Consider the following 56,378-nt stretch of genomic DNA (forward strand, 5'->3'; position numbering starts at 1 on the left):
CGGCCTCGTACGCCTCGCTGGCCTTGGCCGCAACGGCGAGTGAGAGCGGCGCTGTTCCCGGCTTCTCCCCCAAGCCCGAGTCCGAGCACGCGCTCGTCGGGACGCCGACCTCGCGGATCGACAGCCGCGCGATGGTCACCGGCCGGATGCGGTACACGCTCGACCTGGATGTCCCGGGCGCGCTCCCGGCGATGGTGCGACGGCCGCCGACTCTGGGCGGAAAGGTTGATGCGGTCAGGAACGAGGCCGCTGTGCGGGCGATGCCGGGCGTCGTCGATGTGGTCGTCGTCCCCACGGGTGTCGCCGTTGTCGCCGAGACCTTCGGCCAGGCACTCGACGGGAAGGACGCGCTCGACGTCACCTGGCGCGGCGGGACGGTCGACGGCCTTTCCGACGCCGACATCCGCGCCGAACTACGGGCCGCCGCACCGCCGTTCGTCCTGCCACCGCTGCTCACCAAGCGGCTGGACGCCGAGTTCGACTTCGCGTTCGTCAGTCACGCACCGTTGGAGACGAACTCCGCCGTCGCCGACGTACGGACCGACCGGGCGACCGTCTGGGCCGGGTTGAAGTCGCCCGTCGTCGCCCAGCAGACCATCGCCGCCGCCATCGGTCTGCCGCAGGACAAGGTCACGGTGCATGTGGTGCAGGGCGGTGGGTCGTTCGGCCGTCGGCTGTTCTTCGACGCGGCGCTGGAGGCGGCGCTGGTGTCCAAGGCGAGCCGGCGGCCCGTCAGGTTGATGTGGTCCCGCATCGACGACATGCGCCACGGCCGTATGCGCCCGGCCAGCCACCACCGGATCCGGGCCACCTACACAACGGGCTCCACGGGCCAGGTGCTCAGCTTCCGGCACCGGGTCGCGGCCGTGGAGACGGACTTCCGGCACGGGCTCGGGGAGATCCTCACCGCGGCGGGGGCGCAACTGCCGGGCGGCAACCAGGCCTTCGCCCAGACGCTGTTCTCCACCACGGTCCACTCGCCGTACGACTTCGGGCTGACGAGCCAGACGCTCGCCGAGGTCCCGCTGCGGATGCCGACCGCGTCCTGGCGCTCGGTGTATTCGGCGAACACGCGCGGCGCGGAGGAGGTCGTCGTCGACGAGCTGGCGGCGGAACTGGGGCAGGACCCGGTGGCGTTCAGGCGCAGGTTCCTCAAGACCGACGAAGACCGGGCGGTGCTGGACCGGGCCGCCTCGGCCGGGGACTGGGGGCGTGCGATGGCGGACGGGTTCGCCCAGGGCATCGGCTTCCACGCCGAGTACAAGTCGCGTACCGCCTGTCTGGTCGAGATCGACGCCCGGGACCCGAAATCCCCGCGCGTGACGAGAGCGGTGATCGCCGTGGACGTCGGGCGGCCGATCAATCCGCGCGGCCTTGAGGCACAGATGCTCGGCGGGCTGACGGACGCGATCTCCACGACGCTGACCGCCGGACTGCACATCGACAAAGGGCTGCCCCTGGAGGGGAGTTACTCGCAGTTCCACTATGCGCGGCAGCGGAATTCGCCGACCGATGTGCAGGTCATCGTCATGCCCGCGCACGGCGAACCGGGCGGGGCGGGTGAGCTGGGCGTCCCGGCCGCGGTCGGCGCCATCGCGAACGCGTACGCCCGGGCCACCGGCACCCGCCCCCGCAGCTTCCCCGTCCATTTCCCGGTCGACTTCGAACCCTTCCCGCGCTGAGGCCCCCACCACCGGCCCGGCCCCACACCGCGCAGGAGCGCCCCGCATGCCCCAGCACACCTTCACCGTGAACGGCACCTCCGTGACCGTCGAAGCCCACGCCGACCTGCCTCTGCTGTGGGTCCTGCGTGACCTGCTCGGCATCCGCGGGCCCAAGTACGGCTGCGGTATCGACGTCTGCAAGGCCTGCACCAGCCATCTGGACGGCGAGGCCGTCAACCCGTGTGTGGTCCCCGTCTCCGAGGCCGCCGGACGAGATGTCACCACCATCGAGGGCCTCGCCGACGGAGAGCGCCTTCATCCCGTCCAGGAGGCCTGGCTGGAGCAGGACGTCCCCCAGTGCGGTTTCTGCCAGCCCGGCCAGATCATGGCCGCCGTCGCCCTGTTGAAGAGGACCAGTAACCCCACCGACGCCGATATCGACGCGATCGACAACGTCTGCCGCTGCGGGACGTACTTCCGCGTCCGTGAGGCCATCAAGCTGGCGGCGGCGAAGATGGCGGCGGCAGAGACCGGCCGGTGATCAGCTGACGTGGGCGGCGATGGTTCGCGCGCACAGCAGGGCCTCGGTATGCGTCGTGTCCACCTCCACGTCGTAGGACACCCCTTCGTGCACCACGTCGGCCTGCAGCGCGGCCATCCCCCGGACGCGGTCTCCGCGTGCGACCTCCCGGCCCGCGGCGACCGCACTCTCACACCTGACGCCGACCCACAGCACGGCGAGTCCGTCCACGGTCTTCTGCCACCGCTGCTGGGACCCCGCTCCGCCGAGGAACACGTCATCGATGATGATCCTGGCGCCCGCTCGGGCCATCGCCGCGACGCCGTCCATCCAGGCCGTCTGCAGCGCCATGAACTCCGCCCCGACGCTCACCCCGCCGTCCGCGGCGAACACGATGCCCTCGTCCGACGCCTGCATCCTCGCGGGCAGCGCGTCGACGAACGAGTCGCACCCGAACGCCAGCCACGGGTCGGGCAGTTCGGCTTGGAGACACCGTACGATCCCGGACTTTCCCGAGCTCGAACCGCCGTTGAGAATGATCATCTGAGTCGTCACCACGCCACGGTAGGGCGCTCCCCGATCCGCACGAAACGAATTTCGGCGTGGTTCGGAGTGGGTCACCGGTCTCGCGGGCGGGGGGCGTCGATGTCCGGCGGTGGCCGGGTGCGGGGAGCGTCGCCGGCCGTGAGGTGTTCCAGCACCTCGACGAGGTCCTGGCAGGCCCGCTCGACCGAGCGTCTGGTGTGGTGCTGCTCGGTGATGACGGCGGACAGAAGCAGGGCCGTGAGGGCCATGGAGCCGTTGAAGGCCTGCAGTTTGATCATCACCTCGATATGGGTGAGGTGTTCGAAGGAGCCGGTCTGGTCCGTCGCCGCGATGGTGGTCGTGGTGGAGGCGAGGAGGGCGCACAGGATGCTGCCCGCCAGCTGGAAGCGCAGGGCGGCCCAGATCAGGAGTGGATAGACGAGGAAGAGCATGCTGATGGTGCTGTACGCGGCCAGTGGTACGAGACCGCAGGCGATGAGTGCCAGCCCGGTCGCCTCCTTCCAGCGGGCGGGGCCAGGCGGCCTGCGCACCGTGTGGAGCAGCAGCAGAACGGGGGTGACGAGCAGGACTCCCATCGCGTCGCCCACCCACCATGCGAGCCACACCGGCCAGACACCGGGCGCGTCGAGTTTGTCCGTGAGAACGAGCAGACCGACGCCGGCGCTCGCGCTGATCAGCATGCTGGCCAGGGCTCCCAGGAACACCAGCGCGACGCAGTCCCGCAAACGGCTGAGGTCCGTCCGGAACCCCACCCTGCGCAGAAGCAGGTACGCGCAGAGCGGAGCCGCGGTGTTGCCGGCCAGAGTCCCGATCACCGCGGGCTGCAGCGAGGTGATCGACATGACCACGAAGAGCACCCCCAGGGCGATGCCCGGCAGGGCACGGATCCCGAAGATCAGCAGGCAGGCCAGCGCGACGCCCGTGGGCGGCCAAATGGGTGTCACCACGGCGCCCTGGACGACGAGCTGACGCATGAGCCCCAGCCGCCCCGCGGCGAAGTAGCAGGCGGTGACTGCCAGCGTCTCGAGAGCGTAGAGGGCTGGTCGCCGTAGATCATGGATACCCACCACAGCAGCCATCAGACAACGACGCCGCCCTCTCGGCGAGCCGAGGAGGAAGCCGGGCTCTCCCCTACCGGCGTACGCCTGCTTCGTCGTGGCCTACGACCAGTACGGCCGCGTCGTCCTCGTGTCCCACCCGCTCGGCCCCCTTGATCACGGCGGCGGCGAGCGAGCCGGCGTCCATGCCCGCGACGGCGGCCACTCCCGCGAGCCTCACCACCTGGTCCAGTCCGTCGTCCAGGCTCAGCGAGGGCCCCTCCACCACGCCGTCCGTCATCAGGACGAACACCCCGCCGGTGCTGAGCCGGTACCGGGTCACCGGGTAGTCCTGCCCCGCTTCGATGCCCAGAGGTGGTCCCCCTTCGTCCTCGGCGATGCCGGACTTCCCGTCCGCGGTGGCCCACACGCACGGGATGTGCCCGGCCCTGGCGCTCTCCAGCACCCCGGTGCACGGGTCGAGCCGCATGAAGGTGCAGGTCGCGAAGAGATCGGCGCCGAGCGTCAGGAGCAGGTCGTTCGTCCTGGAGAGAAGCTCCCCCGGCTCGCTCGTGACCGAGGCGAGCGCGCGCAGCCCCACCCGGACCTGCCCCATGAAGGCGGCGGCCTCGATGTTGTGGCCCTGTACGTCGCCGATGGACAGGCCGATGCGTCCATCGGGCATCCGGAAGGCGTCGTACCAGTCGCCTCCTACGTTCAGGCCGTGAAAGGCGGGTGAGTACTGGACGGCCAGGTCGAACCCGGGTGCGACCGGCATGTCTCCGGGAAGCATCCCGCGCTGCAGGGCGACGGCCAGCTCCACCAGGGAACGCTGGAGCTCGGCTCGCTCCCGTGCCTGAGCGGTCAGCGTCCTGAGCCTGGCCAGCAGCTCGTCGGCGTCGTCGGTTGAGTGATTGCGGGACATCGACCGCTCCGGAAAGTTGGCCTCCCTTCGGGCATTAAAACCTATGTGCCCCATTGGTGTGATGTCAGCTCGGCGACGTGGTCGCACCGCCGGGTGGCTGATCGTCGCGGCGGGCGCCATGGCCCGAAGACGGCCTACCCCCGCCGGGCCCCGCCCGGCACACTGGGCGCTGCCCCGCCTCCGGTACGCGCAGCGCGGCGGCCCCATCGCACCAGCACCACGGGCACGGCACAGCCCACCTGGCGACCGGTGGGGCATGCCCGAGCCTGACCGACCGTCTTCGGGGAGATGTGGGTATGAGAGCACGGCGTACGACCGTCAGACGCTCACGGCTGCTCGCCTCCGTGCTGAGCCTGCTCGGTGTGGCAGTACTCGCGGTGTCCGGCACCAGCGCGGCGGCAGCGCCCACTGCCGGCGCCGGGGCGTCGACCGCGTCGGTGTCCGGCGCGGCTTCGGCCGTCGAGTCCCTGGGAATCGACGGGACGGCCTGGTCCGTCGACGAGCGCACCGGGACGCTGCGGGTCGTCGCCGATTCCACGGTCACGGACACCGAGCTGGCCCAACTCCGCCAGGCCACCGGGCGTTTCGCCGGTGCCGTGATCCTCGATCGGCTCGACGGCCGGCTGCGCACCCTCCTGTCGGGCGGCGACGCCATCTACGCGGGCGGCGGACGCTGCTCGGCGGGTGTCAACGTACGGAGCGGGTCCACGTACTACTTCGTCACGGCCGGTCACTGCACCGACGGCACCACCACCTGGTACACGGGTCCCGCCATGGACACCGTCGTCGGCCCCACCACCGCGACCAGCTTCCCGGGCAACGACTTCGGCGTCGTCCAGTACTCCAACCCGGCCGTACCGCACCCTGGGACCATCGGGAGCGTCGACGTGACCGGGACAGCGACCGCCTACGTCGGCCAGCGCGTCTGCACCCGGGGCGCCACCACGGGTGTCCGATGCGGCCTCGTCACCGGGCTGAACGCGACCGTCAACTACGGTGGCGGCACCATCGTGTACGGGCTGATCCAGACCAGCATCTGCGCCGAGCCCGGCGACAGCGGAGGCCCGCTCTACGCCGGCGACAAGGTCATCGGCATCCTCTCCGGCGGCTCCGGGAACTGCGCGACCGGCGGCACCACGTACTACCAGCCGATCCAGGAAGTACTGGGCGCCTACGGCCTCAATGTCTACTGACGGGGCATGAGGCGTCGCGGCGGAGCTGTCATTCGTGCCGCGAACAGAATGCGGCGTTCAGCTTCTTGCCATGACGTGGTCACGAGTGGTCAGCAGTGTGCCTTCCTACCCCAACGGTCGTCATCTGGAGGGCACATGAGCACGGACGGGCACCAACACCGGCTGGACAGACGCGGACTGCTGCAGGCCGCGGTCGTGATCCCCGCGGCCGGTGCCGTGGTCACCGCGGCCGAGGCGCGCCCGGCGCACGCGGACTCGGCTGCCCGCGGCAGCGGACGGTCCCACTTCGACACCGAGAGCCCGCGGTTCGCGCTCGCGGTGCTTCCCGACACGCAGTATCTCTTCGACGCCGACAGCTCCGACCCGGCGCCGCTGCGTGCCACGTTCCACTATCTCGCCGCCGAGCGCGAGGACGCGAACATCGCCTTCATGACCCACCTCGGTGATGTCACGGAGCACGGCACCGAGCAGGAAATAGCGCTCGCCGCCGACACGTTCAGGGCGATCCACGGCAAGGTGCCCTACAGCGTCCTGGCGGGGAACCATGACATCCGCTCCTCCACCGACGACCAGCGCGGCGACTCCGCGTACCTCGCGGCGTTCGGCCCGCGGCGCTACGCGTCGATGCCGACCTTCCGTGGCGCGTCGCCGGACGGCTACAACAGCTACCACGTGCTGCGCGCTGCGGGCCGCCAGTGGCTGATCCTCGCCCTGGACTGGCGGGTCTCGGACAAGGGCCTGCGCTGGGCCCAGGGTGTTCTCGACGCGCATCCGACGCTCCCCGTCATCCTGACCACGCATGACCTCGTCTGGTCGGACGACGACGGCGAGGCCCAGCTGTCGGACAACGGCCGGCGCCTGTGGGACGGTCTCATCCGCGGCAACGACCAGATCTTCCTCGCGTTGGGCGGCCACTACTGGCCGCCCGGGCGCACGGTTCTGACCAACGACTCTGACAACGATGTCCACCTCCATATCACCAACTACCAGGACCGCTACTACGGCGGCGCCGGCATGATCCGCACCTATGCCTTCGACCTCGCCCGCGGTGTCATCGACGTCGAGACCTTCTCGCCGTGGTTCCTCGCCCGCGACCCGGAGAAGCGGTCACCGCTGGAGGCGGAGACGATCGAACTGACCGGCCCCACCGACCGGTTCAGCCTGGACATCGACTTCGACGAGCGCTTCAAGGGCTTCGCCCCGATTCCCGCGCCGAAGCCACGTCCGGCCTCCGCGGTCATGCCCCGCGGCACGGTCGCGTACTGGCGCTTCGACACGTCCGGGACGTCCGCCGCCGGAACACCGGGTGCCCCCGTGGCCGACGGAGCGGTGGTACGCGATCTCACGGGCAACGGCAACGATCTGACCGTCAGCCGCCTGCACTCCAGTGGACCCGACGCGCTCACCTGGTCCGCCGACCACCACCCCGGCCAGCCGGCGCACGCCAGCCTCCGCTTCGACGGCGGCAAGAGCCCGGACCGCGGTGCCATCCTGACGACCGCCACGCGCGCCGCCCTGAACAGCGCGAAGTTCACCCGCGGCTACACCATCGAGACGCACGTCATGCTGCCCGAGCCCTTCGAGGGCGACCACAGCTGGATGGGCATCCTGAGCTGGGAGGGCCGCAACGGCGACGCGGGCAAGACCACGGGCTGGTCCCCGCTGGAGCCCACCTGCAGTCTCAACCTGTCTCCGGAGCGGTTTCTCCAGTTCGTCGTCTACCCCTACAAGCAGGACGCCGACCCGACGTCGTGGAGCCACGCCGTGCCGGTCGGCCGCTGGATGCACATCGCCCTCGTCAATGACGGCCGGCGGACGGTGATGTACGTGGACGGCTCGAAGATCGCCCGCAATCCCACGCAGCCGTCGACGGGCATCACCACGCTCGGCAAGCCCTTCGTCATCGGCGCGACGCAGTTCGACGAGCGGTTCGGACAGGGCTTCTACGGGTGGATCGGCGATACCCGCATCGTCAACAGGCCGCTGTCCACAGGGGACTTCCTGACGCCGTTCGACTGAGCGGCGTACGACCGCCACGTCCCGGTCCCGGCCGGGACGCGGCGGTCCGTGCTGTTCACGGGATCTCCTGCTCCGCCCAGATGATCTTCCCGTCGGCCGTGTACCGAGCGCCCCAGCGATGGGTGAGCTGGGCCACCAGGAACAGGCCACGGCCGCCTTCGTCCATGCTCCGGGCGTGTCTCAGTCGTGGGGCCGTGCTGCTGGCGTCGGCGACCTCGCAGGTGAGGCGGGTGTCACGGAGCAGTCGTAGCCGGATGGGCGGCGCGGCGTGGCGGATCGCGTTGGTGACCAGTTCACTCACGATGAGCTCGGTCGTCATGGCCAGGTCCGCCAGCCCCCACTCCTCCACCCGGCGGGTCGCCCGCGCTCGGATGTCGGCGACGGCGGCCGGGTCCGCCGGCACGTCCCACGAGGCGACATGGTCGGCGCCCAGGCCGTGCGTGCGCGCCAGGAGAAGGGCGATGTCGTCGGGTTGGGGCACGGGCACGAGTTCCCGCACCGCGGAGGCGCAGAGCGTGGTGAGGTCGGAGGCCGAACGGGCCAGCGCGTCGCCGAGCCGGGACATGCCCCGCTCCATGTCGCGGTCGGCACCCTCGACGAGCCCGTCCGTGTAGAGGCCGAGCAGGCTGTTCTCGGCGAGTTCGATCTCGGTGGCCTCGAACGCCAATCCGCCCAGACCGAGCGGAGGCCCGGCGGGCAGCTCGGGGAAGGAGACCTGGCCGTCGGGGGTGATGACGACCGGTGGTGGATGGCCGGCCCGGGCCATCGTGCAGCGCCTTCGCACCGGGTCGTAGACGGCGTACAGGCAGGTTGCCCCGAGGAAGGCGGTCGCGCTCTCTACGGCCGCCTCGTCGTCGGTCTTCGGCTCGCTCAGCCGGAGCACCAGGTCGTCGAGGTGCGCCAGCAGTTCGTCGGGAGGCATCTCCATGTCGGCGAGGGTCTGCACCGCGGTGCGCAGCCGGCCCATGGTCGCCGCCGCGGTGATGCCGTGCCCGACCACATCGCCGACGACGAGGGCGACGCGGCCCCCGGACAGCGGGATCACGTCGAACCAGTCGCCACCGACCCCGCCCGTCGGGTCGGCCGGCTGATAGAAGGAGGCCACCTCCAGCGCTGTTCCGCCCGTCAGGGCCTGGGGCAGCAGACTGCGCTGCAGCGCGACCGCCGCCGTGTGCTCGCGGGTGTAGCGGCGGGCGTTGTCGACGCAGAGCGCGGCCCGTGCCACCAGCTCCCGGGCCAGCAGGACGTCGTCGGGCTGGAACGAGACGGGATTGAGCGACCGTATGAACGTGGTCAGGCCCAGGGCGGTGTTCCGCGCGTGCATCGGCACGGAGATGAGGGAATGCAGTCCGAATTCGCGGATGCTCGCCGCTCTCGCGGGCTGCTCGGCGGCCCAGAGGTCGTCGGACGGGTCGAGGACCGGGATGAGGATCGGCTCGCCGTCGAGGAAGAGGCGCGCGTCGTGCGACGGGGGAAGGAAGTCCACCCTCTCCCCGACCCGCGCCACGGCCTCGGGGCAGCCCTCTCGCACCGAGCTCAGTCCGGCGCGTCGCATCGTCGGCGTGGCGGGTGCCGGTCCCGCGTCGGTCAGCCATGCCCCGTGCCCCTCGGTGCTGAGGACGGGCTCCAGAAGGTCGACGACGACGAAGTCCGCGAAGCGGGGAACGGCGAAGTCGGCCAGTTCCTGTGCCGTCCGCAGCACGTCGAGGGTGGTGCCGACGCGCGTTCCGGCCTCGTTGACCATCGACAGGAGCTGGCGGGCGTTCCATCGCTCGGTGACGTCCAGGACCATGTAGCAGACTCCGGTCACGGAGTTCTCGGCGTCCACCAAGGGGAAGAAGGACGTGGAGTAGGCGTGCTGGCGGTGGGGATCGGCCCAGCTCCATCCCACGTACTCGTAGTCGGTCACCGGCACGCCGGTCGTCAGCACCTTGCGCATCAGCCCCTCGATGGTCTCCGCCTGCAGGCCGGGCAGCAGCTCGCTCAGCCGGCGCCCCAGCCGCTGCTCCCGGGGCACGCCGCCGAAGCGTTCCAGCGTGTCGTTGAGCCAGACGTAGCGCAGCTCGGTGTCCATGACCGCCATACCGACCGGGGAGCGGGTCAGGAATCCGTCGAGGACGGACTGGCCGACCGTCCATTGCGGCCGCTGCTCCCGCGCCGAGAGCAGGAAACACTCGCCCTCGCCGATGCGAAAGCACGCGGAGACCCGCAGGTCGACGTCGAGGGACCGGCCGTCGCGGTGCCGTACGGGGATGAGGCCGCTCCACCCCATTCCGGCGCGGCAGCGGTCCGCGACGCCGGCGACACGTGTCGGATCCCCGGGCATCGCCAGCAGCCGCGCGGCGGAGCCGCCGACCACCTCCTGTGCCGGGTAGCCGAGGAGTTCTTCGGCACCCCGGGTCCAGCCGATCACCACGCCGTCGGCCGCCACGACCGCCGCGGCGTCGGTGGACGCGTCGAGCAGGTCGCGCGGCCCCGCCGGTGTCGGCTGCTCATCGGAACCATGTCGCGCAGAATCCATGGACTCACCCTCTACACGACTATGTTCCTGCGCGCCCGCCCGATGCGCACGGCCCCGGCCCAAGCCAGTGTTCGCCAACGCGGAGAGCCGGGGGCAGCATGGAAGTGCCGGTCGCTGGTACCCGGTATGGCCGGCACAGGTCGGTACGTCCTGCCGGCCGCTGGAGGAGGGCCGAGGGATGACAGCCGAACCCTTCCCGTCCGACGGTGACGAGTACCGCCCCGAGCCGCCCCGGCCGACCGGCCTGCTGGATGTCCTGAGCGTGGCGGCGGTGGTCGTCGACGCCGACGGGCGCATCGTGTTCTGGACCCCGCAGGCGGAGGAGCTCTTCGGCTACACCTCCGACGAGGCTCTCGGCACGTACGCGGCACGACTGTTCATCCACCCCGAACACCTCGAGGTCGTGGCGAAGCTGTTCTCGGACGTACTGGAGACCGGCCGGAGCTGGGCGGGCACCTTCCCCATCCGGCTCAAGGACGGCAGCACCCGTCTGACGGAGTTCCGCAACATGCGGCTGCTGGACGACCTCGGAGACGTCTACGCGCTGGGCATCGCGGCCGACCACAGCCTCCTCCAGCGCGTCGAGACCGATCTGGCCCTGTGCGAGCGGCTGATCAACCAGTCCCCGATCGGGCTGGCGCTCATGGACCCGGACCTGCGGTATCTCCTGGTCAACCCGGCGCTGGAGCGCATCGACGGCATTCCCGCCGAGGACCACATCGGCCGTACGCTGCGGGAGACCCTGCCGCTGCCCGACATCGACACGATCGAGTCCGCGCTGCGCCAGGTGCTCACCACGGGCACACCGCTGCTCGACCAGTACCACGTGGGCCGTCCCCCGGCCGATCCGGAGCACGAGCACGCCTGGTCCCTCTCGTTCTACCGGCTGGAGGACCCCGGCGGCCGGGTCCTGGGGGCAGCCACCTCGGTCGTCGACGTCACCGAACGGCACCGCGCGGCATCCGAGGCCGACCGGGCCCGGCGGCGCCTGGCCCTCATCGCCGACGCCTCGACGCGCGTCGGCACGAGTCTGGAGGTGGAGCAGACCGCCCGGGAACTGGCGGAGGTCGCCACGGGGGCGCTCGCGGACGTGGTCGCCGTGGACGTCCTCGACTCGGCCCTGGCCTGCCGGCGTATCCGCAGAACCGACAACAGCCCGGAGTACTTCCGCGCCCTCGCCCTGAAAGCGGCCCACCCGACGGTGGCCCTGCGCGCCGCCGACCCTCCCGGTGACCTCGCCGCCTACGACGGTGACCGGCTGGTCACCCTGTGCGTCCACACCGGGCGGCCGATTCTCGTCTCCCATGTCGGCGACCACGATCTGCCGCGCATCGCCCGCGACGCCGAAGCCGCCACGCTCCTGGCGCAGGCCGGCGTCCACTCCTATCTCGCGGTGCCGTTGACCGCCCACGGCGAGGTGCTCGGCGCGCTCGACCTCAAGCGCACCGGCAATCCGCTGCCCTTCGACGCCGACGATGTCGTCCTGGCCTGTGAGCTGGCCGGCCGTGCCGCCGTGGCGATCGACAACGCCCGCTGGTTCCAGAGCGTGCGCAACACAGCCCTCAACCTCCAGCGCAGCCTGCTGCCCGACCATCCGCCGCACCACACCGGTCTGGAACTCGCCTCCCGCTACCAGCCCGCCCAGGCCACCAGCGAGGTCGGCGGCGACTGGTACGACGTCATTCCCCTCAGCGACGACAAGACCGCCCTGGTCGTGGGCGATGTCATGGGCAACGGCATCGACGCCGCCGCCACCATGGGGCGACTGCGCACCGCCACCTGCGCCTACGCGGATCTCGACCTCGCTCCCGGCGCCGTGCTCCAGCACCTGGACAAGATCACCTGCGACCTGGAGCACTACATCGTGACCTGCCTCTACGCCGTGTACGACCCGCGGACCAGGCAGTGCCTCATCGCCAACGCGGGCCACATGCCACCGGCGCTGGCCGGCCCCGAACACGCCCCCACACTTCTCGATCTGCCCTCGGGAGCCCCGCTCGGGGTCGGCGGCATCCCCTTCGAGACCACCACGGTCGACCTGAGCCCCGGCGATCTGCTGGTCCTCTACACCGACGGCCTCGTCGAGACCCGCCACCACCCGATCGACGAACGCCTGAACGTCCTCCTCAGCTTCCTGGACGAACCACACCGCCCGCTCGAGGAGACGTGCGACCTCCTGCTCTACGGCCTGCGCACCTCCGACGACCACGACGACGTCGCCCTTCTGGTGGCTCGGGCCCTGTGATCGGACCCTCTTGACGTACTGAACCCCTTCGGTCACTACGATTGAGAGCCTCAGACAACCATTCGACCGGCTCGGTCGGTGCGGGGCCGGTCGAGGTCGCCGATGCCAGGGTCCGCTCCCCGGGCTGCGGTGATCTTCCTTCCAGGAGGAGGACCCTCCCGCATGTTCCGACGTATTGGCAGCGCAGTCGTCCGACATCCCGTCTGGACGATCGTGGCATGGCTGATCGCGGCAGTGGCCATCGTGGCCACCGCCCCGAGCCTGCCGTCCACCAGCGACGAGAGCAGTTTCCTGCCCAAGAGTTACGAGTCCATCAAAGCCGCAGACCTCCAGGAGAAGGCGTTCCCCAGCGCCTTCACCCCCTCCGCGATCGCGCTCTACCAGCGCACCGACGGCGGCAAGTTGACCGCCGCCGACCAGCAGGACGTCGCCCGGATCACCACCGAGCTGGGCAGGAAGAACATCGACCAGGTGCAGAAGGTCGTCCCCGGCCAGCCGTCCGAGGACGGCAGGTACGCCCTGACCCTGGTTCAGATGGACAGCAAGAACGCCGGCACGCCCAAACAGGCCGACGCGGCCGAGGTGTTGCGCGAGGACGTGAAACAACTCGCCCAGGGCACCGATCTGGACGTCAAGCTCGGCGGCTCCGCAGCACAGGCCCTGGACCAGCAGGACTCGTCCCAACGCGGCGAGGCGCTGATCGGCATCGGCACCTTCGTCATCATTCTGGTGACCCTGCTGATCATCTTCCGGGCGCCGATCCTCGCCGTACTCCCCCTGGTCCTGATCGGCGTGGTGGCCGCGATCGCCAACGGGCTGATCGCGTACGCCACCAAGCTGTTCGACCTGCAGGCCAACAGCTCGATCTCGTCGATCCTGATCGTCGTGCTCTTCGGCGTGGGCACGGACTACTTCCTCTTCCTGATGTTCCGTTACCGCGAACGCCTGCGCGCCGGTGACGAGTCCAAGCAGGCCATGGTCAACGCGGTGGCCCGGGTCGGCGAGGCCATCGCCTCGGCCGCCGGGGCGGTCATCATCGCCTTCCTGGCGCTGGTGCTGTCCACGCTGGGCTTCCTCAAACAGATGGGACCGGCGCTGGCCATCGCGGTGGCCGCCACCCTGGTCGCGGGCCTGACCCTGATCCCGGCCGTGGTCTCACTCATCGGGCCGAAGGTCTTCTGGCCCTCCAAGTCCTGGCAACGGGAGCCCGAGAACGCCCGTTTCGCCGCCCTCGGCCGGAGCGTGCAGCGCCGCCCCGCGCTGACCGCCGTGGTGTCCGGTCTCGTCCTGCTCGTGCTGTCGCTGGGCACGTTCGGCTACAAGGCGACGTTCGACCTGGCCTCGGGCTCCATGCCCAAGACCAAGGAGTCCATGGTCGTCCAGGACGAGATGCAGAAGGCGTACTCGGCCGGTGCCGCCGCGCCGACCGACGTCTACCTGTCCAGCACCGACGGCGAGCCACTCGACAAGGCCGCCTTCGACGCGTACGCCGAGAAGCTCGGTGCCGTGGACGGTGTCGCGAGTGCCCGTATGACGCAGGTGAACAAGGAGGGCACCACTGCGGACTTCACCGTCACGCTCCAGTACGAGGCGTCGACGGACAAGGCGATCGACGCGGTGGACCGCGTACGGGATGTCGCGCACTCCGACGCGCCCGAGGGCACCGAGGCTCTGGTCGGCGGAATGTCCTCGATCTACAAGGACATCGACACCGCGGTCAAGCACGACTACCGGACGGTCTTCCCCGTCGCCGCCGTGCTGATCATGGTCATCCTGGGGCTGCTGCTGCGCAGCGTGGTCGCTCCCTGGTATCTGATCGCGTCGGTGGGTCTCGGATTCGGCGCCACCCTGGGTGCGACGGTGTGGATCTTCCAGGACGGGGCGGGGCATTCGGGCCTGATGTTCATGCTCCCGGTGATCATGTATCTCTTCGTGGTCGCCATCGGCACCGACTACAACATCCTCATGATCGCCCGGCTCCGCGAGGAGGCACGCGAGGGCCGCGAACCGCGCGAGGCGGCCAGCATGGCGCTCAAGCATGCCGGTCCGACCGTGGCCGCCGCAGGCGTCATCCTCGCGGCGACCTTCGCCACGATGATGCTGGCGGGCAACTCCCTGCTCACGGAGATGGGTTTCGCCGTGTCCTTCGGCATCGCGATCGCCGCGTTCGTGATGGCGATGTTCTTCACCCCGAGCCTCACCGCGCTGATCGGCCACGCGGCGTGGTGGCCGGGACACGGGGACCGGGCGGAACCGGCAGCCGACGCGGGCACGGTCACCTCCGGTGCGGAACGGGAGGCGGCGGTGGACGATCCGGCGGGGCGCCGGCGCTAGGCACTCCGCGAGCATGGCCGTCGCTCGTCTGCGGGCCCGTCGTGGCTGGTCGCGCAGTTCCCCGCGCCCCTATGGGGCGCGGGGGTACCGCCGTCAGCGGAGCACCACCGTGCGCTACGTACTCGACCGGTGCCTCGTCAGGGCACCTCCGGGCTGTCGTACTCGCTCATCGCGTCGACGAGCCAGCGTGCCAGGTAGTCGGCGAACGAGGAGCGTGGGAACAGGCGGTACGTCGGTGTGTCGTCGACCTGCCAGAGCAGCACGGCGACGGGGCCCACCGTGGTCGACAGCGCCCGGCCGGGTCCGAAGGCCCGGGGATGCAGGTCCAGCGGGCAGCCCTTCTCCAGCACTTGGCGAGCGGCCGGGCCGGTCAGCTCCAGCGTGGTGCGGTTCGCCGAGACGTCCACGACCGAGCCCGGGGCCCCGTCGAGCGCCTCCGTCAACTCGGTGGCCAGGGCGGTCGCGTCGGCCTGGGACAGCACGAGCCACTCGTCGGGGCCGAGCCATACGGCCGTGTGGGGGCCGGCTGCGGTGGTGTCGCCGCACTGCCGCGGGAGCGGCACCCCCAGGGCCTTTTCGATGCGGTCGGCCGCTTCGGAAGCGGGGTCGACGCGCAGGTTCACCATGGTGAGGAAGGGCCACTCGGTCAGCGCGACAGCGCGGGTGCCGGTGACCGTGGCGGCGCGCATCCGCTCTTCCAGGTGGGCCAGGGGGCTGCGGCGCGGGCGCACCGGGCCGGACTCGGTCAGCTCAGCCATCTCGCTTGGTCCCTTCGGGGTCGTAGAGGACGAAGTCGGCCACCTCGACGGGCACCAGGTCCTCGCCCACCGGGGCGAGCAGGGTCTCGCCGATCCTCGCCCGCCCGTCGGCGACGAGGGCGAGGGCGAAGGGGCGGCCGAGGGCCGGGCTGTGGTAGCTGGAGGTGACGTGGCCGAGCATCGGCACGGGCACCGTCTCCAAGGGGACGTCCGGCGCGACGAGTTGGGTGCCTTCCGGCAGCCGGGTCGTGCGGTCGCTCGGCAGCAGGCCGACCAGTTGCTTGCGGTCGGTGCGGGAGGTGTCGGCGCGGGAGTAGGACCGCTTGCCGATGAAGTCCTTCTGCTTCGAGACGACCCAGGACATGCCCGCGTCCTGCGGGGTGACCGTGCCGTCGGTGTCCTGGCCGACGATGATGTAGCCCTTCTCGGCCCGCAGGACGTGCATGGTCTCGGTGCCGTACGGGGTGATGCCGTACGGCCGGCCGATCGCGTACACCTCCTCCCAGACCTCCAGGCCGTACCACGCGGAGACGTTGATCTCGTAGGCGAGTTCGCCGGAGAAGGAGATCCGGCAGATGCGGGCCGGGATGCCGGAGGCCAGGGTGGTCTCGCGGAAGGCCATGAACGGGAAGGCCTCGGCGGACAGGTCGACGTCGGGCGCGAGCCCCGCGACGACCTCGCGCGACTGCGGGCCGACGACGGCGATCGTCGCCCACTGCTCGGTCACCGAGGTGCAATAGACGTCGAGTTCGGGCCACTCGGTCTGCAGCCACTCCTCCAGCCAGTCCAGGACCCCGGCGGCACCGCCGGTCGTGGTGGTCATGAAGTAGCGGTTGTCGTCGAGGCGCAGGGTCACGCCGTCGTCGAAGATCATGCCGTCGGGCTTGCACATCACGCCGTAGCGGGCATGACCGGGCTTGAGCTTCTTGAAGGCGTTGGTGTAGACGCGGTTGAGGAACTCGCCCGCGTCCGCGCCCCAGATCTCGATCTTGCCGAGGGTGGAGGCGTCCATGAATGCCACGCCCTCACGGGCCGCACGGCATTCGCGGGCCACGGCCGTGTCCATGTCCTCGCCCGGCTGGGAGTAGTACCAGGGGCGCTTCCACTGACCGACGTCCTCGAACATCGCGCCTTGCGCCACGTGCCAGCCGTGGATGGAGGTGGTCCGCTCCGGATCGAACAACTCGCCGCGCTCACGCCCCGCCAGAGCGGCGAAGGCCACCGGCGCGTACGGCGCCCGGTAGGCCGTGGTGCCGATTTCGCCCAGTGAACCGCCCAGCACCTCGGCGATCACACCGATCGCGTTGACGCCGGACGTCTTGCCCTGGTCGTTGGCGGTGCCGAGCGAGGTGTAGCGCTTGACGTGCTCGACGCCGCGCATGCCGGCGCCGGTGGAGCGCCAGACGTCGGCGACGGTGACATCGCGCTGGAGGTCGACGAAGTGGGTGTCCCAGCTGTCGTCCGTGCCCGGCACGAGCCACAGGGCGCGCACCTCAGGACGCGCCTCCTCGTACGACGCCGTCGGCACCGGCACCGCGAATCCGGCTTCCGTCGCCGCCAGCGCACCGGCTCGCGCCCCCTCGGCCACGCATCCGTCGAGCGAGTACGTCCCGCGCGCCGCACCGACGACTTGCTGGTCCCGCACGTTCCCGTCGGGCACGAAGGCGACCAACTCGGAGTCCCAGCGCAGCCGCCCCTGGCGCTGGCTGTGCAGGTGCACCACCGGGCTCCAGCCGCCCGAGACGGCGAGCAGGTCACAGGCGAACGACTCGGCCACACCGGTGAGTTGGCCGTCCGCGTCAAGCTCCTGGACCGCGACCGAGGTGATCCGTCCCTCGCCCGCCGTGTCGACGACGGCGCTGCCCGTCAGGACCCGTACGCCGGTAGCCGCGGCGACCTCACTTGCCCGCTCGGACAGTTCGGGGCGTGCGTCCACCACAACGGTCACCGCGACACCTGCGGCGTGCAGGTCGGCGACCGTGTCGTAGGCACTGTCGTTGGTCGTGCTCACCACGACCCGGGAACCCGCCACCACGCCATACCGGTTGAGGTAGGTACGGACGGCACCGGCGAGCATCACCCCGGGCCGGTCGTTGCCCGCGAAGACCAGCGGACGCTCATGCGCGCCGGTCGCCAGAACGACCTGACGGGCGCGTATGTGCCACAGCCGCTGCCGTGAGACGCCGGCGGGGGCATCGGCTCCGAGATGGTCGGTGCGCCGTTGCAGCGCCAGCACGTAGTTGTCGTCGTACGACCCGAAAGCCGTGGTCCGATGCAGTACGACGGCCTCGGGTGCCGCGTCGAGGGCCGCGCGCATCGCAGTGGCCCCCTCCCAGTCACCGGACTCCGGCTGCTCGTCGACGAGGATCACGCGGGCACCGGAGCCGGAGGCAGCGGCGGCGGCAGCGAGCCCCGCCGGTCCGGCGCCGACGACCAGGACGTCCGTGTGGACGTACTTCTTGTCGTAGGCGGCGGGGTCAGGGGTCGGGTCCAGTCGGCCCATGCCGGACAGCGTGGTGGCGGACAGTCCGTCGTACAGCTCCACGGTCGTCGCCGTCAGCATGCCCTCGGAGCACGAACCGTCGATCTGCAACAGCGCGTTGGGCTCCTCGACACCCGCGGCGACGATGCCGCGCGGGCGGCTGCGGTAGAGCGAGGGGGCGACCTCGACGAGGCCGTTCGCCAGCATCGCGGAGGCGACGGTGTCGCCGGGGTGCCCGGTCAGCTCCCGTCCGTCGATGGTGAACCGCAGCACGGTGCCACGGTCGATGCGGCCTCCTTGCCGGAGCCGGAAGTGCTGGTCGGTCATCGGTTCCCTCCGGCCTGGGGCAGTGCGGGGCGCGGCTCGTCGAGCCGGTAGGAGGCGAGCACTTCGTAACTGGCGGTGTCCCGCAGGACGTTGAACCAGCGGCGGCAGCCGGTGCTGTGCATCCACCGCTCGGCGAAGGGACCCTTGGGGTTGTCGCGGTAGAAGACGTACTCGGCCCACTGTTCGTCGGTGAGCTCGGCGGGGGTCTCGGGGTAGGGGACGTGGGCCTGTCCCCCGTAGTGGTACTCGGTCTCGTCACGCGGACCGCACCATGGGCAGCTGATCAGCAGCACGGTGTTCTCCTCAGTGGGCCACGGCTGCGGCGCCGTGCTCGTCGATCAACGCGCCCGTGGTGAAGCGTTCGAGGGCGAAGGGGGCGTTCAGCGGATGGGATTCGCCGGTGGCGAGGGTGTGGGCGAAGGTCCAGCCGGCGGCCGGGGTGGCCTTGAAACCGCCGGTGCCCCAGCCGCAGTTGACGTAGAGGTTCTCCACGGGGGTGCTGCCGACGATCGGGGAGGCGTCCGGGCTGACGTCGACGATGCCGCCCCAGGTCCGCAGCACGTGGGCGCGGGCGAAGACGGGGAACAGCTCGACGGCGGCGGCCATCTGCTGCTCGATCACGTGGAAGGAGCCGCGCTGCCCGTAGCCGTTGTACGAGTCGACGCCCGCGCCCATCACCAGCTCGCCCTTGTGGGCCTGGGAGACGTACACGTGCACGTGGTTCGACATGACGACGGTGGGATGCACCGGCTCGTGCAGCTCGGAGACCAGCGCCTGCAGGGGGTGCGACTGCACCGGCAGCCGTACGCCCGCCCGCTCGGCCAGCACGCTGCTGTGCCCGGCGGCCGCGAGACCGACCCGCCCGGCGAGGATGCGGCCGCGGTTCGTCTCGACGCCCACGACCCGGTCGCCGTCCTTGAGGAAGCCGGTGACCTCACAGCCCTGGATCAGGTCCACGCCCAGCTCATCGGCACGGCGGGCCAGCGCCCAGGCGACGTGGTCGTGCTTGGCGATGCCGGCCCGCGGCTGGAAAGTGCCACCGAGGACCGGATACCGAGTGCGGGAGGAGACGTTGAGGATGGGGCAGACCTTGGCGATCTCATCCGGCTCCAGCCATTCGGCATCCACGCCGTTGAGGCGGTTGGCGCCCACGCGGCGCATGCCCTCGCGGACGTCCTGGAGGGTGTGCGCGAGGTTGAGGACGCCGCGCTGGCTGAACAGGAAGTCGTAGTCCAGCTCCTCGGGGAGCTGCTCCCACAGCTTGAGCGCGTGTTCGTAGATCGCCGCGCTCTCGTCCCACAGGTAGTTGGAACGGATGATCGTGGTGTTGCGGGCCATGTTGCCGCCCGCCAGCCAGCCCTTCTCCAGGACGGCGACGTTGGTGATGCCGTGGTTCTTGGCGAGGTAGTAGGCGGTGGCCAGACCGTGGCCGCCCCCGCCGACGATGACGACGTCGTACGAGGAGCGCGGCTCGGGGTTGCGCCAGAGGAAGTCCGGGTGCTCCGGCAGCGGCTCGGCGGTCATGCCGCGGCTCCGTTCAGGTGGGGGTAGAGGGGGAAGGCGGCGGCGAGCTTCTCGACGCGGGCGCGCAGTTCGTCGACGCGCTGTTCGCCCTTCAGGGCCTCGGCGATGATGTCGGCGACCTCCCGGAACTCCACCGCGCCGAAGCCGCGAGTGGCCAGGGCCGGGGTGCCGATCCGCAGGCCCGAGGAGACCATCGGCGGCCGCGGGTCGAAGGGCACCGCGTTGCGGTTGACGGTGATGCCGATGCGGTGCAGCCGGTCCTCGGCCTGCTGCCCGTCCAGCTCGGAGTTCCGCAGGTCGACGAGGACCAGATGGACCTCGGTACCGCCGGTCAGCACCGTGATTCCGGCCTCGGCGACATCGTCGGACAGCAGCCGTCCGGCGAGAATCTTTGCGCCCTTGAGCGTGCGCTGCTGGCGCTCGCGGAACTCCTCACCGGCGGCCACCTTGAAGGCCACCGCCTTCGCCGCGATGACGTGCTCCAGCGGGCCGCCCTGCTGGCCCGGGAAGACCGCGGAGTTGATCTTCTTGGCGAGGCCGGCGCGGCTGAGGATCACCCCGCCGCGCGGGCCGCCGAGGGTCTTGTGCGTGGTGGTCGTGACGACGTCGGCGTGCGGCACCGGGCTCGGGTGCAGGCCCGCGGCCACCAGACCGGCGAAGTGCGCCATGTCCACCAGCAGATACGCGCCCACCGCGTCGGCGATACGCCGGAACTCGGCGAAGTCCAGTTGGCGGGGGTAGGCCGACCAGCCGGCGACGATCATCTTCGGCCGGTGCGCGAGGGCGAGCTGCTCGACCTCGTCCATGTCGACGCGCATGTCCGACGTACGCACGTGGTACGGCACGACGTTGTAGAGCTTGCCGGAGTAGTTGAGGCGCATGCCGTGGGTCAGGTGCCCGCCGTGCGCGAGGTCGAGGCCGAGGATCGTGTCGCCGGGGTCCAGCAGCGCGAACATGGCCGCCGCGTTGGCCTGGGCGCCCGAGTGCGGCTGGACGTTGGCGGCCTCGGCGCCGAAGAGTTCCTTGACGCGGGCGATGGCCAACTGCTCGATGACGTCGACGTGTTCACAGCCGCCGTAGTAGCGCCGGCCGGGGTAGCCCTCGGCGTACTTGTTGGTCAGGACCGAGCCCTGGGCCTCCATGACGGCGGCCGGGGCGAAGTTCTCCGAGGCGATCATCTCGAGGGTCGACTGCTGGCGGTGCAGCTCGGCGTCCACCGCGGCGGCGACATCCGGGTCGAGTGCGCTGAGCGGGAGGGAGAGGGGGGAGGTGACCGTGGTGATCGACGGGTTCGTTGCCATCTGCGCACCGTCCTGGGAGTCAACTAAAGAGCAACTGATATATCAGCCTGTGCGGTAAGGTATGGGAGTTCGCCGGACAGGTCAAGGGGGCATTCATGCAGCAGCTGGCGGCCGAGCCCAGCGGCGAGGAGCTGTCCCTCGCCGAACGCGCCTACCGCGCCATCCGCGACCGGCTCGTGATGCTGGAGATCCGCCCGGGCGCGCCGATCAACGAGGACCAGCTGGGTCAGTCCCTCGGCGTCGGACGGACGCCGGTGCGCGAGGCGCTCAAGCGGCTGCAGTACGAGCGCCTGATCACGACCTACCCCCGGCGCGGCACCTTCGCCACCGACGTCAACATCACCGACCTCGCGCATATCTCCGAGGTCCGCCAGGAGCTGGAGCCCCTGGCCGCCGCGCAGGCCGCGCGGCGGGCCACGGCCGCGGACCGGGCGACCCTGACGGCCGTACTGCGGGAACTGGAGAGCGTGGATCCCGGGCGGCAGGACGCCGCCGAGCTGATGCGCCTGGACCTTCAGGTGCACCGCGCCATCTACGCCGCCACGCACAACCCGTACCTGGAGGACACCCTCGTCCGCCACGACAACCTGGCCACCCGCATCTGGTGCCTGTTCATCGACCGTCTGCCCGACATGGCCGGCCATGTCGAGGAGCACGGACCACTGATCGAGTCGATCGTCGCCGGCGACCCCGACAAGGCGTCAGAGCTGGCCCGCAGTCACGTAGTGGGCTTCGAACGGGCCATTCGCGACGCCATCTGACTTTTGGCGCCGCCAACTCGACACCCGCCGTGGCGCGGGCGTCCGGCGACCCGCCTTCGGGACAGGACATGCCGCGCCACCCCTTCCGCCGCATAGAAATATCTACGAGCATGCATATGCCCGGCTGGTGTGCCGCCGAAGGCTGCCGGCCGGTACGGCCCTCCGCGCAGCGCGGGGCCGAGCGGACAGCACCCGGAGCGCGACATGAACGACACGATGTGGACGCATGGTGTGGAGTGGCTCGCCGCCGCCTCCCCCGACCCCCGGGCCTGCAAGCGAGCATGGGACCGGGGTGAAGGCATCGCGCTCCTCGAAGCGGGCCGTTTCTGGGACTTGCTCAGCGTGCCCGACCGGCTGGGCCTGCTCACTCTGGACCTGCTGTGGCAGCCGTCGCTGCCCACGCCGGGCCCGACACTCGTGGACACCGCGGCCCACCGGATCGGTTTCCTCGTCCCGCCGGACCCCGGCAGCCGGTGGATCGGCGACGGGCTGCGCTATGCGAGCAAGGGCTCCTGGGTGGCCACGCCACCGCCCTACCGCGCCGCCCGCTTCCTCGAGTGGCTCATCCCACCCGACGGAACCGGCGCACTGCACCGCCCTGTGACGCTCGAAGTGGCGCTGCGCCAGGCCAACGGGACGCTCGCCATGCTCGAACCGTTGCGCGGCGACAGGACGGCGTAGTCCGACCGCCGGATGAGATACGAACAGAAAACGGTCCCTTTCGGATCGATGTTTCCATCGACCGTGCGAGACCGGTCGATGACGGTGTGTACTGTCCAACGAGTGCCTCGGCCACGGGCCTCGGACCCTCCCCTGCCCGACTTCGCATGGAAACCGATTCGATGATCGAACTACCGGACCTGGTGGCCGGCGGTCTCGCCGTCGGCACACTGTCCGCGCTCGCCCTCCTCGGCGGGCTGCTGCGATCCCGGCGTCAACAGGCCACGCAGCGTGAGGAGATCGCCCGCTTACGTGCCCAACTCGACGGCGCTCCGCTGGCGTTCACCACCGAGGTCGAGCATCTCGCGGCTCGCCGCGTGCCGGCCGCCGCACGGCAACTGGCGCATCCGCACGTCGTGGTGCCGGGGCCGCTGAATCCGCGGAACGCCGGTACGCCGCTCGGTGTCGCGATGGAGCACGTCCTGAAGGGGCTGCGCACCGAGCTGGCGGCGCAGCGCACCCGGATCGACGCGGCGGCGCAGGCCGGGATGCGCGGCGCCACGCGGGAGATCCAGGCGGGCCTGTACCGGCTCCAGGACGCCCTGCGGGGGCTGCAACAGCGGTATGACGACCCGGAGTTGGCGCAGACGCTGTTCCAACTGGACCACGAGAACGAGCAGTCGCTGCGGCGGGCTCAGGTGGCCGCGGTCGTGTGCGGGGCCTGGGTCGGGCTGGCCCGCGAGGAGTCGCACCTGGTGGAGGCGGTGACGGGCGGTCAGGCCCGGCTGGCGGGCTATCACCGGGTCCGGGTCCACAACCACCTGGAGGCGGGCACCGCCCTGGTGTCCCACGCGGTCGAGCCGGTCGCCATCATCGTCGCCGAACTCCTCGACAACGCCCTGCGCCACTCCGCGCCCGACACCGACGTCACGGTCAACCTGGAGCACGTCCATCACGGCGTCTGCGTCACCATCGACGACGCCGGTCTCGGCATGACGCAGGACGAACGGGCCCGCGCCCAGCGGATGGTGGCCGGTACCGAGCCGATCCTGCTCACCGACCTCGGTGACCCGCCGCGCATGGGACTCGCCGCGATCGGCCGGCTGACCCGGCAGTTCGATCTGAGCGTGGACCTCTCCTCGCCCTCCCCGTACGGCGGGGTACGCGCGGTGCTGCTCGTCGACAGCCACCTGCTCACCCGTATCGACCCCGCCGAACAGCCGCCGGCGGCCAGCGCCCCGCGCTCGACGCGCAAGAGCGTGCCCGCCGCCGTCCACAGTTACGGGAGTGAGCAGGACGAGGAAGCCGCCGGGTCCGGGCACCACAGCCCGCGGGACGGCGGAGGCCTGCCGCAGCGCAGACGCCGTACCCGGGCCGCCGCCGCACCGGCCGAACCCGAGCCGCGGCCTCCCGCACGGCGCCCGGAGGACGCCGCCGCGGCGCTCGGCGCGCTGCAGTCCGGCACCGCCGCCGCACGTGCGCGGGACGACGACGCCGTACCCACCATGAAGCACGAGACCGAACAGACCGACCACGAGGGGGGAGCGGCGCGATGACCAGCCGCGATGCAGGCGAGACGGCGTGGGTGCTGGAGCCGATCCTCCAGGTACCGCATGTCGTGGCCGCCGTCCTGCTGACGCGGGACGGGCTGGTGAAGGGGTACACGGACGCGCTGGCGCAGCCGTCGGCCGAGCGGGTGGCCGCCATCACCAGCACCGTGCAGGGGGCGTGCCGGACGGCCGCGGCGGCGTTCGCCGACCGGGACCAGGCGGAGGTACGGCAGGTCGTCATCGAGTCGGACCACGGCTATGTCCTCATCGTCCCGACGGATCACGGCACGTGCGTCGCCGCGTACGGGGACGGCGAGGTACGCCTCGATCTGCTCGCGCACCGTGTCCACTCGCAGGTGGCGCGGCTGGGCGAGAAGGCGATGGCGGCCGCGCCCCGAGGAACCGACGGCGACACGCCCGTATGACCCGCCGGCGTGGCGGCCGTCCCCTCGTACCCGCGTATCTGTCGACCGGCGGCGTGGCCCGGCCGAGCCGCCCCCAGTTGGAGCGGCTGACGGTGCTCACCGGCACCGGAGCACCCGCGCCCGCGGACCTGCCCGCCGCTCAACTGGCCCTGCTGGACGCCCTGGACGGCGGATCGCTGACCGTGGTGGAGGCCGCGGCCCTGCTGGAGCTGCCGGTGTCCGCGGTGCGGGTGCTGGCCGCCGATCTCGTCGACCGGGGCCTGGCGCTGGCCCGCCCGCCGATCCCGCCCGCCGAACGGTTCGCCCCCGACCTGCTGAAGAGAGTGGCCGATGGCCTCCGCGCCCTCAAGCACGACTAGCCACGCCCATTTGCCCGAGACCGCCCGCGACTTGGTGAAGATCCTCGTCGCCGGGCCCTTCGGGGTGGGCAAGACGACCCTGATCGACTCCGTCTCCGAGATCCGGCCGCTGCACACCGAGGAGCCGCTCAGCGAGGCATCCGCGCAGACGGACGATCTCGCCGGGGTGCGGGAGAAGTCGACGACGACCGTCGCCATCGACTTCGGGCGGATCAGCCTGCCGGACGGCATCGTGCTCTATCTCTTCGGCACGCCGGGGCAGGAGCGGTTCCGCTCGCTGTGGGACGACATCGCCTACGGGGCGCTCGGCGCGCTCGTCCTGGTGGACAGCCGTCGGATCGACGCGTCGTTCGACGTGCTCGGCCTGGTGGAGGAGACCGGGCTGCCGTACGCGGTCGCCTTCAACGCCTTCCCCGACGCGCCCCGCCATTACACCGACGAACAGCTGCGCGCCGCCCTCGACTTGGAGCCGACGACCCCGATGGTCGTGTGCGACGCGCGGGACGCGGACTCCTCGATCGACGCGCTGCTCGCGCTGGTCCAGCACCTGATCGACCGCCACCCCCCGGAGCCCCGGTGACCACTTATCCCCCCGCACAGCAGGCCTTCTCCCTCTCCACGCCGGTACGGCTGTGGGAGGACGGATTCGCGCTGGATCCGTACGGCTACTACGACGCCCTGCGCGCCCAGGGCCCGGTCGGCTGGGCCGAACTCGCCCCGGGTGTACCGGCGTACGTCGTCACCGACCGGCGGGCCGCGCTGGAGTTGCTGCACGACACGGACACGTTCTCGCACGATCCGCGGCCGTGGGAGGCCACGGTCGCCGACGACTCACCGGTGCTCGGCATGATGCGTTGGCGGCCCAACTCCCTGTTCGCGGACGGGGCCGCCCACCTCCGCTACCGCACCGCACTGATCGACACTTTCGACGGCATCGAGCCGCACGACCTGCGCGCCCGTGTCCACCGGGCGGTGCATGTGCTGGTGAGTCGGTTCGGGCCGCAGGGTGAGGCGGACCTGGTCGGCGAGTTCGCGCGGCCGTTGATGGCTCTGGTGTTCAACAGTCTCTTCGGACTCCCGGACAGTCAGAGTGACCGGCTCGACGCGGCGCTTGGCCGGATGATGGAGGGCGGCGCGGAAGCGGCGCAGGGCGAGGCGGAGTTCGGCGGCTACGTCATGGAGCTGATCGCCGCCAAGACCGAGCAGCGCGGCGACGATCTGCCGAGCCGGCTCCTCGACCATCCGGCCGGGCTCACTCCGGAGGAGGTCACCTGGCAGGTGTTCCTCACCCTCGGTGCCGGGCACGAGCCGACGGCGAACCTGGTGTCCAACGCGCTGTCCCGGATCCTCGGCAACCCGCTCTACTACTCGACGCTGACCAGCGGTTCCCGTCCCGTGACGGACGCGGTGGTGGAGGTGCTGCACCACGAGACGCCCCTGGCCAACTACGGCATCCACTACGCCCGCAGGGCCGTGACCTTCCACGGGGCGTGGATCAGGGCCGCGGTGCCGGTCGTGATCTCGTACGGGGCGCTCGCGCACTTCGCCGAGCAGGAGTTCACCGACGGCCGCCACCCCCAGGACGCCTCGCATCTGTCCTGGTCGGCGGGCCCGCACGCCTGCCCCGTCAAGCAGCACACGCTTCTCATCGCCACCGAGGCGATCGAACGGCTCACCCAGTGGCTGCCCGATCTGCGGCCGGTCCTGCCGCGCGAGCGACTGAGCTGGCGGCCCGGACCCTTCCACCGCTCGCTGACCTCGCTGCCCGTCCGGTTCAGCCCCCGCTCCCCCGACCAGCCAGGAGATCCGTCGTGACCGTCACCGACCGCATCGCTCTCGACCCGTTCGGCGCCGACATCCCCGCCGAGAGCGCCCGGCTGCGCGCCCTCGGCCCGATCGTGCCCGTGGAGCTGCCGGGCGGTATCCCGGCCTGGGCGCCCACCGGCTACGACACGCTCAAGGAACTGATCCTCGACCCGCAGGTCAGCCGGGATCCCCGGCTGCACTGGAAGTTGTGGCCGGAGATCGGCGAACACCCCTCCTGGGGCTGGGTCCTGGGCTGGGTGGGCGTGGTCAACATGCTCTCGACGTACGGTGCCGACCACGCGCGCCTGCGCAAGCTGGTCTCGCCGAGCTTCACGCACCGGCGCACCGAGGCGATGCGCCCGCGGGTGGAGGCGATCACGGCGGAGCTGCTCGACGGCCTTGCGCAAGCGGGCGCGGACGGCTCCGTGGTCGACCTGAAGGCGGGGCTGGCGCACCCGCTGCCCATGCGCATGATCTGCGAACTGTTCGGAGTTCCCGACGAGTTGAGGGACGCGACCGGCACGCTGATCGCGGCCATCATGGACACGTCCGACCCGAGCCCGGAACACGCCGCGTTCGTTCAGCAGCAGATCGGCACCGTGCTGCCCGCGCTGATCGCCCACCGCACCGCACACCCCGGGGACGACCTCACCACCGAACTGATCCGGGTGCGGGACGAGGACGGCGACCGGCTCAGCGACGAAGAGCTGCTCTACACGCTGCTGCTGGTCATCGGCGCCGGCTTCGAGACGACCGTCAACCTCATCGGCAACGCGGTCGTCGCCCTGCTGACGCACCCCGAGCAGCTGGCCGCCGTACGGTCCGGGAAGCTCGGCTGGGAGGCGGTCGTCGAGGAGACGCTGCGGGTCCACCCCTCCATCGCCTCGCTGCCGTTGCGGTTCGCCGTCACGGACCTGACCGTCGGCGATGTCACCATCCCCGCCGGCGACGCCATCATCACGACGTACGCCGCGGCCGGGCTCGATCCCGCGCACTACGGTCCCGACGCCGGCACCTTCGACGCCGGGCGTGGAGCCGACGATCATCTGGCCTTCGGGATCGGTGTGCACCGGTGCATCGGCGCCCCCCTCGCCCGCATGGAGGCCCTCACCGCCCTGCCCGCGGTCTTCGCCCGCTTCCCCGGGCTGGAGCTGACCGTGGACGAGGACGCGTTGCGGCAGGTGCCGTCCTTCATCGCGTTCGGCTGGCAGGAGATTCCGGTACGGCTGGGCGGGTGAGCCGGCTGCTCCGGGACCCTGCCGACTCCGCCACCCACTTCTCCAGCCACCCTACGAACTCGCCCGCGCGCGCGGGACAGTTGAGGTCGGTGAGGGCCGCGTCGCGCCCCCGCAGCGCGGCGCGCAGCCGCAGTTCGGCATCGCCGCTCAGGCGCCGTATCGCGGCCGCGGCCGCTGCCGGGTCCTCGTAGGGGACGACGAGGCCGCAGTCGTGGCCCCGGACGAGTTCGGCGGCGAGCGGGGTCGGCGTGGTGACGACGGGGACGCCGTGAGCCATGTACTCGACGACCTTGGTGGGGCGTGAGTGGCGGTAGTTGGGCTGGTCGTGCAGGAGGGAGAGGCCGGCCGTGGCGCCGGACAGCAGGGCGAGGGCGCGGTCGTTGGGCAGGAAGTCGTGCCAGCGCAGGACACCGTCGCGGTCGGCCTCGGCGAGCGCGTCGCGTACGTCGGGATCCGCCGCGCCGATCACATCGATACGGAACGACGGGCCGAGCAGCCGGGCCGTCTCGATCAGGTCCAGCGCGCCGCGGGCCTGTGACAGATGCCCCACGTAGACGACCCGGTCGTCGCCGGGCGGAGCCGGCACAGCCGTCGGAACGACGGCGAGGTTCGGCACGACCGGATGGAAGCGGCGAAAGCGCGCCTGGTAGGCGTCCTCGGCGAGCAGCAGGCGCAGCCGGCGCTCCGCCAGGCCTTCCGCCGCGCGCACCGCGAGGCGCAGGGGCGGGCGCAACGGCCCCGGCACCCAGCCCTTCATGGCAAGTGCCGCCGCCGTGTCCTCGTGCACGTCCCACACCGTCACCGGGGAGCGGCCGGTGCGCTGCCACCGGCGCAGGGTGCCGGGGAGGGCCAGCAGCAGTTCGGGGTCGTGCAGCAGCACCAGATCCACTTCGGGCCCGCGTTCGGCGAGCAGGGCGCGGGCCGCACGCACTGCCGCGCGGCGGCTGCGGCCCGCCGCCCGCGGCAGGTCCACACCCTCGACGTACGGCCGCGGCGCCACTGAGCGGGCAGTGAAGGGGGCCGCGTAGACGATCTCGTGGCCGCGATCCCTCAGGGCCGCTATCTCCCGGTGCAGGATGCGGGCGTCCTCGGGGTGGTGCACGACGGTGACGACGAGTATCCGCATAGGGGCGCCTTTCAACTCCGTGGGACGCAGCCGTGAGGAGGAGCCGCCTAGAGCTCCTCGATCCCCGGCCGGAAGATCCGCCCCCGGGTGTCGAACAGCAGTCGGGCCTCGTCGGCGAGGGCGGGCAGGTCGTAGGCCGAGTGGTCCTGCAGCAGGATCGTCAGGTCGTGGTCCCGCGCGGCCTCGATGGCGTCACCGACACGAGGGACGGCCACGCCGTCGACGGACCACTCGGGCACATGCGGGTCGTGGAAGGAGATCTCCGCCTCCCGTTCCCGCAGCAGCCGCGCCACCGGCACTGCGGGCGACTCGCGTTGGTCGGCCACGTCAGGTTTGTAGGTGACACCCATGAGCAGCACCCGAGAGCCGTGCAGCGGCTTGCCGACGCTGTTGAGCAGGTCCTGGGCGCGGCGCACGACGTACTCCGGCATCCGGCGGTTGATCTCCTGGGCGAGCTCGACGAAGCGGAACTCGTAGCCGAGCGAGGAACGCACCTTGTACGACAGGTAGTTGGGGTCGATGGGAATGCAGTGGCCGCCCACTCCGGCGCCGGGTCTGAAGGCCTGGAAGCCGAACGGCTTGGTGGCGGCGCAGCGGATGGCGTCCCAGACGTCGACGTGCAACTCGTGGCTGATGATGGTCAGTTCGTTGACCAGGGCGATGTTGACGTGCCGGTACGTGTTCTCGATGAGCTTGGCCAGTTCGGCCTCGCGGGTGCCCTTCGCCTGGACGACGGTGTCGACGAGCTTGCCGTAGAAGGCGACGGCGCGTGCCGCGCAGGACGGGGTGCAGCCGCCGACGACCTTCGGGGTGTCGCGCAGTTGGTGCGCGGAGTTGCCGGGATCGATGCGCTCCGGTGAGAACGCCAGGGCGAAGTCCTCACCGACGCGCAGCCCGGACTCCTCCAGCAGCGGGCGGACGATCTCCTCGGTGGTGCCGGGGTAGGTGGTCGACTCCAGGACGACGAGCTGCCCGCGCCGCAGCCGGCCGGCGATCGTCCGGGTGGCGTCGGTCACCGCGCTCAGATCGGGACCCCCGTCCTGACCCAGCGGGGTCGGCACACAGATGACCACGTTCTGTGCTCGGGCGAGACAGCGGTCGTCCGTGTACGCCGTGAATCCTGCCTCGCGCATGCGGCGGACGTCGTCGTCGGACACGTCGTCGACGTGCGAGCGCCCGGCGTTGAGCGCGTTGACGACGTCGGCGTTCCGGTCGAGCCCCACGACTCTCAGGCCGACCGAGGCGGCTTCCCGAGCGAGGGGCAGCCCGACGTAGCCGAGCCCGAGCACCGCGAGTTCGACGTCGTCGGTCCCTTCTTCGTCCCCGAGCGGTTGGTTCACCTCTGCGAGCGGTTCGGTCTCGTCGACCTGCATACGGGTTCACCCGGCTTTCAGGGCGGGAGTCGGCATCCAAGCGCGCGATAGGCATCGCGGGTCATGGCGGCGACCCGGCTCCAGGTACGGGCCCGCGCGACGATCGAGCGGGCGTTCATCCCCATGTCACTTCGCCGGGTTTGAGAATAAAACAGCCCTTCGATAACTTCCGCCCAGACTTGTGGTGATCCGGGAGGAATGAGCTCTCCGCTTGCACCGGGCTCGACCAGCTCCCTCATCGCGGCGAGATCGCTGGCGACCACCGGCAGACCGCTCGCCATCGCCTCGACCGGCTTGAGCGGCGTCACCAGACGGCAGACGCGCTCGTCGGTGCGCGGCACCGCGAACACGTCCAACACCGCGTGATACGACCGCACTTGATCGTGCGGCACCCGTCCGGTGAACAGGGCGACTCCATCTCCGAGACCGAGCCGGACGGCCAGTGCCCGCAGCGCCGCCCGCTCCGGACCGTCACCCACGATCAGCAGCCGCACGGGGACGCCGCGACGGCGCAGTTCGGCACCCGCATGGAGCAATGTGCCGATTCCCTCGTATGGAGTAAGACTGCTGACGGTGCCGACGACGAGGTCGTCCGGCGGGATGCCGAGGCGGGCGCGCAGCGGCGCCCCGTCCGGCAGCGGGGCCAGGAAGTCGTCGTCCACCGCGTTAGGCGCGATCAGGACCCGTTCCTCGGGCACTCCACGGGCCACGATCTCGGCGCGCATCGCCGCCCCCAGCGTCAGCACCAGATCGGCCGCGCGCATGCAGTACGTCTCGAGCGCGCGCCGCGTCCGGTAGGTCGGGTCGTCCGGGCTGCGCCCCGGGGCCTGCGTCAGCCAGGTCTCCTCCAGAAAGCCCCGCACCTCGTAGACCACGGGCAGCCCGTAGGCCTCGCGCAGAGCGAGGGCGACCCGTCCGTTGCCGTGGTCGGTGGCCGCATGCAGGACGGCGGGCCGCAGCCGCTCCACCAGCCGCCCGGCCAGCTCCGCGTTGCGGGCCAGCACGGCGTCCTGGCCGTACGGCAGCCGCGACGGCAGCAGTCGGTGCTGCGGTACGCCTCCCACGATCTGCAGCGGGCTCGCGTCCAGCACGCCCTGCGCCACCGGGAAACCGACGCGCGTGACCACGTGCGGATCGAGTCCGTCCGCCCGCTGGGCCTCGGCGAGTTTCTGGGTGCGCACGGTGTAGCCGGCGTGCTTGAACGGCAGCCCGTTGGTGACCAGATGGAGCACCCGGCCCGGCACCGGAATGACGGTCCGCCCGGTGGGGGCGGGCACCCGCGCCGTACCGGACGGAGTGGCGGTGGGCCCGGCCGTGCGGGCGCGGGCGGCGAGCCGCCGTTCGACGCCCGCCAAGGAGCCCTGGACAGGTGTCGGCAGCAGCCGCAGACCGAGCAGCGCCGCCCGGACGGGGTCCTGGCGCAACTCGCCCCACGCCACGGAGGCAGCCAGACTGAGAGCACGGGGGACATGACGGGACATACCGGCACATTAGGTCGACAGAGCGGAGAACCGACACCATGACCGGCCGCGTACTCCATGTCGTCGGCGCCCGGCCCAATTTCGTCAAGGCGGCGCCGGTGGTCGCCGCCCTGCGCTCGGCCGGATGCGAGCAGGTGCTCGTGCACACCGGGCAGCACTACGACGAACGCCTGTCGGACGTCTTCTTCCGGCAGCTCGGCCTGCCCGCGCCGGACACCGACCTCGGCGTCGGCTCCGGCAGCCACGCCCGGCAGACCGCCGAACTCCTGATGGCGCTGGAGAGCGAACTGACCGCCCGCGCACCCGCCCTCGTCCTGGTCTACGGCGACGTGAACTCCTCCCTGGCCGGTGCCCTCGCCGCCGCCAAACTGGGCATACCGGTCGCCCATGTGGAGGCGGGCCTGCGCAGCTTCGACATGACGATGCCGGAGGAGATCAACCGCCGCCTGGTGGACCAGCTGGCCGAGCTGCTGTTCGCGACCAGCCCGGAGGCGATCGGTCATCTCGCCCGCGAGGGAATGGACGTGGACCGTGTCCATCTCGTCGGCAACCCGATGATCGACACCCTGCTCACCCATCTGGACCTCTTCGACCCGGCCGCCGCGCGGGCCGCTCACGACCTCCCCGAGCGCTATGGCGTGGTCACGCTGCACCGCCCCTCGAACGTCGACGACCCGGAAGCGGCCCGGGCCGCCGCCCTCGTCCTGACCGAGGCGGCCCGCCACGTCGACCTCGCCGTGCCACTGCATCCGCGCGGCCGGCGAGCGCTGGAGGCAGCGGGCCTCTGCGGCGCTCCGGGCGTGCACGTGCTCGAACCGCTGGGATACGTCGAGTTCATGAGCCTGGTCCGGGGAGCCGCCGCGGTGATCACCGACTCCGGCGGCGTTCAGGAGGAGACCACCATCCTGGGGGTGCCGTGCCTGACCCTGCGCACCACCACCGAGCGCCCGGTCACCGTCACCGACGGCACCAACCGCCTTGTCCGGCACGCCGAGTTGATTCCCGCACTGCGCAAGGCGCTGGACGGCGAGCAGACGGCGCGCGGAGAGGGCCCACCGCTGTGGGACGGCAAGGCTGGCGCCCGGATAGCCCGGATCGTCACCAGGTGGCTGGATCACCATGACTGACCCCGCAGTCACCCGGACGGCGGAACGCACCCGCGTGTACTGGGACTCCCGCCACCGCGAGCACGACGACCTCTCCTCCGGCGGTCACATCGGCCTCGATCACGCAGGCAACGAGATCTTCTACGCACAGCGGCTCGGCACCCTCCTCACCCTGATCGGCGACCTGTCCAGCCCGCAGGCACCGCTGTTCGTCCTCGACGCGGGGTGCGGCAAAGGGCACTTCGCCCGCGCGCTGGCCCGCTGCGGCCACCGCGTCGACGCCTTCGACGTGAGCGAGGAAGCCGTGACCCACGCCCGCGCCGACAGCGGCGGCCCACGGTACGCGGTGGCTTCGCTCGCCGACTGGCGCAGTCCCTGGCCGTACGATGCCGTGCTCTGCGTCGACGTGCTCTTCCACGTCCTCGACGACACGGAGTGGTCCGCCGGACTGCGCAACCTCGCCTCCCTGGTCCGCCTCACCGGCCGGCTGATCGTCACCGACGAGGACATCGGGGAGCGCAGACCGCGCGGTGACTACATCGTGCACCGCCCGGCGGCCGCGTACCGCGCGGAACTCGAACCCCTCGGCCTGCGGCACACCCTGTTCGAGCCGTACGACTTCCGCGAGAACGAGGTCGGCTTCCACGTCTTCACAAGGACCCGATGATGCGCCTGACCGATCTGCTCCACCCGCACCTGGACGGCATCACGACCGTCGTCGACGCGACCACCGGCGGTGGACTGAACCTGGCGCCCTATCTGCACCTCCCGCACGGCGTCGCCCTGCGCCCGGCTGACGAAAACCCCGTGGACGCGGGCGAGTTGGCGCTGCTCTCGTACGGCCCGGACCCCGCTCTGCACGGCACCGAGGCCGACTGTCTCGCCGTACTGGAGCGGATGCGGCCCGGTGGGCGCGGCCTCATCGTGTTCGGGCACCCGGGGCCCGAACTCCCCTACCACCGACTCCTGGACGCCCTGGTCACCCGGCGCTGTCAGGTGCTGCGCGCCGTCCCGCTCGACTATGTCCACCTGCGTGCGGGCGCCGTGTTCGCCCGCACGGACGAACTCCTGCCGCCGCATGACTGGTTCGGGCGACCGGTGCCGTCCGAGGGCCTGCCCACGGCGCTGCGGACGGCGAGCGAGTACGTCCTCGCCGACCTGGTCTCCCGGTCCCTGCGGGCCCGCGTCCTGGACCTGGAGAAGGAGGTCGAGGAAGCGGAACACGGCGGTGCCGGAGCCCGGCAGGACGGGCTCGCCGACCGGCTGGCCGTCGTCGTGCGGGAGCGGGAGCAGCTCACGTCAGCGCTGCGCGGGGCCCGCGAGCGGGTCGATGTGCTGCAGGCGCGGGTGGCCATGCTGGAAGGCTCGACCTCGCTCAGGGTCGGGCGGGCGTTGGTGGCGGCGGCCCGTTCGCCCGGGCGGGGGACGGCGCGGCTGCCCCGGGAGCTGTACGGGATGTGGCGGGGGCGGGCGAAGTCGCGGCCGCATCCGGCCGGGCGGAGTGCGCCGGTGACCGCGTCGCCTCAGGTGCTCGACGGCCGGTTCCACCTCGCCCACCGTGCCCTGTCCTCCGCTCCGCGTGACCGCCTGGTCGTCGCCGGCGTGCTCACCGACCGCGCAGCCGAGGACTTCGCCGCGGACGCCGTGGTCAACCGTCTGCTGCCGCACGACGGGCGTCTGCTCGTGCGGCGCACCGATCCGGACGCCGTCGTCGTACAGCTGAGCGCCTGCACCGGCGACGGCCCCTGGTCGCCGGCGGGCACCGGCCTGGCGCCGGACCTGGACCGGCAGCTGGCCGAACTCCTCACCGAGGCACGGGCGTTGGGCCGGGCGGCGGTCCTGTGGCGGGACGTGCCCGCGGCCGATGCCCCCGGCCTGACGCAGTTCGCCTGGGATGCCGTGCTGGATGCGGACACCGGCGTACGGCTCGCCCGCCTCGACCCGGAGAGGTGCGGGCGGGACGGGCTCCGGGAGGCCTTCCTGCGGGACAGCACCCGGGTACGGCTGGCGGAACTGGCGCGGCGGGTCGGCGGCCCCGACCCGCTGGCCGCGCGGCGCGTCGCCGTGCTGGCCGCACCCGGCGACCGGGATGAGGTGGCGCGGCTGGTCGGCCAGGTGCTGGGGCAGATCCATCGGCCCGCCGAGGTCGTCGTTCCCGGTCCGGCGGGCGGCGTCCTCGACGAGCTGACCGGCGCCGGTGTGACCGTCCGGGAAGGGCGGCCCACGGCGCCCTGGGTCGCGGACTGGACCGAGCTGTCCGTGGACCGTCCGGACACGCTGCTGCTGGACCTGATGTGCGCCCAGGAGTACTCCGGCGCCGACGTCGTCGGGCACACCGTGGCCGACGACGACTACATCTTCGTACCGGCCCTGGCCCCGCTCCTCGTCCGCCGGTCGCTGCATCTCGCCGGTGCACCGCCCGAGGACTGGCTCGGCCTGGGGTACCGCCTGTTCGCCGTGCACGGGAAGGAGTCGTCATGAGCCGTACGCCACGTGCCCTCGTCTACGGCGATGTGGATCTCAACCTCATCGACGGCTCCGCGGTGTGGGCCCAGTCGACGGTGGAGGCGCTGTCGGCAGCGGGCTGTGCGACCCGGCTGGTCCTCAAGGCACCTGTGCGCACGGGCCGGTTGATCGACCCGATCGCCGGGCTGCCCGGGGTCGCGGTGGTCCGCCCGCACGAGGACCGGTTGCTGCCCTCCCTGGACGACCGCCCCCTGTCGCCGGTGCAGGCTTCGCAGGTGCTCGCCCTGCTCGACCAGGACGACCCCTGCGATCTGCTGGTGCTGCGCGGCCGTCGGCTGGTCACGCGCGTGGTCGCCGACGGGCGCTTCGACGGCCGGATCTGGGCCTACCTCACCGACATCCCGCAGTCTCCCGCCGAGATGACGGAGCAGGCCCGGGAAGACCTCACCCGTATCGCCGAAGCGTCCGCGCGACTCCTGTGCCAGACCGAGGAGTTGCGCTGCTTCCTGGAGACCTGGGTGCCCGAGGCCTGCGGACGCTCGCTGCTCAGCCCGCCGGCCGTGCCCGACCCCGGCTTCACCGTGCCGGAACACGACCGCCCGCACGACCCCTTCCGCCTCGTCTACACGGGCAAGTTCGCGCCCCACTGGAACACCCTTCCCATGACCCTGCTGCCGGCGCTGCTCGCGGAGCGGGGCATCCGAGCCGAACTGCACACCGTCGGCGACAAGATCCACCACGACCCCGCCCATCCGGACTTCCGGGCGGCCATGGCACGGGCCCTCGACGGCGCCACCCCCGGCGTCACGCACCACGGCGGGCAGCCGCGTGGGGAGGCCATGCGCATCGCGGCCGACTGCGACCTGGGCCTGGGCTGGCGCGACACCGCCCTGGACGCCAGTCTCGAACTGTCCACCAAGGTCCTGGAGTTCGGCGCCCTCGCGCTGCCCGTCGTCCTCAACCGCACGCCCGCCCACGAGGCACTGCTCGGCGAGGACTACCCGCTCTTCGTACCCGGACGCGCCGAACTCCCGGACGCGGTCGAAGCCGTCGCCCGTGCCGTGCGCGAGCCTGCGTCCCGGCTGCTGGCGGCCGACCGCTGCCGTCAGGCCGCCCGCCGATACACGCTGCAGGGCGCGGCGGAGCGCTGGCGTGACCACCTCGCCCGGGCCTTCCCGTCCATGCCGGCCGCCGTCGCCCGCCGGACGCGACCGCTGCGGGTCGGGGTCGCGGGCCACGACCTGAAGTTCCTCACCCGGCTCCTCGACCACTTCCGCGCCCTGCCCGGCCTGGAGGTACGGCTGGACAGCTGGCCCGCACTGGCCCGCCACGACCCGGCGGCCAGCCGGGAACTCGCCGACTGGGCGGACGTGATGGTCGTCGAATGGTGTGGTCCGGCCGCAGTCTGGTTCAGCCGCCACAAACGGCGCGGCAGCCGGCTCATCGTCCGGCTGCACCGCTTCGAGCTGGACGCCGGCTGGCCGCGGCAGGTCGACATCGACGCGGTCGACCGGGTGGTGTGCGTCAGCCCGTACTACGCCCGCCGCACCCGGCAGGTCACCGGCTGGCCCGAGTCCAAGATCACCGTCATCCCGAACTGGGTCGACACCGACCAGCTCGACCGGCCGAAGACGCCCGGCGCGCGCTTCCGGCTCGGCATGATCGGCATCGCGCCCAGTCGCAAACGCCTCGATCTCGGCATCGACGTCCTGGAGAAGCTGCGGGCCCATGACCGGCGCTGGCATCTGTCGGTCAAGTCCAAGCCGCCGTGGGAGTACTGGTGGATCTGGAACAAGCCCGAGGAACGCGAGCACTACGACGCCGTACTGCGCCGGATCCAGACCGCGCCGCTGCTCGAAGGGGCGGTCGTCTTCGACACGTTCGGGCCGGACGTGGCGAACTGGCTCCGGCGCGTCGGGCATGTGCTGTCCACCAGCGACGACGAGAGCTTCCACCTCTCCCCCGCCGAGGGCATGGCCTCCGGCGCCGTACCCGCGCTGCTGCCGTGGCCGGGGGCGGACGAGATCTACGACCGGCACTGGATCCATGACAGCCCGGAGGCGATGGCGGAGGCGATCGCCGAGCTCGGGGAACCGGAGCCCTGGCGGTCCGCCGGGGAGCTGGCCCGCACCCAGGTGCGGCAGGCGTTCTCGCTGGAGCGGGTGGCTCGGTCCTGGACCGACCTGCTGGTGAGCGGGTGACGCGCATGGCCACCCTGTGGGAGCTGATGCGGGACTGCATTCCTGGCGACCATGCCCGCCAGGTGACGTCGCGCCACTACCTCGACGAGGCCATGCGCTCTGCCGGCGCCCCCGACAGAGTCATCGATCTCGGGTGCGGGCGCGGCACCTCGGCCCGGCTGTTCCGCCGTCACGATCCGAAGGTGCGGTGGGTGGGGGTCGACATCCGCGACTCGCCCGAAGCGGCCCAGCGGTCGCCCGGAGACGACCCGGTGGTGTATTACGACGGCGTCCGGCTGCCCTTCCGTTCGGACGGCGTTCCGTTGGTCTACTCGCACCAGGTCTTCGAGCACGTCGCGCGCCCGCGCGAGTTGCTCGCCGAGATCGGCCGGGTACTGCGGCCGGGCGGACTGTTCATCGGCAGCACCTCGCAGCTGGAGCCGTACCACTCCTACAGCCTGTGGAACTACACGCCGTACGGATTCCGGGTCCTGGTCGAGGATGCCGGGCTGACGCTGGAGGAGGTGCGGCCCTCGCTCGACGGGGTGGCGCTGATCATGCGGACCTACCACGGCCGGCCGTCGGAGTACGGGCGGTACTGGGAGGAGGAGTCCCCGCTCAACGCGGAGATCGACACCTGGGCACGCCAAAGCCGCCGCCGGACGGCCCTGGTGAACCTGCGCAAGCTCACCTTCTGCGGCCAGTTCGCGTTCCGCGCCCGCAAGCCCGGGTGAGCGGCAGCCGACGGCCGCCGATCAGCTCGTCGCAGCAGCTGCGTGGCTGCGCATCCAAGTGAGCACGGCACACCGCCGAGTTCCGAGCCTGCGCGGACACCGCGAGCTGACGGCATAAGCTCGGCGGATGGCGAAGTACTTCGACGTGCACCCAGACAACCCCCAGCCGCGCACCATCGCTCAGGTCGCCGACAGCGTCCGCTCGGGTGCGCTGATCGCTTACCCGACGGATTCCTGCTACGCGCTCGGCTGCCGGCTGGGCAGCCGGGACGGTATCGAGCGGATCCGTACGATCCGCCACCTGGACGACCGGCACCACTTCACCCTCGTGTGCCAGGACTTCGCGCAGCTGGGCCAGTTCGTGCGCGTCGACAAGGACGTGTTCCGCGCGATCAAGGCGTCGACGCCCGGCAGCTACACCTTCATCCTCCCCGCGACGAAGGAGGTGCCGCGCATGCTCCAGCACCCGAAGAAGAAGACGGTCGGCGTACGGATCCCCGATCACGTGGTCACCCAGGCCCTGCTCGCCGAGCTGGGTGAGCCGCTGCTGTCCAGCACGCTGCTGCTGCCCGACGAGGACGAACCGATGACGCAGGGCTGGGAGATCAAGGACCGGCTCGACCACATGGTGGACGCGGTCGTGGACTCCGGGGACTGCGGGACCGAGCCGACGACGGTCATCGACTTCTCGGGCGGTGAGGCCGAGATCGTACGGCGAGGGGCGGGGGACCTGGCGCGGTTCGAGTAAGAAGGCGGTGAGGATCTCCCACGGGTCGCCTTAACTCTGCGTGCGACCATGGCCCAGGCCGGTCCCCTCGCGCGGACCGGCCCCGCCGACTCCCCCACGCAGAGAGGCAGCCCCGTCATGACCGCCGTACAGGGAACCACCGTCGACATCCCCACCGAGGACGGCACCGCTGACGCCTATCTCAGCCACCCCGTTGACGGGGGCCCTCATCCGGCGGTCCTGCTGTACATGGACGCCTTCGGTCCGCGTCCGCGGCTGAACGCCATGGCCGACCGGCTGGCCGAGGCCGGTCACACGGTGCTCGTGCCGAACGTGTTCTACCGTCATGGGCGTGCGCCGGTCGTCGAGTTGCCGGAGTTCATCGACGTCTCGTCGCGTCCGGCACTCTTCGAGCGCCTCGGACCGATCATGCAGTCCCTGACGCCCGACCAGGCGATGGCTGACGCCGGCGCCTATCTGCGCTGGCTCGCCGACTGCCCGGCGGCGGCCGACGGGCCGGTCGCGCTCACCGGGTACTGCATGGGTGCCGGTCTGGCTCTGCGCACCGCCGGCACATATCCGGAGCGGGTCGCGGCGGCGGCCGGCTTCCACGGCGGGCGGCTGGCGAGCGACAGCCCGGACAGTCCGCACCTGGTGGCCGAACACATCACCGCCGAGCTGTACTTCGGCCACGCCGACGAGGACCCGTCGCTGCCTCCCGAGCAGATCCAGCGCCTCGAGGACGCGCTGACCGCGGCCGGCGTCCGCCACCGGTGCGAGGTCTACTCCGGCGCTCACCACGGGTTCACGCAGGCCGACACGTCCACGTACCACCGCGAGGGAGACGAGCGGCACTGGGCGGCGCTGCTCGACCTGCTCAAGCGCACCTTCTGAGGGTCTCGCCCCGAGTCACCTTTGCAAGAGACGGCGGCACGCGCGCGTGCCGCCGTTTTCTGTACCAGTTGTTGACATGCCCGCGTCGCGGCGCAACGCTGAGAGCGCTCTCAGAACAGGTACAGACCAGACCGGCAGTCCCCTCAAGTGACCCCACACACGGAGGTGGAGAGTGCTACGACGTCCAGCCCCCCGGTTCCCGGCCCTGGCCGCGACGGCCGCCCTGCTCGGCGCGCTGTTCGTGTTCGGCGCACCGTCGCCCGCACGAGCGGTGCCCGACACGATCCCCCTGAACATCACCAACAACTCCGGCCGCGGCGAGCCGGTCTACGTCTACAACCTCGGCACCCTGCTGACGACGGGTCAGCAGGGCTGGGCGGACGCGAACGGCACGTTCCATCCATGGCCCGCCGGCGGCAACCCGCCCACGCCCGCCCCGGACGCGTCCATCGCCGGACCGGCCGCGGGGCAGTCGAAGACGATCCGGATCCCCAAGTTCTCGGGGCGGATCTACTTCTCGTACGGACAGAAACTCGTGTTCAAGCTGACGACCGGCGGCCTGGTGCAGCCGGCCGTGCAGAACCCGAGCGACCCGAACCGCGACATCCTCTTCAACTGGTCCGAGTACACACTCAACGACTCAGGGCTGTGGCTCAACAGCACCCAGGTCGACATGTTCTCCGCGCCGTACGCGGTGGGCGTCCAGCGCGCAGACGGCAGCACGAGCACGACCGGGCACCTCAAGTCGGGCGGCTACAACGCGGTGTTCAACGGACTGCGCGGACAGTCGGGCGGCTGGGCCGGTCTGGTGCAGACGCGTTCCGACGGCACCGTGCTGCGGGCGCTCTCTCCCGGTCACGGGGTGGGGACCGGGGCCCTTCCGGCGAACGTGATGGACGACTACATCAATCGCGTCTGGCAGCGGTACGCCACGTCGACCCTCACCGTGACGCCGTTCGCCGACCAGCCGAACACCAAGTACCTCGGCCGGGTCTCGGGCGGGGTCATGAACTTCACCAACGGCTCCGGGGCCGTCGTCACCAGCTTCCAGAAGCCGGACGCGGACAGCGTCTTCGGCTGCCACAAGCTGCTCGACGCCCCCAACGACCAGGTGCGCGGGCCGATTTCGCGCACCCTGTGCGCGGGCTTCAACCGTTCCACGCTGCTCGCCAACCCGAACCAGCCGGACACCTCGTCGGCGAACTTCTACCAGGACGGGGTGACCAACCACTACGCCCGGCTCATCCATGGGCAGATGGCCGACGGGAAGGCGTACGCGTTCGCCTTCGACGATGTCGGCCAGCACGAGTCACTCGTCCACGACGGCAATCCGCAGCAGGCGTATCTCACGCTGGATCCGTTGAGCTGAGACCCGCCAGCACTGCGTGGGCGCGGAAGGTGCGGGGCGCACGCCCGGTGATGCGCTGAACGGTGTCGGTGGTGCGGTCCTCGGCCCCCTCGGCGATGGCTCTGTCGAGGCCGGCCAGGAACGTCGCGTACTCGACGGGCATGATCGTCGCCAGTCGGTCACGCAACTGCTCGTATGCGAGTTGCCGGTGGGTGACCGGGCGCCCGGTCACCGCCGTGAGCGTGGCCGCGATGTCGCTGTGGCTCAGCGCCTCGGGGCCGGTGATCAGAAGGTCGGTGTTGGGCGCGGGGTCGTCGGTCAGCGCGTGGGCGGCGACCGCTGCGATGTCGTCGGCGTCGACGAAGGCGACGCGTCCCTCGCCGGTCGCCGTCCAGAGGGTGCCGTCCGCGCGGATGCGGTGCGCGTGCAGGTGGTCGCCGGTGAAGTTCTGCATGAACCAGGAGGGTCGCAGGACCGCCCACTCGTCGAACAGGCCAGGCAGGGCCTGGTGTATCTCTCCGGTGGCCGGGCCGCCCGCGGGAACCGCCGATGAGCTGAGCAGTACGGCGCGGCGCACGCCGGCGGTGCGCGCCTGTTTCAGAAAGGGCAGCACGGTGGCGGCGGGTGCCGTCGAGCCCGGCGGCGGGACGAGGTAGACGCGATCGGCCCCGCTGAGGGCATCGCCGAAGGTCGTGGGGTCGTACCAGTCGAAGCGGACGGCTCGGGCGCCGTCGACTGCGGTGGCGCGGCGGCTCGCCGCCACAACTCGGCGGTTCTGTGCGGCGAGTTGGGAGACCAGGCGGCTGCCGGTGGTGCCGGTGGCTCCGATGACCAGCGTGTGGGCGGGGTCGGTCATCAGGCGGCACTCCGGGCGAAGTCGGCCGCGCCGTCCTGCGGCAGGGCGAGCGGGTTCCAGTAGTCCCGGTACTGGGTGAGGAGGCCGTCCTCGACGGTCACGACGGCGATGTAGGTCATGTCGAAGGGGGCTCCGCTCTTCACCAGCCGCCCGGTGCCGCGCATCTCGACGACGACGGTCGTGGGCTCGGTGGTCTCGTGGATCTTCAGCGAGGGGAAGTCGTGGAGGTCGATGTGCTCGGGGTAGTCGCGCATGTAGTCGGCGACGGCGGCCTTGCCTTCCAGCCGCCGCGGCCAGCCCTCGGGGGCGAAGGGGAACTCCATGACGCCGTCGTCGGACCACAGGTCGACCCAGGCGGGGATGTTCTTGTCGAGCAGCAGGGAGAGGCCGTGGCGGAAGAGGTCCGCCGGGAGCGCAGGGGTGGGCATGAGGACTCCGTCCAGTAGAATACGGACCCCGGGTCCGTTTCTTCGAATATACGGACTCTGGGTCCGCTTTTGCAAGAGAGGACTCCCGTGCCCGAGCGCAAACCCCGGGTGGACGCCGCCCGCAACCGCGAGGCCGTACTGGCGGCGGCCGACGCGCTGTTCGCCGAGTGCGACAGCCCGGACGCCGTGACCATGGCCGACATCGCGGCCGCGGCCGGAGTCGGCAAGGCAACCCTTTTCCGCGGGTACGGCGACCGCACCGGCCTGATCCACGCGCTCTACTCGGCCCGCCTCGAACCGCTCCGGCAGGCCGTGACCGACGGCCCCCCTCCCCTGGGCCCCGACACCCCGCCGGCGGAACGGCTCCCCGCCCTGCTGGACGCCCTCCTCTGCTTCAAGCTCGACCACCGGCACCTCTCGCTGGCCCTGGAGGGAACGGGTTCCGACAGCCCGTACCAGGCCGCGCACTACGAGTGGTGGCACGGCACCCTCCGGGACGTCCTGGACCGGCTCCCCGGCTTCACCGGCGGCGACTTCGCCGCGCACGCACTGCTGGCGGTGGTACGGGCGGACCTGGTCGCCCATCTGGCCGACCGGCGGAAGATGACACGTGAGGCATTGCGGGCGGAGCTGGCCGCCTTCACCACGAAAGTACTGACAGGCCGGGCGAGTTGAGCGTCCTCACCGTGGTTCCGGTCAGCGTGTCGTAGCGCCCGCGGCGTCGGCGTACCGGCGGGCCAACCGGGCGAAGGCGTCCTTGAGTTCGGCCGGGCCGACGACCTCGATGTCGGCGTCGAATCTGCCGATGGTGGCGGCGAGGGCGGTCCATGACCACGAGCCCAGGACGAGCCGGCAGCGGTTCGGGGTGAGTTCCTCGACCACTCCGTCGATGGTGTGGCGGGACACCTCGGCGGCGGGCAGGCCGAGGATCACCTCGCCACGGCACGGCCAGTCGCCGGAGCCGTCGGAACCGCGGAACCTGTCGGCGACGAAGGCGGCCACATCGCCACCGGGCACTTCGCGCGGGGTGAAGCGGGGCCCCGTGGGGGTACGCGGCGTGATCCGGTCGGCGCGGAAGGTGCGCCAGTCCTCGCGGTCGAGGTCCCAGGCGACGAGGTACCAGCGCCCACCCCAGGTGACGAGGTGGTGGGGCTGTACGCGGCGCGGAGGAACCGCGCCGGTTCCGGGTGCGGAGATGTAGTCGAACCGCAGCACTTCGCGGGCGTGGACGGCCGCGCTGATGGCCATGAGTACCGTGCTGTCGACCTGTGGCGCCGGGCGGGACGTGGGCCGCTCGACAGCGGTGACCTGGAGCGTGTCGATACGCCGGCGCAGCCGCGCGGGCATGACCTGACGGACCGTGGTCAGCGCGCGTGCCGCGGCTTCCTCGATACCGGCACCCGTGGTGATCGCGATCTGGAGCGCGACGGCGAGGGCGACGGCCTGGTCGTCGTCGAACAGCAGCGGCGGCAGCTCGCTGCCTGCTTCGAGCCGGTACCCGCCGTCGGGCCCCTTGAACGCCACGATGGGATAGCCCAGCTCGCGCAGCCGGTCGACGTCGCGGCGCACCGTACGAGGGCTGACGTCCAGCCGCTCGGCCAGCAGCTCCCCCGGCCAGTCCCGGCGTGCCTGGAGCAGCGAGAGCAGCGACAGCAGTCGCGCTGAGGTCTTCTGCATGCTCCCCATGGTGCCCCGAGAAGCGGCCACATCCTGTCCGCTTCTGCTGCGACGGTGGTCACCGAGCGGGGCCGAAAGAGCCGATGCTCACCACCGATCGAGAGGCAAGGAGCCAGTCATGTCCGTCAACGCTGTGACCCACCTGAACTTCCGGGGTGACGCCCGCGCGGCGCTCACGTTCTACCAGTCCGTGTTCACCGGGCACATGGTCATGGTCACGTACAAGGACGCCGGGAACGTCACGGACCCGTCCGAGGCGGACCAGGTGATGTGGGGGCAGGTGGCCGCCGACAGCGGTTTCCGCGTGATGGCGTACGACGTTCCTTCCCACCTGCCGTGGGACCAGGGCGAGAACGCGTTCTTCGTCTCGCTGCGCGGCGAGACGGCCGAGGAGATCACGTCGTACTGGGAGAAGCTCTGCGACGGCGCGAAGATCGTGCAGCCGCTGGAGCCCGCGCAGTGGGCGCCCCTCTACGGGATGCTGACGGACCGGTTCGGCGTCACCTGGGTCGTGGATGTCGCGACGGAATACAGCGCGTCCTGATCGCTTGAGTCCGGGCGGCGGATTTCCGCCGCCCGGGCAGACGTAAAGCGGGGCCCGTGGCCGGTTTTCGACCCCGCATCACGTCAATCGACTGGCCTATTTCAGAGTTAACCCCCGAACCACCGGTAAGGGCTTGCTATTGCGTACCTTTCACACGTAGACCTGCCTTCACAACAACCGTGGCTCTGGGGGGAGTTCGGACATGGAAGGCACGGTAGATGGTTTCCGCTATGGTGCGGTGACCCCGGTGGCGGCCTATGTCATGGCCTGCCTGGGCGGGGCGCTGGGGCTGCGCTGCATCGTCCGGACCCTGCTCAACGGGGATGCGTGGAAGCCCGGTTGGCTGGCGCTGGGCGCCGCGTCGATCGGCTGCGGCATCTGGACGATGCACTTCATCGCCATGATCGGCTTTCAGGTCGAGGAGACCCGGATCGGCTACGACGTGGGCCTGACCGTGCTCAGTCTCGCCGTCGCCATTGTCGTGGTCGGCATCGGCGTGTTCATCGTGGGCTACCGCGGCGCCAGCAAGGTCACGCTGTCCGTCGCGGGCGTCATCACCGGTCTCGGGGTCGCCGCGATGCACTACTTGGGCATGGCGGCGATGCGACTCAACGGCAACATCCACTACGACGACTTCACCGTCGTCCTCTCGGTACTGATCGCGATCTTCGCCGCGACCGCGGCACTGTGGGCGGCGGTCACCATCCGGGGCTTCCTCGCCAGCCTCGGCGCGAGCCTCGTGATGGGCGTGGCCGTGTCCGGGATGCACTACACGGGCATGGCCGCCGTGGGTGTCCATCTCCACGGCAACCCCGACGCCTCCTGGGCCGGCGACTCGCCCCACTCCCTGCTGCTTCCCATGCTCGTGGGGCCGTTCATCTTCCTCGTACTGGCCGGTGTGGTGGTGATGTTCGACCCGCTGCTGGTACTGGGCGACGGCGAGTGGAGCCATGGGCCCCGCAAGAAGGCCGCCGCCATGCCGAAGCCCGCGGCAGCGCGCCCCGACCCCTTCTCAGAGGCCCAGGACGGCCGCGTATGGCGCCGCCCGGAACCCGAGGCGACACCGCCCAGCCGCCACCAGTGGTGAACGGTCCCCGGAGGAGGGCGAGTTCCCCGACCTGAACCTCTCCTAGATCATTGCTACGGTTCACCGGTGTCTGACTCTTCACGCGATACCGCCGAAGGCGCCGGCTGGGGCAGCGCCGAACCCGGCCTGTACCGGCGGCTGATGCCGTCCAAGGTCGAGAAGATCTCGTGGCTCGACCCGAGAATGCTGTGGGCCGCCCGCAACGGCGTGCTGGCCTCCTGGTTCGGTGACCCGACGGGCGGGACCCGCAGCCGGTGGGTGGCGCAGCGGGCAGCGGCCGGAGTGCCCGCCGACAAGGTGATCCGGCGCGACGATCCGGACCGGTTCTCGTTCCTGGTGATCGGCGACACGGGCGAGGGCGACGACCCCCAATACGCTGTCGTGCCGGGCCTGTTGAAGGTGGGTCAGGACACGCGGTTCGCCGTCGTCGCCAGCGACGTGATCTATCCGGTGGGCAGCGCCGACGACTACGGCACCAAGTTCTTCCGCCCGTACCAGGACTACCAGGCGCCGATATACGCGATACCCGGCAACCACGACTGGTACGAGGACCTCGCCGCCTTCATGCGCGTCTTCTGCGACGACGCCCCGCCCCTCACGCCCGAGCCACGGCCCCGCCCGTTCAGCCGTGCCCGGCTGCGGTCGCTGCTGTGGCACCGGCCGCGTCCCAAGGACGGCCAACGCCTCGCCGAGGCCAGGAAGTTGCGCTCCTCCCCCGCCCAGCAGGCCGTCCAGCCGGGCCCGTACTGGGCGATCGACACCGGACCGGTGCGGATCATAGGAATCGACACCGGCCTGCTCGGAACCGTCGACGCCGAACAGGGCGCCTGGCTGCGGGAAGTGTCCCAGGGCGCCCGCCCGAAGATCCTCATCACGGGCTCGCCCCTGTACGTGGACGGCAAGCACGAGCCTTGCGCGATCGACGGCGGCGGCACGGTCGACGACATGGTCCGCGATCCGGCGCATCACTACGTCGCGGCGATCGGCGGCGACATCCACAACTACCAGCGCTACCCGGTGCCGGTGGACGGACGCACCATCCAGTACATCGTCGCGGGCGGCGGCGGTGCCTTCATGCACGCGACGCACACCATCCCGCGCGTCGACATCGCGAACGTCACCGAGAAGGAATTCCGCTGCTACCCGCTGCGCGGCGACTCCCTGGCCTTCTACAGCAAGCTGTACGGGCGCCGACTGCGCCTGCGCCGCTTCTTCACCCTCACCGAGGCGGAGGCGACGGCCGTCGTCGCCGAGCGGCTGGAGTTCCGGCCGGGGCGCTCACCGGCGCAGGACGCCCGTATCACCTGGCGCACCCGCCTGGTCGCCGGACTGCTGGGCACCGGGCGTCGACCCGACCGAGCGAAGCGGTTCCGCCTCCCCGTGCGGAAGATCTACACGCAGTTGTTCTCACCGAGCTCGGCGACGTACAGCCCGCCGTTCTTCAAGTGCTTCCTGCGCCTGGACGTCACCCCGGAGTCGGTAAGGCTGCGCTGCTACGCCGCGACCGGCAACCGGGCCCAGGAGACCGACCCACCGGTCGAGGACGAGGTCATGATTCCGCTGGTCTGAGGCCCGCAGGCGGGAACACCGAAGGGCGCGATCCGGTTGTCATCGCGGTACGACCTGATCGACGAACGCTGGAGGAGCCCGTGCCGCCGACCCCACGTCCCCTGCGCAAGCTCGGGTTCCTGACCATCGGGCTCTTCGACGAAGCCGACCCGCGCCGGGGCCACGAGTCGACCTTGGAAATCATCGAGCTGGGCGAGCGGCTCGGCCTCGACAGCGCGTGGGTACGCCACCGCCATCTCCAGTACGGCATCTCCTCCCCCGTCGCCGTCCTGGCCGCCGCCTCGCAGCGCACCCGCCGTATCGAACTCGGCACCGCGGTCATCCCGCTCGGCTGGGAGAACCCGCTGCGGCTGGCCGAGGATCTGGCGACGGTCGACCTGCTGTCCGGTGGCCGTCTCAACCCGGGTGTCAGCGTGGGACCACCGATGCACTACGACCAGGTCAAGGAAGCCCTGTACCCGGACACGGCCGACACGGAGGACTTCAGCTACGAGCGGGTGCGGCGGCTGCTGGACTTCGTGCGCGGCAAAGCGGCCACCGACTTCAGCGGGGTCGAGGGCTTCGAGGTGTTCTCCGACCGCGTCCAGCCGCACTCCCCCGGCCTGGGCCGCCGACTGTGGTACGGCGGCGGCAGCCTCGGCTCGGCGCGGTGGGCTGGCGAACACGGCATGAACTTCCTCACCAGCAGCGTCGTCAAGGCAGAAGGGCCGGATGAGCAAGCGGACTTCGCCGAGATCCAGCTCTCTCACGTGCGCGCGTTCCGCGCCCACCACCCCGACGGCGACGACGCCCGTGTCTCCCAGGGCCTCGTCGTCATCCCCACCGACTCGGCCACGCCCGAACAGCGCGCCAGGTACGAGGAGTACGCGGCCCGGCGCACCCCTCGTACGACATCACCGCAGGGTCCGGCCCGTCTGATGTTCGCGCCCGACATCGTCGGCACCAGCGCGGAGATCGCCGAACGGCTGCACGCACACGCCGCGTTCCGCGAGATCGACGAGGTCGCGTTCGCGCTGCCGTTCGCCTTCGAGCACGAGGACTACGTGCAGATCCTCACGGACATGGCGACGAAGCTGGGCCCGGCACTGGGGTGGCAGCCGAACGCCGGCTGACCTCACCAACGCCCGGGCTGGGTACCGACGATGGGCTCGGACGGCTTGCCGTCCACGCCGACCGGCACATCACCGGCCAGCATCACCCGGTGCATGATCCGCGGGGAATCGAGGTGGACGTTGTCGCTGGGCGCCAGGTGGATGGTGGCCCGGTTGTCCCAGAAGGCGACGCTGCCCGGCTCCCAGCGGAAGCGGACCGTGTACTCGGGCCGGACCGCCTGCTCAAGCAGCATCTCCAGGATCGCCCGGCTCTCGGCGCGGGAGACGTCCGTGATCTGCTCCAGGTAGTAGCCGTTCACGAACAGCACCCGCTCCCCCGTCTCCGGGTGTACACGCACCAGCGGGTGCACCGAGGCGACCTGGTGGTCCAGCAGATGCCGGACATACGCGTCGTCACCCGGCCGGGGCTGATATCCCACGCCCAGGCGGTGCTCGGCCCTGAGCCCGTCCACGAACTCCCGGACCGGGGCGGACAGTCCGGCGTACGCGGCCGCCAGGTTGGACCACGTCGTGTCGCCTCCATAGGGCGGAACCGTCTCGGCGCGCAGGATCGTCGCGGCGGGCGGGTCGACACGGGCGCCGTGGTCGCAGTGCCAGCCGCGCAGCAGGGTGTGCCGCCGGCGCCGCAGCCATTCATCGTGCTCCATGCCGAAGCGTCCGCCCAGTTCCAGGCGGTCGGCGGTCGTCTCGATCTCCGGGACGTCGGGCGGCGAGGCCTTCCCCCGCCGCCCGAGCACGACGAGCTCGCCGAACCGCCGCGCGAACGCCACATGCCCGGTGTGATCCAGTTCCTGTCCGCGGAAGAACACCACCTTCCAGCGCAGTACGGCCGCCCTGATCGCGGCCACTTGGGCGTCGTCCAAGTACCCGGCCAGGTCGACACCTGTGATCTCGGCTCCGATATGACCCGCGACCGGGTTCACCTCGATACCCGCCGTGGTCCTGTCCGTCGTCATACGCGCTCCGGTGATCGCCGCCATCCGCTACGCATCAGAGGGTGACAGCCGATCCCCGGAGTGGCCACCACAGCGCCTGACGCGCCTCCGGCGAAGCTCGCCTCGTATGCCTTCGGGAGGGCTCGTATGCTTTTGGGATGGCGGAGCCGTATGAGGAGTGGGTGGCCGTCGCACCGGTGCCGCCGCTGCGGCCGTTCATCGAGCGCTACTGCGGCTACCGGCTGACGGGGTTCGAGCCGGCATTGCACCGGGGGTTGCCGTCGAGGCACATGACGTTCGTGGTCAGCATCGGCGACGACATCGACGTGGTGGCTCAGACGGATCCGGCGCAGTCTCCGCGGCGCTACGGCTGCGTGCTGAGCGGCCTCCAGGCTTCGGCGGCGCTGATCTCTCATGGCGGCAACCAGGAAGGAGTGGCGGTCGAGCTCACTCCCCTGGGAAGCCGGGCACTGTTCGGCATGCCTGCGGGCGAGCTGTGGAACGTCTCGGTCGAGCTCGCCGATGTGGTCGGGGCCGTCGGCCGTGAGCTGTGGGAACGACTCCAGGACACCGCCGGATGGGAGGACCGGTTCTCCGTCTGCGACGCTGTCCTCGGCCGCTTGGCCGGTGACGGCGGGCCGGTGCCGGAGCTGCGCTTCGCGTGGGAAGCGGTGGTCGCCTCCGGCGGCGAGGTGTCGGTCCGTGACCTGGCCGACGAGACCGGGTGGAGCCGCCAGCACCTCGCCCGCCGGTTCCGCGGCGAGTTCGGTCTGACGCCGAAACTCGCCGCTCGGGTGGTGCGGTTCGAGCGAGCCCGGCAGATGCTGGGGCTTTCGCCGCCCTTCATGTCGATCGCCCAGGTGGCGGCGGTGTGCGGGTACTACGACCAGGCACATCTGAACCGGGACTTCGCCGCGCTTGCCGGGTGCACGCCGACCGAACTGCTCGCAGGAGATGTTCCATCCGTCCAAGACCGCCGCGGTGGCCCCGGGTCATCGTTGCCGCATGACCACAACCACAGCCACCACCACAACCGCCGTCTGGCCGTGCCTCACCTACCGTGACGCTCGCGGCGCGATCGCCTTCCTGACCGGCGCCTTCGGCTTCCGCGAGACCGCGGTCCATGCCCGAGAGGACGACCCGTCCATCGTGGAGCACGCCGAGCTGCGCCGACCGCACGGCGGTGGCGTGATGCTGGGCACCACCGCCAAGGACGAGTCGGCCTGGGGGCGACGCACGCCGGGCAACGACGCGGTGTACGTCGTGTGCGACGACCCCGAAACGCTCTTTGAGCGCGCCGTCGCCGCCGGCGCCGAGATCGTTCGTGGCCTCCGCGACGAGGACTACGGCTCACGCGGCTTCACGGTCCGCGACACCGAGGGCAACCTGTGGAGCTTCGGCACCTACCGGGGCGAGGGCGCGGAGCCGAAGGCCGATCGCGAGACCTTCGCTGCCCTGCTCGACGAGTGGGCCGCCGCCATCGTCGCCAACGACGCCGAGGCGATCGGGCGCTTCGCCACCCCGGACTGGGTGCTCGTCGCCAACAACGGCATCACTCCGGGCTCGACGTTCCTCGAACTGGTCGCCGCCGGCGACCTGACCCACGACACCATGAACCTCAAGGTCGAGCGCGTGGTGCCGGTGTCCGACACGACGGCGCTGGTGACGACCCGTGGCACCAACAGCGGCGCTTTCCGGGGCGAGCCGTTCACCGCGGACGAGTGGGCCACCAACGTGTTCGTGTGGGACGGCGAACGGTGGCGGTGCTCGCTGACCCAGCTGACGTCGGTCGGGTGACCCGCCCCGGCATCACCTTCGCGACCACCGGCCCACTATTACCCCTAATCGGGATATCGCGGCCCGCGTGTAACGCAGCCGCACCGGCATGGCGCAGACATACGGGAGAGCGTTTCTCCTGTCGAACGCAATGCGCCAGATTGGATTTCTTGTGAGCAGCACGGACCCGGTACCCGGATACCAGACGTATGACCAACACCGAAGCGGCTCGCCCCGCTCCGCCCACAGCCAAGCGGCCGCCCGGCGGGGAGCCCTGGCTGTCTGCACGATCGTCGACCTCGCCGCCGGTTTCCTGGTCCTTTGGGTTCTGCTGTATCTGCTCGACGCCAACCAGGCCAATGTCTTCGTCGAATTCGTGCGCGGAACTGCCGACTTGCTGGCCTGGTGGTCACAGGACATTTTCACCATGGACACAGAAGGTCTGCGAACTGTCCTCAATTATGGACTGCCGGCCGTGATGTATTTGCTGATCGGTCACGGAATCGCCGCTCGGCTGAACCGCATATGAGCCAGTCCGACCCGGCCACGGAAAGGACCGGCACGGTGACACGTGACCGACGGCAAGACGATCAGCTCCCCATCTACGAGGGCCTGGTACGCGAATGCGGCGACGTGCTGGCGGAGGCCCGCCAGGCGTCCCAGCAGGTGGTGCACCAGGCGGCGGCGCTGCTCGGGTCGAGAGGGTCGGGAGCGGCCCGGCCCGAGCAGCGGAGACAGCGACAGGACTTCACCGCCTGACCGCGAACTCCCGTACCACCGTGTTCCGGAACACCGCGCTGCCGTCGATCGTGAACAGCGCCAGCCCGGTGTCGACCAGGTACGGGAACGCCTCGCTGGAGTGCACGTACCGGCCGTCGTCGATGAACATCTCCACGGATGTGCGGTCGACGAGGACGCGCAGCCGGACCGTGCGCGCGGACGGATCGAAGGGGCTCTTGCTCTCCTGCCAGTTGCCGGAGGCGTCGGGGTTCACCGTGTTCCGGCGGTTGACGAAGGCGTAGTCGCGGTAGATCCCGGCGTCGATGTGGCGTCCGCCGTCCGAGGAGCGGCGCAACTGGAGCCCTGCGCCGGTGAGTTGATCCCAGGTGATCTCGGTGGTCAGCTCGTACGCCGTGCCGGTGTAGTCGAGCAGACGGGTGCCGGCGACTTCGAGGTCACCGAGGTTCACCGTGCGCGCGACGTGGTCGTCCAGGGCGGCGACCGGTCGGGAGGCGAGATAGTACGTGCCGGGGGCGTCACGCTTCAGCGTCACCTCGCGGACGATCGAGTCCGTGCCGTTGAAGCCGTCGCAGTCGATCGTGGGCGTGGTGCCCGCGTAGTCCCAGTGGTTCAGCCAGCCGATGGCGTACCGGGCGGCCGGGTCGAGGCTGCCGGTCGCGTTCCGCTTCTCGAAGGTGACGGCGCCGTACCAGTCCCAGCCGTGGTCGAGCCACTGCGGGTCGGCGCCGTCGGGGGTGAACACGCTCCCGTCGAAGGTGCCCGTCCAGTAGGCGTACGTGCTCGGCAGCCCGGAGCCCTTACCGTTGGCGCTCACGCCCAGCACCCACTTCCAGGTGCCGTCCGCCGCCCGGATGCGGAACAGGTCGGGGCACTCCAGGACCCCGATGCCGTCCTTGATGAAGCCGCTGACGTACGTCCATGACTTCAGGTCGGCGGAGTGGTAGAAGCCCACCTTGTTGCCCTCGGCGAGCGTCATCACCCACCGGCCGCGCTCCTCGTCGCGGATCACCTTGGGGTCGCGGAAGTCCCGTACACCGGGGTTGGGCAGGACGGGGTCGGTGCCGTGGTTTGTGAACGTACGGCCGCCGTCCGTCGAGTAGTGCAGGTACTGCGCCTGAGTGACATCGTCGGGCGCCATGGTGGCGATGACGATCACCGCCCCGGCGCCGAAGCCCGCCGTGTTGTCCGAGTCCACCACCGCCGAGCCCGACCAGACGTCGCCGTTGGGCGTGGCGTCCTTCGGCACGGCGATCCCGCGGTCGGTGAAGGCGACCAGGTCGCTGCTGGTGGCCAGGCGCCAGGCGGTGCCCGCCGCGGTGCCGCCCGTCAGGTAGTCCGGGTTGTACAGGTAGTAGTAGTGGTACTCCCCGTCGATCCAGATCGGCCGCTGCGGATCGTTCTTCCACTGGTCGGGGACCGTGAAGTGGTACTCGGCGCGGTAACTGGCACAGGTGGCCGCGGCTTTGGGCTTCGCGGCGGCCGTGTGCGCGGCCGGCAGCAGCACGGCCGAGGCGCCCGCGGCCGAACCCGCGAGCAGCGCTCTCCTGGACATCATGCGCATCACACATCGTTCCCTTCGTCGGGACGGCGGCTCATGTGATGCAGGACTGTGCGACCTAACTCGTTAAAGGTCAAGTGGTTCACGGGTATTGACAAGCCTGTAACGCGCTTCACATCATCTGGGGCATCAACCCTGATCTAACACGAGTTAGGCCCGTTGGATGACCGACTCGCACGTCACTCGCCGCACACTGCTGCGGTACGGCGCCTATGGCGCGGGGGCCGCCGCGCTCGCCGGTACCGCCGCGAGCTGGGACCGGCTCACCGGAGCCGACATTCCCGGCCGGGACGACGGTTCCCTCGTCGTCGCCACCCTCGGCCCCGCCTACGGCCCGGAGGCCATACGCACGCTCACCGAGGGCTTCAAGAAGGTCCACCCCGACATCAAGCTGCGCATCAACGCGGTGCAGGCCGTCGACTGGTCGGACTTCTTCGCGAAGATCCTCACCCAGATCGCCGCGGGCACCGCCCCGGACCTCGTGTATGTCGCCACCGAGGGCGTCCAGTTGTTCGCGCAGCGCCTCGGGGTCGCACTGGACCGCTGGGTGAAGCGGGACGCGGCTGAGCTGCGCGAGTACTTCGCCGACGTCCACCCCTCGCTGGTGGAGTCGATGATGTACGAGGGGAGCCTCTACCAGCTGCCGGTCGAGTTCAACGCGGCCGACATGTACTTCAACACGCAGGTGCTGAAGCGGGCGGGCGCTCAGCTGCCGCCCGCCGACTGGACCCGCGACGACTTCACCACGCTGCTGCGGGACATGAAGAAGTCGAGCGGCTCCCAGTTCACGCCGTACTTCTGGACCAACCGGCTGTGGGGCGGTGTCGTGCCCTGGCTGTTCGCGAACGACACGAACCTGCTCGCCGAGTCCAAGGCACCCGGCGGCGCCTGGCTGTGGGACTCCTTCTACCCGGCCGCCCAGCGGCAGGGGCGCGGGGGCGGTTTCCGCTGGACGACGCCGCAGGCCACCCATGACCGGGTGGAGGAGGCCTACGACTATCTCGCCTCCCTCATCCAGGAAGACCTGTGCAGCCGGCCCGAGGGCGGCAACGGCCAGAACCTCATCGGCGTGTTCTCCACCGGCCGGGTCGGCGTCACCCCCGCGGGCGGCTTCTGGGCGGGCGGCCTGCATCTGGCGGGCATGCGGCGCGACGGCTTCGACGTGCAGTACTTCCCGCGCTGGCGCACCCAGCGCATGCAGTACGGCGCCGCCGGCTACGCGCTGCTGCGCACCTCGAAGAAGCAGGACGAGGCGTGGGAGTTCATCAAGTTCGCCGCCCGCAGGGACACCCTGATGCGGCTGTTCGAGACGAACCAGACGACCCCGGCCCGCCGTTCGATGCTGACGGCCGACCGCTACCGGGAGTCCGGCCCGAGCCAGTGGCAGGTCTTCTACGACACCCTCGACCAGTTCCCCGACACCGGGCCGATCCCCGCGCCGCCGCAGGTCGCCGAGGTCGAGCAGGTGCTGCTCAAGCACACCGGAACCGCCCTCGCCTCGCCGCGCTCGGTGCGTGGCGCGCTGCGCCGGATGCAGGGCGACCTGGAGAAGGCCATGGAGCGTGACGTATGACGAACACCCAGGTTCCGCCGGTACGTTCGCGTCCCGCGGCCGCGCCGCCCGTCGCACCGCGTCCCTCCGCCCGCGAGCGCGGCACCCGGCTGCTCGCGGCGCTGTTCCTGGCGCCCACGATCGTCGGCATCGTGGTCTTCACGGTCGTCCCGATCGTCGGCTCGGTGGTGCTGAGCCTCTTCCACTGGAACGTGATCGACTCACCCAGCTTCGCCGGAGCCGCCAACTACCGTGAGGTGTTCGGCGATTCGACCGTGCTGGTGTCCTTCCGCAACACACTCGTGTTCATGGTGTTCGCCGTCGCGCTGCAGCTGCTGATCGCCCTGGTGCTGGCGCTGGCGGTGAACGGGCGGATGCCGGTGTGGCTGCGATCGGTGTTCCGCTCGGCGTTCTTCTTCCCGCTGGTGCTGTCCGCCGCGTCGATCTCAGTGGTGATGAAGTACCTGTTCAACCAGGACTTCGGCCTCGTCAACTGGCTGCTCGGCGAGGTCGGGATCGCCCCGGTGCCCTGGCTGACGTCGGAGAACGCGGCGATGGCGACCGTCGTCCTGGTCTACGTCTGGCAGCAGTTCGGCTTCTCCTTCCTGCTCTTCGTCGGCGGACTCAACAACATCCCCAAGGAGATCCACGAGGCCGCCGCCCTCGACGGCGCGACCGGGCTCCGCAAGCACCTGCACGTCACGCTGCCGCTGCTGTCGCCCACGCTGCTGGTGGCCTCGGTGGTCGGCATCATCAACGCGCTCCAGGTCTTCGAGCAGCCGTACGTCCTCACCAACGGCGGGCCCGGCGACTCCACCCGCACCGTCGTGATGGTGATCTACGAGAGCGCCTTCGAGCAGCTCCGCTTCGGCGAGGCGTCCGCGGTGGGCGTGCTGCTGTTCGTGCTGATCAT

50 protein-coding genes (2 of these 50 cut by a window edge) are annotated in these 56,378 nt (G+C 70.7%); 33 read left to right on the plus strand and 17 right to left on the minus strand.

Features of this window, described 5'->3' with window-relative positions; genetic code table 11:
* On the plus strand, nt 1-1,682 hold the 3' portion of the coding sequence (locus ACTWQO_RS18360) for a molybdopterin cofactor-binding domain-containing protein (RefSeq protein ID WP_443238410.1). The gene continues 565 nt to the left of window position 1, outside the view; 1,682 of the gene's 2,247 nt are visible here — the last part of the coding sequence; its start codon lies beyond the left edge, outside the window; its stop codon occupies nt 1,680-1,682.
* 46 nt (nt 1,683-1,728) lie between these two features.
* Nucleotides 1,729-2,205 carry a (2Fe-2S)-binding protein gene (locus ACTWQO_RS18365; protein WP_443238411.1) on the plus strand — a complete coding sequence of 159 codons (477 nt, stop codon included), beginning with the start codon at nt 1,729-1,731 and terminating at the stop codon, nt 2,203-2,205.
* Here the strand turns inward: ACTWQO_RS18365 and cpt are convergent, their stop codons facing one another.
* From cpt to ACTWQO_RS18380, 3 genes are all read right to left on the minus strand, one after another.
* Nucleotides 2,206-2,739 (minus strand): chloramphenicol phosphotransferase CPT, encoded by a 534-nt coding sequence (cpt, locus tag ACTWQO_RS18370; RefSeq protein WP_443238412.1) that lies wholly within the window; start codon nt 2,737-2,739, stop codon nt 2,206-2,208.
* 62 nt (nt 2,740-2,801) lie between these two features.
* Nucleotides 2,802-3,809, minus strand: a complete 1,008-nt coding sequence (locus ACTWQO_RS18375) for an MASE1 domain-containing protein (RefSeq protein WP_443238413.1) — start codon at nt 3,807-3,809, stop codon at nt 2,802-2,804.
* 52 nt (nt 3,810-3,861) lie between these two features.
* Nucleotides 3,862-4,692 (minus strand): PP2C family protein-serine/threonine phosphatase, encoded by an 831-nt coding sequence (locus ACTWQO_RS18380; RefSeq protein ID WP_443238414.1) that lies wholly within the window; start codon nt 4,690-4,692, stop codon nt 3,862-3,864.
* Between the two features lie 296 nt (nt 4,693-4,988).
* Here ACTWQO_RS18380 and ACTWQO_RS18385 point away from each other — a divergent pair, with 296 nt between their 5' ends.
* Complete coding sequence (locus ACTWQO_RS18385; protein ID WP_443238415.1) at nt 4,989-5,885, plus strand: S1 family peptidase; 897 nt, start codon at nt 4,989-4,991, stop codon at nt 5,883-5,885.
* A gap of 135 nt (nt 5,886-6,020) precedes the next feature.
* Nucleotides 6,021-7,904: a LamG-like jellyroll fold domain-containing protein gene (locus tag ACTWQO_RS18390; protein ID WP_443238416.1), complete on the plus strand. Its 1,884-nt coding sequence runs from the start codon at nt 6,021-6,023 to the stop codon at nt 7,902-7,904.
* A gap of 55 nt (nt 7,905-7,959) precedes the next feature.
* Here ACTWQO_RS18390 and ACTWQO_RS18395 read toward each other — a convergent pair whose 3' ends face one another.
* On the minus strand, nt 7,960-10,425 hold the full coding sequence (locus ACTWQO_RS18395; RefSeq protein WP_443238417.1) for a SpoIIE family protein phosphatase: 2,466 nt from the start codon (nt 10,423-10,425) through the stop codon (nt 7,960-7,962).
* A gap of 178 nt (nt 10,426-10,603) precedes the next feature.
* On the opposite strand from ACTWQO_RS18395, the gene ACTWQO_RS18400 reads away from it, so the two are divergent.
* Both ACTWQO_RS18400 and ACTWQO_RS18405 read left to right on the plus strand, forming a co-directional pair.
* The gene (locus ACTWQO_RS18400; RefSeq protein ID WP_443238418.1) at nt 10,604-12,670 is read left to right on the plus strand and encodes a SpoIIE family protein phosphatase; all 2,067 of its coding nucleotides are present in this window, start codon (nt 10,604-10,606) and stop codon (nt 12,668-12,670) included.
* Nucleotides 12,671-12,832: 162 nt separating this feature from the next.
* A complete protein-coding gene (locus tag ACTWQO_RS18405) occupies nt 12,833-15,004 on the plus strand; it encodes an MMPL family transporter (RefSeq protein WP_443238419.1) in 2,172 nt (723 codons plus the stop codon).
* A 137-nt stretch (nt 15,005-15,141) separates the two neighbouring features.
* On the opposite strand, the gene ACTWQO_RS18410 is transcribed toward ACTWQO_RS18405, so the two are convergent.
* From ACTWQO_RS18410 to glyA, 5 genes are read right to left on the minus strand one after another with little or no spacing between them, the layout of a single operon-like run.
* Nucleotides 15,142-15,762: a sarcosine oxidase subunit gamma gene (locus ACTWQO_RS18410; protein ID WP_443238420.1), complete on the minus strand. Its 621-nt coding sequence runs from the start codon at nt 15,760-15,762 to the stop codon at nt 15,142-15,144.
* A complete protein-coding gene (locus ACTWQO_RS18415; protein ID WP_443238421.1) occupies nt 15,755-18,571 on the minus strand; it encodes a sarcosine oxidase subunit alpha family protein in 2,817 nt (938 codons plus the stop codon). Before ACTWQO_RS18415 ends, ACTWQO_RS18410 begins: the two co-directional genes overlap by 8 nt.
* Complete coding sequence (locus ACTWQO_RS18420; RefSeq protein ID WP_443238422.1) at nt 18,568-18,864, minus strand: sarcosine oxidase subunit delta; 297 nt, start codon at nt 18,862-18,864, stop codon at nt 18,568-18,570. Before ACTWQO_RS18420 ends, ACTWQO_RS18415 begins: the two co-directional genes overlap by 4 nt.
* A gap of 10 nt (nt 18,865-18,874) precedes the next feature.
* Nucleotides 18,875-20,095 (minus strand): sarcosine oxidase subunit beta family protein, encoded by a 1,221-nt coding sequence (locus tag ACTWQO_RS18425; RefSeq protein ID WP_443238423.1) that lies wholly within the window; start codon nt 20,093-20,095, stop codon nt 18,875-18,877.
* A complete protein-coding gene (gene glyA / locus ACTWQO_RS18430; protein ID WP_443238424.1) occupies nt 20,092-21,396 on the minus strand; it encodes a serine hydroxymethyltransferase in 1,305 nt (434 codons plus the stop codon). The genes ACTWQO_RS18425 and glyA overlap by 4 nt, the downstream gene beginning before the upstream one ends.
* A gap of 95 nt (nt 21,397-21,491) precedes the next feature.
* Between glyA and ACTWQO_RS18435 the strand changes: the two genes are divergently transcribed.
* The 8 genes from ACTWQO_RS18435 to ACTWQO_RS18470 all read left to right on the plus strand — a co-directional run bounded on the left by ACTWQO_RS18435 (nt 21,492) and on the right by ACTWQO_RS18470 (nt 28,195).
* Nucleotides 21,492-22,157: a GntR family transcriptional regulator gene (locus ACTWQO_RS18435; protein WP_443238425.1), complete on the plus strand. Its 666-nt coding sequence runs from the start codon at nt 21,492-21,494 to the stop codon at nt 22,155-22,157.
* Nucleotides 22,158-22,361: 204 nt separating this feature from the next.
* Entirely contained in the window at nt 22,362-22,838 is a 477-nt protein-coding gene (locus ACTWQO_RS18440; RefSeq protein ID WP_443238426.1) for a hypothetical protein, read from the plus strand.
* Between the two features lie 161 nt (nt 22,839-22,999).
* Nucleotides 23,000-24,373 (plus strand): ATP-binding protein, encoded by a 1,374-nt coding sequence (locus tag ACTWQO_RS18445; RefSeq protein ID WP_443238427.1) that lies wholly within the window; start codon nt 23,000-23,002, stop codon nt 24,371-24,373.
* On the plus strand, nt 24,370-24,792 hold the full coding sequence (locus ACTWQO_RS18450) for a roadblock/LC7 domain-containing protein (RefSeq protein WP_328442055.1): 423 nt from the start codon (nt 24,370-24,372) through the stop codon (nt 24,790-24,792). Before ACTWQO_RS18445 ends, ACTWQO_RS18450 begins: the two co-directional genes overlap by 4 nt.
* Complete coding sequence (locus ACTWQO_RS18455) at nt 24,789-25,151, plus strand: DUF742 domain-containing protein (RefSeq protein WP_443238428.1); 363 nt, start codon at nt 24,789-24,791, stop codon at nt 25,149-25,151. The genes ACTWQO_RS18450 and ACTWQO_RS18455 overlap by 4 nt, the downstream gene beginning before the upstream one ends.
* Nucleotides 25,123-25,731, plus strand: coding sequence for a GTP-binding protein (locus tag ACTWQO_RS18460; protein ID WP_443238429.1), 609 nt, complete (start codon nt 25,123-25,125; stop codon nt 25,729-25,731). The genes ACTWQO_RS18455 and ACTWQO_RS18460 overlap by 29 nt, the downstream gene beginning before the upstream one ends.
* Nucleotides 25,728-26,966 carry a cytochrome P450 gene (locus ACTWQO_RS18465; RefSeq protein WP_443238430.1) on the plus strand — a complete coding sequence of 413 codons (1,239 nt, stop codon included), beginning with the start codon at nt 25,728-25,730 and terminating at the stop codon, nt 26,964-26,966. Before ACTWQO_RS18460 ends, ACTWQO_RS18465 begins: the two co-directional genes overlap by 4 nt.
* Nucleotides 26,963-28,195 carry a cytochrome P450 family protein gene (locus ACTWQO_RS18470; RefSeq protein ID WP_443238431.1) on the plus strand — a complete coding sequence of 411 codons (1,233 nt, stop codon included), beginning with the start codon at nt 26,963-26,965 and terminating at the stop codon, nt 28,193-28,195. Before ACTWQO_RS18465 ends, ACTWQO_RS18470 begins: the two co-directional genes overlap by 4 nt.
* Here the strand turns inward: ACTWQO_RS18470 and ACTWQO_RS18475 are convergent.
* From ACTWQO_RS18475 to ACTWQO_RS18485, 3 genes are read right to left on the minus strand one after another with little or no spacing between them, the layout of a single operon-like run.
* A complete protein-coding gene (locus tag ACTWQO_RS18475; RefSeq protein ID WP_443238432.1) occupies nt 28,149-29,321 on the minus strand; it encodes a glycosyltransferase in 1,173 nt (390 codons plus the stop codon). The genes ACTWQO_RS18470 and ACTWQO_RS18475 overlap by 47 nt on opposite strands.
* A 47-nt stretch (nt 29,322-29,368) precedes the next feature.
* On the minus strand, nt 29,369-30,694 hold the full coding sequence (locus ACTWQO_RS18480) for a nucleotide sugar dehydrogenase (RefSeq protein ID WP_443238433.1): 1,326 nt from the start codon (nt 30,692-30,694) through the stop codon (nt 29,369-29,371).
* Between the two features lie 17 nt (nt 30,695-30,711).
* Nucleotides 30,712-32,175, minus strand: a complete 1,464-nt coding sequence (locus tag ACTWQO_RS18485) for a glycosyltransferase family 4 protein (RefSeq protein ID WP_443238434.1) — start codon at nt 32,173-32,175, stop codon at nt 30,712-30,714.
* Between the two features lie 38 nt (nt 32,176-32,213).
* Here ACTWQO_RS18485 and wecB point away from each other — a divergent pair, with 38 nt between their 5' ends.
* The 8 genes from wecB (at nt 32,214) to ACTWQO_RS18525 (ending at nt 41,651) form a co-directional block, all read left to right on the plus strand.
* Nucleotides 32,214-33,302 (plus strand): non-hydrolyzing UDP-N-acetylglucosamine 2-epimerase, encoded by a 1,089-nt coding sequence (gene wecB / locus ACTWQO_RS18490; RefSeq protein WP_443238435.1) that lies wholly within the window; start codon nt 32,214-32,216, stop codon nt 33,300-33,302.
* A complete protein-coding gene (locus ACTWQO_RS18495) occupies nt 33,295-33,948 on the plus strand; it encodes a class I SAM-dependent methyltransferase (protein ID WP_443238436.1) in 654 nt (217 codons plus the stop codon). The genes wecB and ACTWQO_RS18495 overlap by 8 nt, the downstream gene beginning before the upstream one ends.
* On the plus strand, nt 33,945-35,762 hold the full coding sequence (locus ACTWQO_RS18500; protein ID WP_443238437.1) for a hypothetical protein: 1,818 nt from the start codon (nt 33,945-33,947) through the stop codon (nt 35,760-35,762). The genes ACTWQO_RS18495 and ACTWQO_RS18500 overlap by 4 nt, the downstream gene beginning before the upstream one ends.
* Nucleotides 35,759-37,948, plus strand: a complete 2,190-nt coding sequence (locus tag ACTWQO_RS18505) for a glycosyltransferase (protein ID WP_443238438.1) — start codon at nt 35,759-35,761, stop codon at nt 37,946-37,948. The genes ACTWQO_RS18500 and ACTWQO_RS18505 overlap by 4 nt, the downstream gene beginning before the upstream one ends.
* Before the next feature lie 5 nt (nt 37,949-37,953).
* Complete coding sequence (locus tag ACTWQO_RS18510; RefSeq protein ID WP_443238439.1) at nt 37,954-38,661, plus strand: class I SAM-dependent methyltransferase; 708 nt, start codon at nt 37,954-37,956, stop codon at nt 38,659-38,661.
* A 127-nt stretch (nt 38,662-38,788) separates the two neighbouring features.
* Entirely contained in the window at nt 38,789-39,409 is a 621-nt protein-coding gene (locus ACTWQO_RS18515; protein WP_443238440.1) for an L-threonylcarbamoyladenylate synthase, read from the plus strand.
* 117 nt (nt 39,410-39,526) lie between these two features.
* Nucleotides 39,527-40,282 carry a dienelactone hydrolase family protein gene (locus ACTWQO_RS18520; protein WP_443238441.1) on the plus strand — a complete coding sequence of 252 codons (756 nt, stop codon included), beginning with the start codon at nt 39,527-39,529 and terminating at the stop codon, nt 40,280-40,282.
* Nucleotides 40,283-40,454: 172 nt separating this feature from the next.
* A complete protein-coding gene (locus ACTWQO_RS18525; protein WP_443238442.1) occupies nt 40,455-41,651 on the plus strand; it encodes a glycoside hydrolase family 64 protein in 1,197 nt (398 codons plus the stop codon).
* On the opposite strand, the gene ACTWQO_RS18530 is transcribed toward ACTWQO_RS18525, so the two are convergent.
* Together ACTWQO_RS18530 and ACTWQO_RS18535 are read right to left on the minus strand one after the other, a co-directional pair.
* Nucleotides 41,629-42,486: an NmrA family NAD(P)-binding protein gene (locus ACTWQO_RS18530; protein ID WP_443238443.1), complete on the minus strand. Its 858-nt coding sequence runs from the start codon at nt 42,484-42,486 to the stop codon at nt 41,629-41,631. The genes ACTWQO_RS18525 and ACTWQO_RS18530 overlap by 23 nt on opposite strands.
* The gene (locus ACTWQO_RS18535; protein WP_443238444.1) at nt 42,486-42,914 is read right to left on the minus strand and encodes a nuclear transport factor 2 family protein; all 429 of its coding nucleotides are present in this window, start codon (nt 42,912-42,914) and stop codon (nt 42,486-42,488) included. The genes ACTWQO_RS18530 and ACTWQO_RS18535 overlap by 1 nt, the downstream gene beginning before the upstream one ends.
* An 87-nt stretch (nt 42,915-43,001) precedes the next feature.
* Between ACTWQO_RS18535 and ACTWQO_RS18540 the strand changes: the two genes are divergently transcribed.
* Nucleotides 43,002-43,589, plus strand: a complete 588-nt coding sequence (locus ACTWQO_RS18540; protein ID WP_443238445.1) for a TetR/AcrR family transcriptional regulator — start codon at nt 43,002-43,004, stop codon at nt 43,587-43,589.
* A gap of 21 nt (nt 43,590-43,610) precedes the next feature.
* Here ACTWQO_RS18540 and ACTWQO_RS18545 read toward each other — a convergent pair whose 3' ends face one another.
* Nucleotides 43,611-44,591 carry a helix-turn-helix transcriptional regulator gene (locus tag ACTWQO_RS18545; RefSeq protein WP_443238446.1) on the minus strand — a complete coding sequence of 327 codons (981 nt, stop codon included), beginning with the start codon at nt 44,589-44,591 and terminating at the stop codon, nt 43,611-43,613.
* A gap of 118 nt (nt 44,592-44,709) precedes the next feature.
* Between ACTWQO_RS18545 and ACTWQO_RS18550 the strand changes: the two genes are divergently transcribed.
* The 4 genes from ACTWQO_RS18550 (at nt 44,710) to ACTWQO_RS18565 (ending at nt 48,903) form a co-directional block, all read left to right on the plus strand.
* Nucleotides 44,710-45,135 (plus strand): VOC family protein, encoded by a 426-nt coding sequence (locus tag ACTWQO_RS18550; protein WP_443238447.1) that lies wholly within the window; start codon nt 44,710-44,712, stop codon nt 45,133-45,135.
* A gap of 202 nt (nt 45,136-45,337) precedes the next feature.
* Nucleotides 45,338-46,222 carry an MHYT domain-containing protein gene (locus tag ACTWQO_RS18555; RefSeq protein WP_443238448.1) on the plus strand — a complete coding sequence of 295 codons (885 nt, stop codon included), beginning with the start codon at nt 45,338-45,340 and terminating at the stop codon, nt 46,220-46,222.
* 66 nt (nt 46,223-46,288) lie between these two features.
* On the plus strand, nt 46,289-47,791 hold the full coding sequence (locus ACTWQO_RS18560) for a metallophosphoesterase family protein (protein ID WP_443238449.1): 1,503 nt from the start codon (nt 46,289-46,291) through the stop codon (nt 47,789-47,791).
* An 80-nt stretch (nt 47,792-47,871) separates the two neighbouring features.
* Nucleotides 47,872-48,903 (plus strand): LLM class flavin-dependent oxidoreductase, encoded by a 1,032-nt coding sequence (locus ACTWQO_RS18565; protein ID WP_443238450.1) that lies wholly within the window; start codon nt 47,872-47,874, stop codon nt 48,901-48,903.
* A gap of 2 nt (nt 48,904-48,905) precedes the next feature.
* Here ACTWQO_RS18565 and ACTWQO_RS18570 read toward each other — a convergent pair whose 3' ends face one another.
* Nucleotides 48,906-49,859: a TauD/TfdA dioxygenase family protein gene (locus tag ACTWQO_RS18570; RefSeq protein ID WP_443238451.1), complete on the minus strand. Its 954-nt coding sequence runs from the start codon at nt 49,857-49,859 to the stop codon at nt 48,906-48,908.
* Nucleotides 49,860-49,996: 137 nt separating this feature from the next.
* Between ACTWQO_RS18570 and ACTWQO_RS18575 the strand changes: the two genes are divergently transcribed.
* From ACTWQO_RS18575 to ACTWQO_RS18590, 4 genes are all read left to right on the plus strand, one after another.
* The gene (locus ACTWQO_RS18575; protein WP_443238452.1) at nt 49,997-50,902 is read left to right on the plus strand and encodes a helix-turn-helix domain-containing protein; all 906 of its coding nucleotides are present in this window, start codon (nt 49,997-49,999) and stop codon (nt 50,900-50,902) included.
* Nucleotides 50,844-51,635 carry a DUF4440 domain-containing protein gene (locus ACTWQO_RS18580; RefSeq protein WP_443238453.1) on the plus strand — a complete coding sequence of 264 codons (792 nt, stop codon included), beginning with the start codon at nt 50,844-50,846 and terminating at the stop codon, nt 51,633-51,635. Before ACTWQO_RS18575 ends, ACTWQO_RS18580 begins: the two co-directional genes overlap by 59 nt.
* Before the next feature lie 151 nt (nt 51,636-51,786).
* Nucleotides 51,787-52,143, plus strand: coding sequence for a hypothetical protein (locus tag ACTWQO_RS18585; protein WP_443238517.1), 357 nt, complete (start codon nt 51,787-51,789; stop codon nt 52,141-52,143).
* 35 nt (nt 52,144-52,178) lie between these two features.
* Nucleotides 52,179-52,373: a hypothetical protein gene (locus ACTWQO_RS18590; RefSeq protein ID WP_443238454.1), complete on the plus strand. Its 195-nt coding sequence runs from the start codon at nt 52,179-52,181 to the stop codon at nt 52,371-52,373.
* Here ACTWQO_RS18590 and ACTWQO_RS18595 read toward each other — a convergent pair.
* Complete coding sequence (locus ACTWQO_RS18595) at nt 52,363-53,916, minus strand: glycoside hydrolase family 32 protein (protein ID WP_443238455.1); 1,554 nt, start codon at nt 53,914-53,916, stop codon at nt 52,363-52,365. The two genes, ACTWQO_RS18590 and ACTWQO_RS18595, sit on opposite strands and share 11 nt — an antisense overlap.
* A 160-nt stretch (nt 53,917-54,076) precedes the next feature.
* On the opposite strand from ACTWQO_RS18595, the gene ACTWQO_RS18600 reads away from it, so the two are divergent.
* Both ACTWQO_RS18600 and ACTWQO_RS18605 read left to right on the plus strand, forming a co-directional pair.
* Nucleotides 54,077-55,486 (plus strand): extracellular solute-binding protein, encoded by a 1,410-nt coding sequence (locus ACTWQO_RS18600; RefSeq protein WP_443238456.1) that lies wholly within the window; start codon nt 54,077-54,079, stop codon nt 55,484-55,486.
* On the plus strand, nt 55,483-56,378 hold the 5' portion of the coding sequence (locus ACTWQO_RS18605) for a carbohydrate ABC transporter permease (protein WP_443238457.1). 55 nt of this gene lie beyond the right edge of the window; 896 of the gene's 951 nt are visible here — the first part of the coding sequence; the start codon lies at nt 55,483-55,485; its stop codon lies off the right edge, out of view. Before ACTWQO_RS18600 ends, ACTWQO_RS18605 begins: the two co-directional genes overlap by 4 nt.

This window comes from Streptomyces sp. 4N124 (genome assembly GCF_052245395.1).
Classification (GTDB): domain Bacteria; phylum Actinomycetota; class Actinomycetes; order Streptomycetales; family Streptomycetaceae; genus Streptomyces.

Coding starts and splice junctions, on each gene's coding strand:
- ACTWQO_RS18545 (WP_443238446.1), bottom strand. CDS start 44,591: ATGCAGAAGACCTCAGCGCGACTGCTGTCGCTGCTCTCGCTGCTCCAG.
- ACTWQO_RS18425 (WP_443238423.1), bottom strand. CDS start 20,095: ATGACCGCCGAGCCGCTGCCGGAGCACCCGGACTTCCTCTGGCGCAAC.
- ACTWQO_RS18450 (WP_328442055.1), top strand. CDS start 24,370: ATGACCAGCCGCGATGCAGGCGAGACGGCGTGGGTGCTGGAGCCGATC.
- ACTWQO_RS18395 (WP_443238417.1), bottom strand. CDS start 10,425: ATGGATTCTGCGCGACATGGTTCCGATGAGCAGCCGACACCGGCGGGG.
- ACTWQO_RS18390 (WP_443238416.1), top strand. CDS start 6,021: ATGAGCACGGACGGGCACCAACACCGGCTGGACAGACGCGGACTGCTG.
- ACTWQO_RS18440 (WP_443238426.1), top strand. CDS start 22,362: ATGAACGACACGATGTGGACGCATGGTGTGGAGTGGCTCGCCGCCGCC.
- ACTWQO_RS18510 (WP_443238439.1), top strand. CDS start 37,954: ATGGCCACCCTGTGGGAGCTGATGCGGGACTGCATTCCTGGCGACCAT.
- ACTWQO_RS18445 (WP_443238427.1), top strand. CDS start 23,000: ATGATCGAACTACCGGACCTGGTGGCCGGCGGTCTCGCCGTCGGCACA.
- ACTWQO_RS18375 (WP_443238413.1), bottom strand. CDS start 3,809: ATGGCTGCTGTGGTGGGTATCCATGATCTACGGCGACCAGCCCTCTAC.
- ACTWQO_RS18495 (WP_443238436.1), top strand. CDS start 33,295: ATGACTGACCCCGCAGTCACCCGGACGGCGGAACGCACCCGCGTGTAC.
- ACTWQO_RS18435 (WP_443238425.1), top strand. CDS start 21,492: ATGCAGCAGCTGGCGGCCGAGCCCAGCGGCGAGGAGCTGTCCCTCGCC.
- ACTWQO_RS18505 (WP_443238438.1), top strand. CDS start 35,759: ATGAGCCGTACGCCACGTGCCCTCGTCTACGGCGATGTGGATCTCAAC.
- wecB (WP_443238435.1), top strand. CDS start 32,214: ATGACCGGCCGCGTACTCCATGTCGTCGGCGCCCGGCCCAATTTCGTC.
- ACTWQO_RS18400 (WP_443238418.1), top strand. CDS start 10,604: ATGACAGCCGAACCCTTCCCGTCCGACGGTGACGAGTACCGCCCCGAG.
- ACTWQO_RS18595 (WP_443238455.1), bottom strand. CDS start 53,916: ATGCGCATGATGTCCAGGAGAGCGCTGCTCGCGGGTTCGGCCGCGGGC.
- ACTWQO_RS18385 (WP_443238415.1), top strand. CDS start 4,989: ATGAGAGCACGGCGTACGACCGTCAGACGCTCACGGCTGCTCGCCTCC.
- ACTWQO_RS18550 (WP_443238447.1), top strand. CDS start 44,710: ATGTCCGTCAACGCTGTGACCCACCTGAACTTCCGGGGTGACGCCCGC.
- ACTWQO_RS18480 (WP_443238433.1), bottom strand. CDS start 30,694: ATGCAGGTCGACGAGACCGAACCGCTCGCAGAGGTGAACCAACCGCTC.
- glyA (WP_443238424.1), bottom strand. CDS start 21,396: ATGGCAACGAACCCGTCGATCACCACGGTCACCTCCCCCCTCTCCCTC.
- ACTWQO_RS18570 (WP_443238451.1), bottom strand. CDS start 49,859: ATGACGACGGACAGGACCACGGCGGGTATCGAGGTGAACCCGGTCGCG.
- ACTWQO_RS18410 (WP_443238420.1), bottom strand. CDS start 15,762: ATGGCTGAGCTGACCGAGTCCGGCCCGGTGCGCCCGCGCCGCAGCCCC.
- ACTWQO_RS18580 (WP_443238453.1), top strand. CDS start 50,844: ATGACCACAACCACAGCCACCACCACAACCGCCGTCTGGCCGTGCCTC.
- ACTWQO_RS18535 (WP_443238444.1), bottom strand. CDS start 42,914: ATGCCCACCCCTGCGCTCCCGGCGGACCTCTTCCGCCACGGCCTCTCC.
- ACTWQO_RS18460 (WP_443238429.1), top strand. CDS start 25,123: ATGGCCTCCGCGCCCTCAAGCACGACTAGCCACGCCCATTTGCCCGAG.
- ACTWQO_RS18415 (WP_443238421.1), bottom strand. CDS start 18,571: ATGACCGACCAGCACTTCCGGCTCCGGCAAGGAGGCCGCATCGACCGT.
- ACTWQO_RS18405 (WP_443238419.1), top strand. CDS start 12,833: ATGTTCCGACGTATTGGCAGCGCAGTCGTCCGACATCCCGTCTGGACG.
- ACTWQO_RS18380 (WP_443238414.1), bottom strand. CDS start 4,692: ATGTCCCGCAATCACTCAACCGACGACGCCGACGAGCTGCTGGCCAGG.
- ACTWQO_RS18365 (WP_443238411.1), top strand. CDS start 1,729: ATGCCCCAGCACACCTTCACCGTGAACGGCACCTCCGTGACCGTCGAA.
- ACTWQO_RS18600 (WP_443238456.1), top strand. CDS start 54,077: ATGACCGACTCGCACGTCACTCGCCGCACACTGCTGCGGTACGGCGCC.
- ACTWQO_RS18515 (WP_443238440.1), top strand. CDS start 38,789: ATGGCGAAGTACTTCGACGTGCACCCAGACAACCCCCAGCCGCGCACC.
- ACTWQO_RS18530 (WP_443238443.1), bottom strand. CDS start 42,486: ATGACCGACCCCGCCCACACGCTGGTCATCGGAGCCACCGGCACCACC.
- ACTWQO_RS18455 (WP_443238428.1), top strand. CDS start 24,789: ATGACCCGCCGGCGTGGCGGCCGTCCCCTCGTACCCGCGTATCTGTCG.
- ACTWQO_RS18500 (WP_443238437.1), top strand. CDS start 33,945: ATGATGCGCCTGACCGATCTGCTCCACCCGCACCTGGACGGCATCACG.
- ACTWQO_RS18475 (WP_443238432.1), bottom strand. CDS start 29,321: ATGCGGATACTCGTCGTCACCGTCGTGCACCACCCCGAGGACGCCCGC.
- ACTWQO_RS18575 (WP_443238452.1), top strand. CDS start 49,997: ATGGCGGAGCCGTATGAGGAGTGGGTGGCCGTCGCACCGGTGCCGCCG.
- ACTWQO_RS18555 (WP_443238448.1), top strand. CDS start 45,338: ATGGAAGGCACGGTAGATGGTTTCCGCTATGGTGCGGTGACCCCGGTG.
- ACTWQO_RS18485 (WP_443238434.1), bottom strand. CDS start 32,175: ATGTCCCGTCATGTCCCCCGTGCTCTCAGTCTGGCTGCCTCCGTGGCG.
- ACTWQO_RS18520 (WP_443238441.1), top strand. CDS start 39,527: ATGACCGCCGTACAGGGAACCACCGTCGACATCCCCACCGAGGACGGC.